Below are 57,671 nucleotides of genomic sequence, written 5' to 3' on the forward strand. Positions count from 1 at the left end.
GGCTCGTCGCGGCCAAGCTCGACCAGGTGCTGCTGCGCCGGGTCAACGTCCAGCTCGAAGGCCAGGGCCTGAAGGTCGCCGGCAGCCGCGGCGCGATCATCGATGCCACCATCATCGAGAGTGCGGCGCGGCCGAACCAGCATGTCAAAGTCGATGACGAGGGTCAGGCCGACGTGGTGGACAGCGCCGATGAAGAGGCGCGCTGGGTCAAGAAGGGCAACGAGGCCTTCTTCGGCTATCGCGGCTACAGCGCCGTGGACACCGAGGACGGTTATGTCGAACACGTCGAAGTGCACCCGTCCAACCAGTCCGAGGTGAACAAGCTGCCGGGCATCGTCGACGCGCTCATCGAGCAAGGCATCCAGCCTGAGGGCGTGCTGGCGGACAAGCGTTATGCCAGCGCGGCCAACCGTGAGTACCTCCAGGCCAAGGGCATCGGTGACCTGATCCAGTTCAAGGGCAGCCGGGGCCATCCGGTGCATCCGTTGCAGACCCAGATGAACCGGGCCATCGCCACGCTGCGCTACAAGGTTGAACAAGGCTTCGGCACGATGAAGCGGCGCTTCCGCCTGAGCTGAGCGAGGTACTTCGGGGTGGGCAAGACGCAGGCGCAGACGGCCTGGGCGGCGCTGGGCGTGAACCTGCTCAAGGCGATGAGGAAGCTGCAAAGCGGTCAGCTGCAGCCGTGTGCGGGAAGTAGTCCGTCCTGAGGGGCCAAAGGCCCCCGGGAGAGGGCTCGAAAGGCCTCAAAACGGCCCGAAAACCCGCTCTGGATTGCGCATCTTGAAATCAGCGTCATTTCCGGCCGCGGACGCTCGTCGTGACGTCAGTCGTGCAGCGGTCTCGGATCGCTGATCGCAGCCCAGTACGCGTGAGTACGCCATCCCCGGCACGCAGCGACGCCATCTCGGCGAGATGACCCACCTCGGCGAGCAGCGCTTGGTCGCGATGGCCACTGCTGCGAGCGGCGTGCTTAAGCGGCATTACCCCTAATCTGATGGCGTGAGGCCTCCTTCGCCGGGGTCTTCCAGAATCCCGTCGGCGGGCGCCTTGTTCAGCAATGGCGCTTTAGTGACATAGAGCGGCAGATGCCCCAGGCCTGGAGGTGACGCCACTGCGCGCTGTCTACGCTTCAAGCTCCTGACTCTCAGTGAACGGAGCTTCTGAGTAGTACACCGTCCCTACCGGTACCAGGCCTTGCCCGAGCGCGGCTACCCAGTCAGACATCACCACCGATTCCGGTTCCAAGAGTCCGAGCACGCCTGCCCATCCCTCCTGTGCCACGGACTCGACGCGATGCAGCCTGCTTAATCGTTGAGACCGGCGTCTGACAAGCGAAAGGCGTACGCACGACCGTCGTCACAGCCAACAATTTCAAGGGGCTTTGGTGACAAGGTGAAACACCTGGCGACGTCCGTCGCCTTATGGATGTGGGCTTTCGGGCCGAACAAGAGAATCTTTTCCAGCGCTTCGAAACCATTCGATAGCGCCAACGCTCGACGGCATCGAAACGAAGCCGGCGGAGCGCCCGGAACGCCGATGGCGCCGGGGCACGCAACTCAATGCCGACGACCGCCAGGTCGTCAACCTTGATGGATGAAGCCTGCGATGCATCGCGCGGCTCGCCATTCAGCTGCTTTCTTGGCCCGCTAGGAGAAACCGCTCATGATCCAGGTCAGCTATCCCGGTGTGTATGTGCAGGAGAAGTCCAGCGGCGTGCGCACCATCACCGGCGTCGCCACCTCCATTGCTGCGTTCATCGACGGCTTCCCTCGCGGCTTGCTCGATGAGGCCGTGCAGTGCCTGAGCTATGCCGACTTCGAGCGCGAGTTCGGCGGCATCAGCACGGACAGCCCGGCCAGCTACGGCGTCAAGCAGTTCTTTCAAAACGGTGGCGGTGAGTGCTGGGTGGTGCGGGTCAGCGACTCGGCCGCGGCGGCGACCGTGACCGTCTCCGACACCGCAGGCGGCGGTGGGACCGACCTTTTCAACGTCACCGCCGGCCGGCAGATGCGCGGGCTCAGTGCCCAGAACCCTGGCACCTGGGGCAACGGCGTGAGGCTGGACATCGACTACGACAGCTTCGATCCGTCGGCGCAATTCAACCTCACCGTGAGCGAGGTGGCGACGAGCAACGGCCGCACGCAGGTGCTGCGCAGCGAGAGCTTCCGCAACCTGACGATGCAGGCCGGCGCGCCGAACTTCGCGCTCGACGTGGTGAATGCCGGCTCGGCGATCGTGCAGTTGGATCGCAACGGCATCGCGACGGCGCTACCCACTGTTGCGCCCTTCCCCAGGCCGGCGGCCACGGGCACGCTGGGCACAACCGTCGCCGCGATTCCCGCGAGCCCGCTGCTGCTGAGCGTGGATGCGGGCGGCGGCGCGCGCGCCTTCAGCGTCGCCTACACCGGCTCGCCGGACCTGCCAACGCTGCGCCCGCTCATCGAAGCTGCGCTGCGCAGCGCCTCCGCTCTTGCCACCACCGACGCCGAGCGCGCGCTGATTGCCGGCGCGACGGTGAAGCTCGTAGGCTCGGTCGGCACCGGTTTCCGGCTCCAGTTCCTCGCGGGCCGCGGCGCCACCAGCTACCTGCCCGCGGCCACGCTGACGATGGGTGGCACCTCCGCCGCGGCACTGGGCCTGCCCGGCGCCACGAACGCGCAGCAGATCGCGCTGGCCGGCGGCACCGACGGCACGATGCCCGTCAACGCGCCTGAGCTCACCGGCACGCTGGCCGCGAAGACCGGCATCTATGCGCTGGAAGACGTTGACCTCGTGAACCTGCTGTGCATGCCACGCGTGGCCGACCTGCCGGCCACGAACATGAACGCCGTCTACTCCGAAGCCACGACGTACATCGCCAGCCGGCGCGGCTTCCTGCTGATTGACATCCCGGAGCAAACCGCGAGCCTCGACGCGATGCAGACGTGGATGTCGCAGAACGATTCACTGCGCAGCCGTGATGCTGCGGTGTACTTCCCGCGCACATTCGTGCCGGATCCTGTCAACGGCAACCGGCTGCGCAGCATCGCGTCCAGCGGTACGGTGGCCGGTCTCTACGGGCGCACCGACGCCACGCGGGGCGTTTGGAAGGCACCGGCCGGCACTGAGGCAAAGCTGGAGAACGTGCAATCGCTCGCCTACCTGCTGACGGACCTGCAGAACGGCGCGCTCAATCCGCTGGGGGTGAACTGCCTACGCACCTTCCCGGTCTACAGCCACATCTGCTGGGGCGCGCGCACGCTGGACGGCGCGGATCAGCTCGCCAGCGAGTGGAAGTACATCCCCATCCGGCGGCTCGCGCTCTACATCGAGGAGAGCCTGTTCCGCGGCACCAAATGGGTTGTGTTCGAGCCGAACGACGAGCCGCTTTGGGCGCAGATCCGGCTCAACGTCGGAGTGTTTATGCGGGGACTGTTCAACCAGGGCGCGTTCCAGGGCAGCACGCCCGCCGAGGCCTACTTCGTCAAGTGCGACAAGGAGACAACGACACAGGCCGACCGTAACGCCGGCATCGTCAACATCGAGGTGGGCTTCGCGCCGCTGAAGCCAGCCGAGTTCGTGGTGCTGACGATCCAGCAGATCGCCGGCGACCTGCAGGTCTGACACGCCTGACAACCCTGCCACCCCAACGCATTCCGGAGCAGCACCATGGCCAAAGGCTTCGTCGTCAACGTGAACCGCTACGACCCGTACAAAAACTTCAAGTTCCAGATCATGTGGGACGGCCGCATCGTCGTGGGCATCAGCAAATGCACGGCGCTCAAGCGCACGACCGAGGTGGTCAAGCACCGCGAGGGCGGAGACAACAGCACCGACCGCAAGTCTCCCGGCCGCACCACGTATGAGGCGATCACGCTGGAGCGAGGCGTCACGCACGACCCCGAGTTCGAGAAGTGGGCCAACCTCGTGCACCCACTGGACGATCCGTCCATGGATCTGAAGAGCTTCCGCAAGGACCTCGTGCTGCTGTTCAACAACGAGCGTGGGCTGACGGTGAAACGCTACAAGCTCTACCGCTGCTGGGTCAGCGAGTACCAGGCCATCCCGGACCTCGACGCCAATGCCAACGCGACCGCCATCGAGATGATGAAGCTGGAGCTGGAGGGCTGGGAGCGCGACGCCGACACGCCCGAGCCGGACGAAAGCGCTGCCGTGCCGGTGGCCGGATGAACCCCCATGGCGCCCATGCCTGCCTTGCGCCCTTTCGGGCAGCACGCGTGCGATCTCGAGCACGACTTCGCCTGCGATGACCGGCCCGCGCTGGTGACAGCATTGCTTGCCGCCGCAGCGCCTGCCGAGGACTGGTGGCAGGTGCCGCTGAGCCGCCGCATCGCCGCATTGCTGGACCTGGCGCTGCTCGCCCATGGCCTGCGTTCACTGGAGCTCACGCTGCGCTGCGGACAGCCCGACTGCGGCAAGCGCTTTGACATCGAGCTGCCCCAGATTGCCTGGGCACTGGACGACGACCTGCTGCCGCCGGTGACCGTGACGACCGAAGCCGGTCAGCCGCTCATGACGCTGCGCCGCCCAACCGGCGCCGACCTGCGCGCCTGCCGCGAGGACGCGATGACCACCCTGCTCGATGCCGCCCCCGCTACCGTTGCGCGTGCGTTGCTCGAGCGCTTGTGTCTGGCCGGCACGCCCGCTGAGGACGACGCGCCTCTCGCCGCCCAGGCGCTGTCCGAGGCCGATCCCTTGGTCGCCTTCAGCGTGCATTGCGCCTGCCCGGAATGCGGCACCGCGGATGACCACGCCATCGACCTCGAAGGTGTGGCATTGCATCAGCTGGCGTTGCGTCAGGCGGCGCTGGTGGACGAAGTGCACTGGTTTGCGTCGCGCTACGGGTGGAGCGAACGCGAAATCTTCGAGGTGCCGCCGTCGCGCCGGCGCCTGTATTTGCAGGCGATGGGCGCGAACGAGGAGCCGCTCACATGAAGGCGGGGACTGACTACTTCAGCGGAATGCTGCGATCAGCGGGCTTGTCGGGAACGACGCCCTTGCCGCAGGCGCCTGCCGCGACGAACGCGAACGACGTGTTCGACCCGATCGAGTCGGCGCAAGAAGCTGCACCAGCGGCGCCTATGTCAGCGCGGCCGACCGCTTTGGACACCGCTGCGGCGCAGGCGCAGGCGCAGACGCCGGCGCCGGCGCCGGCGCCGACCGGATTGCCTCCCGCACCGCCCCGTCGCGCCGAGCCGTCGCGTGATCCGTCTCCGGCAACGCTGGCGCGCGATCCATCACCTGCCGTACAGGCGGCGCTGCGCTGGATCGCGGCTGGTGAGCCCGCCAAGACCGCATCGACGAGCGAAGCACCCATGACGCCCGAAGCGCCGGAGATCACTTCGCAACGCGAAGCCGTGCATCCGACTTCGCATCGCGAGCCATCTGCAAAACCTGTCGCTCCCGAATCCCCGCCTGCGACGCAGCGCGTCGAGCCTCCACGGCGCGAACCGCCGCCTCGGCCTCATGCCCTCGAGTCCACGACACACGCGGTCGAGGCCTTTCCCCGCCCGGCTGTTCCGCCTCGCCACGCCGAAACACCCGCACGCACGCAGCAACTTCGCCCGACCGAAGCCTCGAAAGGCACGAGCCGCCAAACACCCGAGGTCCATATCGGCACGTTGCACGTCACGCTCGATGCCGCGACTGCCGCGCGCTTCGCCCCACCCCCGCCCGCGCCGCAGACCATGGCCGCTGCACCCGAAACGCCGCGGGCCTCGGAAGCGCCCTCGCCTACCCGAGGTAGCGGTGCGCACAGCGCCATCGGCAGCGGCCTGTCGCGCAGCCGGCTGCCGCGCTGGTAATCAAAGCCCTGCACCATGGCCGCCGCCGACACCTCCCGCGCCATCGGCTCCGTCACTTTGCTGCTGCGTGACCACCTGATCCGCCGGGGCTTCGACGTCAGCGTGGGCCGGCCTGAGGAGGCCGCGAGCAACAACGGCGGGCCGAAGCTCAACCTCTTCCTGTACGAAGTGGCCTTCGACGCGCACATGCGCAACGTCGAGTTGCGCCGGGGTGATCCGCCGCCCCTGTGGCTGATTCTCAAATACCTGCTGACCGCCTTCGACGAGAGCGAGGACAGCGACAGTGCCGCGGCGCACGAGCTGCTCGGCGGCGGGCTGTCTGTGCTGCAGGAGCTGAGCATCCTGCGGCTCGTCGCGCCGGTGATTCCTTCCGTGCAGGCGGCGCTGCAGGACAACCCCGAGGCGTTGACTCTCGGCTTTGACGAGGGCAGCGTCGACCTGCTCTCCAAGCTGATGCAGGGCGGCGACGAGCGCTACCGCCTTTCGATGGCCTTCCAGGTGAGGCCCGTCATGATCATTCCGCCGGGCCCCACCTCATCGAGCCTGCTGGTCGGCGTCGACTACACGACGGCGCCCAACACGGTCATCGGCATCGACGGCGTTTCCATCGACGTGGCGCCGACGATGGGCCCGGTGCTGGCGCGCGTGGCACCGGCGGCCTTCGAAGCCGGCACGACGATCGAGCTTTTCGGCGACAACCTGCACGGCGCCAACATCGAAGTCGCGCTCGGCGAACGGCAGCTCACGATCACGGACCGCCAGCCCGACCGCTTGCAGGTTACCGTCGAAGGTTCGCCCGGCACGCCCATCGCCGATGGCACTTCGCTCTCCGCCGGCGAGCTGGGCCTTACCGTACAGCGACGCCTCTCGCCGACGCGCGTGCGCTCCAGCAACGTGCAGCTGGCCAGGCTGCTACCCACTGTGGCGAGCGCCACGATGGTGGGCACGGACCTGCGCGTGACTGGCCGCCTGCTCGGCCACGGCCCCGCCGAGCCGAACACGGACGACGTGGTCGTCGTGCTGTTCAAGGACGACGGCTCGGTCCAGCGTCTGTTCGACGTGGTGGCCCCCGCCTCCACGCAAAGCCAGCTGACAGTGCCCGGTGTCGGCGCTGCCGGCTTGCCGGCCGGCACCTATCTCGTCATCGTCAAGGTCAACAACCAGCAGGCGCGTTTCAGCCCGCAGGTGGTGCTGCCATGAAGCCCGACCTGCCCATCGCTCTCACGCCCGCACTGGCCGTCGCCGATCCGATGGCCCGGCTGTGGCTGCGTCAGGCGATGCTGCGACTGCGGCGGGAGGTGGCCTGGCTGTGGCGTGAGCGGCAGCTGCAGGGCTACCCCAACGAGCGCGGCGAGCCGCTGCCGGTAATGCTGGACGCGGGTTTGGCGTCACTCGACCTGCAACGCTATGTGGACGACAAGGCCGCCTTCTTCGCGCAGGACCCGACCGCCCTGCACCTGAGCGAGCAGATCCACGCACAGCCGATGGTCGATGGCCCCACCGGTGCGTTCTCGTTCGCCGTCCATTCGCTTGCGCTGCAGCCGGTCGAGGCGTTTGTGCTGGCACTGGCGCTGCTGCCGGCCATCGACGCGGCGGCGGGCCCGGTCATTGCCACCGTGATGAATGAGTCGGGTCGCGGCGAGCCCAGCCTGGCGCTCGCACAGCGTCTGTGGGACGAGCCCGCCGCCGTACTCGCGTGCCTCGATGCCTCTCATGCGCTGTTCAGCCATGGCCTGATCGCGCCGGTCGATGGCTGGGCCGCGCCGCTGCGCATGCCGCCGCGGGTGGCGCGCGAACTGGCCCTCGGCACGCCGCGCGACATCTGCGCTGTGCCTCACCGCCGCGTCATCGCGCAGCTCGGCCATGCGGACTGCAGCGAGGCCGCCGGGCAGCCGCTGTGCCTTGCGCAACCCGAGGCGCTGCCAGCGCAGATGACGCAGGCCTGGCTACGCGGCGAGGCGCTGGTGCTGCCCCTGGCCGCGCTGGAGGCAGACGGGCACGGCCACGAAACGCTCCGGCTGCCGCTGCCGGCGCTGCCGCTCACGCTGGTCATCGGCACCGACGACCGCGCCGCGCTGCAGCGGCTCGCCGAACCGCCGGTGCTGACGCTCGAATCCCCACCTGCCAGCGTCGCCGAGCGCCTCGACGCCTGGCATCGCGCCCTGCCCGCCGCGGCCGGCGACCCGGCCCTGGCCGAGCTGGCGCGCCGCTGGCGCTGCGAGCCGCTACAGATCGCCAAAGTCGGCGCGGAGTTGTCTCGCCTGGGCCGCCCGCCGCGCAGCGACGAGCTGTTCGCCGCAGCGCGCCAGGCGCTGGACCTCGGCGCACTGGCCCAGCCGGTCACGCCGCGCTTCACGCTTGACGAGCTGATGCTGCCGCCTGCGCAGGCGCGGCAGGTGGACGAGCTCGTCAACGCGATGCTCAACCTCGGCCGCGTGCACCAGCACTGGGGCACCGCGCGTGCCTGGAACGAGGGCGGGCTGGCTGCCCTCTTTGCCGGCCCGCCGGGCACCGGCAAGACGATGGCGAGCGAAGCTATCGCCGACGCACTACAGCTGCCGCTCTTCCGCATCGATCTCTCGCAGGTGGTCAACAAGTACATCGGCGAGACCGAGAAGAACCTCAAGCGCCTCTTCGATGCGGCCGATGCCGCCGACGCGATCCTGTTCTTCGACGAGGCCGATTCGCTGTTCGGCAAGCGCAGCGAGGTGAAGGATGCGCACGACCGCTATGCCAACCTCGAGGTGAGCTACCTGCTGGAGCGCATGGAGCGCTTCAAGGGCCTGGCCATCCTCGCGACGAACCGGCGCAAGGACATCGACGAGGCGTTCCTGCGGCGGCTGCGCTTCGTCATCGAGTTCCCGCTGCCGGGGGCGGCCGAACGGCTGCGCATCTGGCGCAGCGTGATCCCGGCGGAGGTGGATGCGAGCGGGGTGGATTTCGAGTTCCTCGCGCAGCGCTTCCCAATCGCCGGCGGTCACATACGTGCCATCGTCTTCCATGCCTTCCTGCAGGCCGCCACCGCCGACGCACCGCGCGTGCTGACGATGCAGCAGCTCATTCCCGCGGTGCAACGCGAATACGAGAAGCTCGAACGCGCCTTCAGCCTCGACCAGTTCGGGCCACATGCCGCGCTGCTGGCGCCTAGCGCTGAGAGGCGGTCATGAAGCGCATCCACATCGAGCGGCTGGACCTCGACCTGCGCGGCATCGACCCGGCGCTCGCCGAGGCCGCCGTGCGGCTGCTGGGGCCGGCGCTCGAAGCGCGGCTTGGCGGCGTGACCGCCCCCCTGCCCGAGGGCCGCACGCCGCAGGTCCTGGCCAATCACCTGGCCGACCGTATCGCCGGCCGGCTACCTTCCACGGAGACCTTCCCCCATGCTGCGCGGCGCCCTGATTGAGTACGGTTCCGGCCTCATCGGCCCGATCCCCAACGTGGTGATCTTCCAGTACAACCCGGAGCAGCTGTCGCGCGCGCTGCAGGTGCCACCGCGGCCGAGCGGTGCCACGCAGCGGGAGACGACACAAGCGGGCGAGACCACCTTTGAGCGCATCACGCTGAAGGCCCAGTTCAGCGCAGTGAACCTGCTGGACGAGGACAAGGCGCTGGCCCGTCTCTTCGGCATCGGCCCGCAGCTCGCCGCGCTGGAGAAGATGGTGTTGCCCTCGACCAAGATCGCCGGCGCGATCGGCGCGGCGATCGATGCGATTGCTGGCGCGGTATCTCCGCCGTCGCCGCCAGCCCAGCCGATTCCGCGCGAGGCGTATCCGCGCATCCTCTTCATCTGGGGACCGACGCGCGTGCTGCCGGTGACGATCGACTCCATGACCATCGTCGAGCAGGAGTACGACTTCCTGCTCAACCCGATGCGCGCCGACGTGGACATCACGCTGTCAGTCATCGCCATTGACCAGTGCTCCGACGACATCGTCGCCAAGGGTGCACTCGAGTACTCGACGCTCGCCAAGGAAGCCATGGCGATCGCCAACCTCGCCAATACCGCCGAGCAGGTCGTCGACCTGATCCCGATCTGAACGAAGGAGACGCCGCATGTTTCTGCCCAACTCCCGCTATGCCCAGGTAGCCACGGTGACGACGACGCTCGCCACCGGCGAGACCGTCGTGGCGCTGAAGCGCCGGCAGCTCACGCCCGCCGCCGGGGCGCCGCGGTCGGTCGTCAGCGGTGATCGGCTCGACGTGATCGCTGACCAGCAGTACGCCGAGGCGACCTGGTTCTGGCACATCGCCGATGCCAACACCGACCTCGACAGCCGCGATCTCTTGGCCGAGCCCGGCGACACGCTCCACGTGCCTCAGGCCTGAACCCCATGGGCGCTGCGCAATTCCGCGTCTGGTTCGGCACCGTGCAGGCCAGCGCGGATGACCTCGACCGCATCGAGGAGATCGAGGTGACGCAGGAGCTCGACCGTTTCTGGGAGGCGCGCATCCGCATGACGATGTGCCTGGACGCGCAAGGCCGCTGGCAGCACCGGCCGGACACGCAGGCCGCGCCCTTTTCCCGCGTGCGCGTGGAGCTCGATCCAGGCAGCGGTAGCTTCGTGCCGCTGATCGACGGACCGGTCTCGCGCTTTGAGTCGCGGCTGGACTCTCAGCCGGGCCGCAGCACCGCCACGTTCGCGGTGCGGGACGACTCGGTGCTGCTCGACCGCGAGCACGGCACCGAGATCTTCCGCGACAAGACCGACAGTCAGGTCGCCGAGGAGCTACTGCGCAGCGTGCCGGCCATCGCCGACGTTCGCGCCGACCCGCCCACCAGCGCCACACACCCCATCACGACGCGTCGCGGCACGCGCCTCACGCTGCTTGCGCAGTTGGCGCATGCCAACGCACGCCGCGCCTACGTGCTGCCCGGCACGACGCCGGGCCAGAGCATCGGCTGCTTCCTGCCGGACCCTGAAGAGGCCGACCCCAGCCTGCCCACGCTCAAGTTGATCGGCGACGGCCGCAACCTCGCGGACGCAACCATCGAGGAAGACAGCGAATCGCCCGAGCGCAGCCAGGGCGCGACGCTTAGCCTGCAGAACGGCCATATCACCAGCTTCGAGAGCAGCGCGAGCGACCTGTCCATCAGCGGCGATGCGCCGGTCCTGCCGGATGACGACACTCCGTCCCGCTTGCTGCCGCCGGCCGATGCCCTGCGCGAGGACCTCACGGACGCCACCGAGCGACGCGCACGCGACGCTGCCTATGCGTTCAAGCTGACGAGCCGTGTCGTGCCCGGCTGCTATGCCGCCGTGCTGATTCCGTACCGCAAGGTGCGCGTGGAATGCGGCAGCACGCCTTACAGCGGCACTTACCTGCTGACGAAGGTGGTGCACACGATCACGCCGTCGGTCTGGACGCAGCACTTCGAGGCCCGCAGCGACGGGCGCACCACCGTGCCGGCGGCACCGGTGGTGGAGGCGCCGGGCGGCGGCCTGTCCGTTTCGTTCTCTGCCAGCGTGGGAGTCTTCTGATGGGCGCACTGACCGGCGACGTTCTCGAACGCAGCATTGAGCAGCTCACGCAGCACAGCGCGGGCCGCTTCTTCGGCAAGTTCCGTGGCACGGTGACGGACATCGACGACCCGGACGGACTGGGACGCATCATGGCGACGGTGCCTTCGGTGATGGGCGCCGACACGCCGGTCGGCTGGGCGCTGCCATCCTTTCCCTTCACTGGCGACGGGGCTGGCCACGTGATGCTGCCGGCCGTCGGCGCGATGGTGTGGATCGAGTTCGAGGCCGGCAACCTGGACTTCCCGATCTGGTCCGGTGGCTTCTTCGTCTCCGGCCAGCGTCCGACGCCCGACACCGCCGGCGCGCACGTCATCGTCACCCAGGGCGGGCACAAGCTCGTGCTGGACGACGACGGCGGCAGCATCAGCATCGAGCACGCGGGCGGCGCCAAGGTTGAGCTGACGTCGAGCGGCATCAAGCTCAGCCTCGGCGCCAGCACGATGGAAATGAGCGCCAGCGCCATCGACTTCAACAGCGGCATCGTGAAGATCGGCCCCGCCGGCGTCAGCCTCGCGGCCGGTGCGATGACGCTGGGAGTGCCGCCGACATGAGACATCCTGCGCCAGCACCATCGCGGACCGAACGCCAGGCCGCTCCCAGGCGGGCCCGCATCCCCTCGGGGGATCGCCCTACGCCCCCGTCGGGCGAGGGGTGGTCATGAGCTTCTTCCTCACCCCGGCCAGCTCGGTGATGTGCCCGCACGGCGGGCAGGCAGTGCTCTTCACGAGCAATACGCAGGCGCTGCTGCCCTCGGGGCCGGTGCTGCTGATGACGGACGTGCACCCGGTCGTCGGCTGCACCTTCGCACCCGGCGGCGTACCGCTGCCCTGCGTGACGATCCAGTGGCTGACGGGCTCCCTGCAGTCGACGATCAACGGCGTGCCAGCGCTGATGGACAACAGCGTGGGCCTGTGCCTGAACCCGAGCTCCGTGCCGCAGGGCACGGCGATCGTCGTGCAGACGCAGACTCAAGCCTCGGGACTTTGACTATGGCGAGCCCTCCTCTTCCCAACGGCCGGCACCTTGCCTTCCCGTTTCGCATCAGCAGCGACGGCCGCAGCGCGGCGCCGAAATCCGATGCGGACCAGGTGCGCGACGAGCTGCTGCAGCTGCTGCTGACGGCGCCGGGCGAGCGCTTGTTCCTACCCCAGTTCGGCGGCGGCGTGCGGCGCCTTGTATTCGAGCCGGCGTCGGACGTGCTGCGCGGCGTCGTCAAGGCGCGCATCACGAATGCGCTGTCGCGTTGGCTCGCCACCCGACTGACGGTGGAGCTCATCGACGTGACCTTTGACGATCCCGGTTCGCGGCTCGAGGTGATGGTCAAGTACCGGCCGGCCGGCTCCCCCGACTCGCGGGTCGTGAAGTTCCAGAGGAGCGGGGGATGAAGCGGGCCGAGCGCAGGGACGCTCCCAAGCCGGCTCGCATCCCCCCGATGGATCGGGTGATGTACACATCGAACGAGGGGCGGACATGACTGCCATCGTGTCGCAGGACTATGTCGACGACCGCGCGGATGCGCTGGCGGCGGCGAACCTCAATGGCCTGAAGCTCGCGTTGGTCAGCTTGCCGCCGGGGCCCGCGCCCGGACATGCCGACATCGACCTGCGCTTCTTCAACGGCCTCTTCGTCGCTTCAATCCTGGCCGAGATCACCGCCACGCCGACCCGCGCGGGCCAGATCTTTCGCATCCGCGGCGGCACGCGCGTGCCGGCGGGCACCCTGCCCGGCCAAGTCCGCTGCACCGCCGTCGTCGCCGGCTCCACGGCCGAACAGCTGTCGCTGCGCATTGAGCCCGTCGGCGACTACTCGACGTACACCATCGAGCTTGTCTGGGACGCTAGCCGCATCGACCCCTTCTTTTCCGGCATCGGCTTCCGCTTCCGCCCCGGCTGTTTCACCAACGACTGCGCACCGACGCTGCCCGGCCGGCCACTCGCACCCGGTCCGCGCATCGACTACCTCGCCAAGGACTACGACTCCTTCCGCCACACATTGATGGTGGCGATGGCTGAGCGCGTGCCCGGCTGGCGCAGCACCAGCGAGGCGGACCTCGACCAGGTGCTGATCGACCTCTTCGCCGCCGCGGGCGACGAGATCAGCGACTTCCAGGATCGCGTCAGCGCCGAGGCCTATCTCGCGACAGCGCGCCAGCGCGTCTCGCTCGCCCGCCATGCGCGGCTAATGGACTACCACGTCAACGAGGGCCACCAGGCCAGCACCTGGCTCGGCGTTATCGTCTCTCCCGGGCAGGCACCCTTCAGACTCGACAGCCAGCAGCTCGTCTGCTGGACCGGTGCCGCCACGCCGCTGGCGGACGAGTCGGTGTTCTTCGCCAGCCGCGACCACTGGTTGCCGGCTGCGCGGCGGCAGCGCCTGGATCCGCTTGTCAACGAGCTGCACCTGCATACCTGGCGCGGCGCCCAGCCGGCACTGCGCGCCGGCAGCACCAGCGCCGACGTGACGACCGCCAGCGCCACAAAGCTCGAAGCCGACACGCTGCGCGACCTCGTCCAGACCGGCGCGCTGCCCCGCTTGTTGATCGCCGAGGTGCTGAACCCGCGCACCGGCCAGCAACCCGGTCGCGATGCACGCAAGCGGCAGCTGCTGCGCCTCGTGCCTGGCGCCACCGGCATGCTGGCGGCGCGCACGATCCACGATCCGCTCACCAACACCTTCCTCGTGCGCCTGTGGTGGCAAGAAGCGGACGCGCTGCGCCAGGACTACTGCTTCACCACCGTCTGCAACGGCACGCCGGTGGACAACATCTCGGTATTCCACGGCAACCTGCTGCCCATGCATGCGGGCGAACCGATGGCGGTGTTCTTCCATGAGCCCGGCTCCGCACTGCCGGCCGAGACCGCCGAAGTGAAGCAACGCCACTTCCAGCGCGGCACGCGCCACGGCGGCTTCGACTGGGTGCTCGCAGCGCTGCCGGTGCGCCCCAACGGCTTCGAGGCGCCTCTCGCCTACCTGCCGACACCACGCGGCGGCGAGATTCCCGCGAAGTCAACGCTGCGCGTGGAAGTGACGGTGCCGCTGGGCGGCACGGACGTTTGGGACGAAGTCGAGTCGCTCGTCCACAGCGACGACAATGCGGAGCTGGGTGACCAGTTCATTGTCGAGACGGACGAGCGCCGGCACACGGTGCTTCGCTTCGGCAACGGCACGAACGGACAGCTGCTGCCCGAGGGCGCCGTCATCCACGCGCAGTACCAGACTGGTACCGGCGTTGAAGGCAACATCGGCTCAGACCAGCTCATCTTTGCGCGAGGGCTCACCGGCAGCCTGAGCGGCGCCATACAGCGCGTGTGGAACCCGTTCGACGTCAGCGACGGGCGCGCCCCTGAGACGCCCGACAAGATCCGCCGCAACGCGCCCGAGGCCTACCGCTCGCGGCAGTTGCGAGCCGTCACGCTGGCCGACTACGTCCGCCGCGCCGAAGAGGTGGATGGCGTCTCGCGCGCCGTGGCCCGCTATGCCTGGACCGGCTCCTGGCGCACCGTGCGCGTAACCATCGACCCGGCCGGCACCACCGCCTTCGACGACGCGCTTCGCCAGCGCGTGGCCGACCATCTCGAGTCCGTACGGCTGATCGGCGAAGACCTGGAGCTACGACCGCCGCGCTTTGTGCCGCTGGACGTGCGCATCGTCGTCTGCCTGGCCCCCGAGTTCTGGCGGGAGGACCTGCGCTTCATCCTCGACCAGGAGTTCGGCACCCGCTACACGTCGGATGGCCGCCGCGGCTTCTTCCATCCGGACCACTGGACGTTTGGCCAGGCGCTGCACCGCAGCCAGCTCGAGGGCCGGCTGCAGCAGGTGCCGGGCGTCGCGCACGTGGTGTCCATCACGATGAAGCGTTTCAACGCGCCGACACCGGGTCTGCCAGGCATGGAGGCGCTGGAGATGGCCTTCGACGAGGTCGTGCTACTGGCCAACGACCCGGATCACCTCGAACGCGGCCTGATCCGCTTCGAGCTCCGCGGCGGGAGAGTCTGATGGCTTGCCAACCCTTCATCGCCGACGACTTTCTATTCCCCCGACCGGCGAACAACCGCCCGGCGCTGCCGCACATTGCCTACCGGATCGGCCGGTACGGCGATTTCTACGAGCAGATGCTGCGCCACATCGATGCCGCGGAGCCGCTGCTCGCCTTCACCCACCGAGAGCCGGACGACCCGGCCATCGCGCTGCTGCAAGGCGCGGCGATCGTTGGCGACATCCTCAGCTTCTACCAGGAGCACTACGCCAACGAGGCTTACCTGCGCACTGCGCAATGGCGCGACAGCGTGGCCGACCTGGTGCGCCTGACCGGCTATCGGCTGGCACCCGGACTGGGCGGGCGGGCGACGCTGGCCATCGAGGTGCGCGGCACCGCGCCGGTGACGGTCCGCGCCGGCTGGCCCGTCAAAGCCGACCTGGCGGACGTGCCCGATCAGGCCGACTTCCGGACGGTCGAGGAGCTCGTCGCCCAGCCCGCGCTCAGCCGCTTCCACCTGTACCGCCGCCGCATTGCCCAGCCGCTGCTGGCGGCGGGCGGCACGCACCTGGAACTGTCTGCCAGCGCGCAGCCCGCCGCACAGTTGAAGAAGGGCGACCGGCTGCTGCTGATGTCCGACGAGTCGATGTACAGCAGCGGCGGCGCAAGCTGGACGCCGCAGAAGGCGCCGCAGATCGTCACCATCGCGACCGTCACGCCGCACCTGGACCGCGTGCGTATCGAACTGGAACACGGCCCGAGCGAAGGCTGGACAGCGCCACTGCGCGCCGTGCGCATCGGCCGCACGCTGCGCCACTTCGGCCACAACGCGCCCGCCACCGTGACGACGCCCATCACCGGCAGTGGCGGCGCCATCACCGGCAGCTCCAGCGCCGCGACGCGCTTCGAGCGCTACATCTACGCCTTCGAGTCTACGTACTACTTCGGCGACGCCTACACGACGCTCGACTGGACTGAAATGCCGCTGGACGTGGAGGCGCCGGACCTCGCCGCCGGCCGGCGGGTGATCGTCCAGGGCCGCATCCATTTCGACGGGCAGCCGACACCGGTGCCGTTCGCGGTCACGAAGACGATCACTGCCACGCGCGCCGGCACTGTGCGCTGGGGCAACCTGCAGGGTGCATCCACAGTGCTGACGCTCGACTCGAACCTGATCGTCAACGGCAACATCCACTACGAGATGGCCGACATCCGGGACCTGCGATTTCTGGAAATCACGAGCCCCGAGCTGAGCCTGACGCCGCCCACCGACCATGCCACCGGCGACTTCACCAGCGGCACCGCGGCACTGCTCTTCTACGGCACCGCCGCCGAGGTGCAACAGATGGGCGGGCGCCGGCTGTGGCTCGCCGCGCCGGACGGGCGCAACGTCGAACTCGTCTGCACCAACACGTCGGCGGACTTCGCCTTCGCCGCCTTCCTCGGCGCGAGCGTCGCAAGCATGTGGCCGCTCTCCTTCGACCGCCCGCCACTGCCTTTCACCCAGCAGGACTTCGACGAAGACACTGTCACCGTCACCGTCTACGGCAACCTCGTCGACGCGACGCAGGGCAAAGCCGAGGCGGATGCCACCCTAGGCAACGGCGACGCGACGCAGGCCTTCCAGACCTTCACGCTGCCCAAGTCACCGTTGACCTACGACCTGGCGCCGGATGGCACGCTGCGGCCGGCGCTCCAGGTGTGGGTCGGCGGTCGCCTGTGGACGCAGGTAGACGCCCTCTTCGGCGCTGGGCCGACAGACGAGGTCTACATCGTTCGAGAGGACGCGGACGGCCGCAGCCATGTGCAGTTCGGCGACGGCGAAACCGGCGCGCGCCTGCCGAGCGGCGTCGGTAACGTGGTCGCGCGCTACCGCAGCGGCAACGGCGCTCGCGGCCCGATGAAGCCGGGTGCGGTGCCGTCCGCGCCGGAGCGGCCGGCCGGGTTCGACAAGGTGAACCTCGCCGGCATCGTGAGCGGCGGCGCTGATCCCGAAGACGCCAGCAAGGCCCGCGAAGCCGCGCCGGGCAAGGTGCAGAGCCTCGGCCGCATCGTCAGCCTGCGCGACGTGGAAACAGAGGTGCTTTCGATCGCCGGTGTCGTCGCCGCCGCGGCCGCGTGGGACCTGGACGGCGGTGTGCCGGCGGTAATGCTGCGGGTGCTGCTGCGGGCCGGGCGCGAGGACGAATTCGCCGCGGTACGCGCCGCTGTCGTCCATGCGCTGCGCTGCCGCGGGCCTAACCGCTGGCCCGTGGTGATCGAGCAGGCGGTGCTGCGCTACGTGTGGCTCGACCTCGCCTACGCCCGTGACCCGACCTACCCGGCCGCCGACGTGGCCGCCGCCATCCGCACCGAACTCGGCCTGGCAGAGGACGAGAGCCATCGCACCGGGCTCTTCAGCCTGTCCGCGCGCCGCCTCGGCGAGCGCGAATACGCCAGCCGCATCGAAGGCCGCGTGCAGAACGTACCCGGCGTGCTCTGGTGCCGGGTGGTGGCGGACGGTCTGCTGGCTGGTGGTGTGCAGCCTGCCCCCGCCAAGCTCCAGGCACCGCTGCCGCCGCGCCCTCGCATCGCCACGCTGCGTTGCGCCGCCAGGGAGTTGCTGCAACTCAGCGGCCACCACCTGACCCTCACGGAAAGCGCCGAGCCGAGCGCAGGAGAGTGCGCATGAGCCGCCGCAGCGTCCCGCTCTTCGACCGCCTGCCGGAGATCTACCGCGTCCGCGATGCGGAGCAGTCGCCGCCGGACCAGCTCAAGGCCTACCTCGGCGCTGTCGAGGACGTGTTCGGCGCGCTGCATGACGACGTGGCGCAGCGCTACGAAGACCTGTTCATCGACACCTGCGCCGACTGGGTGGTGCCCTACATCGCCGACCTGCTCGGCACCAGCCACCTGAAGGGTGACTCGCGCACGCTGCGCGCCGACGTGGCCGACACCATCGCGTTGCGCCGCCGCAAGGGCACGCTGGGCGCGATCGAGCGGCTGGCCGTCAACCTCACCGGCTGGGCCTGCCGCGCCGTGGAGATGCGCGAGAACCTCGGCTGGACGCAGCATCTCAACCACCAACGGCCCGACGCTGGTGGTCTGCCGCCCTACAGCGATGCGCGCCTCACGACGCTCGGCCACCGCATAACGCCGCGCGGCGGCACGGTGCCCATCCGCGCCCCGGCGGCGCTTGCGCTGCTCGGCACGCCATTCGACACCTTCGCCTATACGGCGGACGTGAAGCCCCACCTCGTCAACGGCAGCGTCGACCATGCGCGGCACATCAACCTGCCAGACCTCGTCGTCTTTCTCTGGCGCCTGGCGGCCTACCGCCTGCGCCTCGTGCGGCCGCTGGCCAAGGGCGCGACGGACCTCGGCGCGGCCACCCCGGTCGGCCTCGCGCGGTTCTGCATCCGGCTGGACCTGCATCCGCTGGACCTGCCGGTGATCCTGTTCAACACCAGCCGCCCCGGCTTCCTGCAGGCCGACGGCGGCACGCCGCTGACCGAGCCCGACGCCGTGCCCGGCCCGCTGCTCGATGCGCGCCTCACGAGCGGCAGCGAAGCGGGCCACCCCGAGGACTACATCGCCGTCGGCTTCTTCGACGACGCGGCGACGCCGCCGACCGGCTTCGACCTGGCCGACACCGGGCTGAACCTGTTCCTGCCGCTGTCCGGGCAGCCGGTGTTCTCGACGACCGACTGGCGCTTCCGCGGCGACAACCTCTGTGCCTGGGAGACGGGCCTGCGCCGACCGCTGGCCGACGGCGAGATCGTGATCGACGGGCGCATCGGCCGGCTGCTGATCGGCGTGGGCAATGCAGCGCAGCGGGATGCGCTCGTCGATGCGGCGGGCACGACAGCACGCGTCTACGCGAGCTTCACCTATGGCGCGTCTGGCCCGGTTGGCGCACACCCCATCAGCCGCGCGCCGGTCGATGGACTCAGCGGCCTCACGGTCCGGCATGCGAGTGCGATGCCGGGCGGCCCCTCGCTGCAAAGCCAGCTGGGCGGCCTAGACACCGCAACTCAGCCGGTGCTCGTGCAAATCGACGACAGTCTCGTCCACGAGCTGGATCTCTCGGCCATCCCGGGCACCGTCGTCGACGGCGGCTTCGCGCTGCAGCTCGCGCAGTCGCTGACGATCCGCGCAGCGGACGGCCACCGGCCGATCATCATGCTGCGAAGGCCCCTGGCCTTCCGCCCGGTCGACGCGTCCGCGGCCACCATCGTCGGTCCGGCTGTGCGCTTCGAGGGGGTGATGATCGCGCCGGCCGCCAGCGGCTACCCGGCCGGTGCGCCGCTGGTGAGCCGCGCCGCCGTCACGAGCCTCGCCTTCGTCGGATGCACGCTGTTCCCGGGCGGCCATTCACTGCGCAACGGCACACGCGCACCGATGCAACCGGCGCTGGGCCTGCGCAACGGCTATGGCTTCATCGCTCCGGCCGACGAAGCCGCCTTCGTGCCGACGCCGCACATCGTGCTGCAGCGCTGCATCACCGGCGCACTGGCCATCGATGAGCGCTACCGGCTCGACCTACAGGACTGCATCGTCGACGCCGACAGGGGCCTGGCCATCGGCAATCCGGTCGATCCGGCCAACGGCTGGAGCTGCGCGCTGGACTTCTCCGGCCTCACCGTCTTCGGCCATGTCCGCACGGCAGCGGTGGGTGGCAGCGGCGGCATCTTCACGCAACCTTTCTCGGTCTTGGACAACCAGCATGGCTGCCTCAAGTTCTGCAGCTTCAGGGATGGCGCCAACCGGCTGCCGGCCAACCATTTCTGCGTGCGCGCGCCAGACGCGGCGCAGCGCTTCACCGCCGTGCGCTTCAACGCGCCGGGCTACGGCCAGCTCGCCTTCGGCGCCGACCTGCGCATCCGCACGGTCGGCCCCGGTGACGACGCGATGGGCGCCTTCGGCTTCCTGCTCGAAGCGCACAAGTGGATCAACCTGAACACCCGCCTGGCGGAGTTCATGCCGATCGGCATCCGGCCCCTGACCGTGCCGATTACCTAGGAGTTCCTGCCATGCAAGGCGATTTCTCTGCCCTCAAGTTTGACCCGCACGAGAACGAACGGCCTGTTGGCGCGCCCGCGCTCGGGGTGCTGCGCAATGTCAACGGTGTGCTGCACCAGCAAGGCCGAGTCAGCACCGATGCGGACTTCAGCGAAGGCGAGCTGCTCGATCTCGGCTGGCAGGTGCAGGCGGGGCGCGACATCATCGGCGCGGGCGTCTGCGCCGTGCCGGCGGACGATGCGAGCGGATTTGAAGTGACCTCTGCGTTCGTCACGGGCGGCGCGGTGCACGTGAAGCTGCTGCCGGGGCATGCCTGGGCGGACGGCATCCTGGTCCAACTCGCGGGCACAGGCTCCGGCGCCGTCGAGCGCATGGCGGACTACCTCGGCCCACCGGTCGCCTCACCGCAGCCGGGCGTCGACAGCCTGGGCGAAGGCGTGCGCGATGCGGTCATCCTGGAAGTCTCCGAGGAATCGCTGAATGCCTTCCAGTACCCGCAAGCATTGCTCGAGCCCGCGCTGGGCGGCCCGGACACCAGCGAACGCGCCTACGTCAACATGCGGCTGCGCCTGCTGCGCCTGGCTGACGGCGAAGACTGCACCAACATCCGCGGCAAGCTACTGGATGACCCGGCCGCGAAGGGTCGACTGACGGCGACGCTCACACCTACCGTCGCGCTCGGTGGCGACTGCCCCGTCGTGGGCGGCGGCGGCTACACCGGCTTCGAGCACGCGCTGTACCGCATCGAGATCGCCGACACGGCGGGCATCGGGCGCTTCAAGTGGAGCCGCTTCAACGGCGGCCTGTGCGGGCGCGGTCGCTTCGATGCGACGGTAAACCCGGCCACGATCACGATCGACGCCGGCCTGCCCGCCATCCTCTACAGCGGCCTCGCCAGCTTCTACCTGGAGGCGCTGCAGTACAACGAACTCGCCGGCCAATGGCGCGTGATCTACGGCAGCCACGCGACGCTCGGTGCGGACAACTCGCTCACGCTCGCCGCGCCTGCCGTGTTCGGCACGCTGCCGGCAACGACCGATCCGGTCTTCTTCCGCCTCTGGGATGGGCTCGAAGACATCGCCGCCTTCACCAACGCGCTGAGCCCGGTGGAACTGCGTGACGGCATCCGCCTGGTGTTCGATGCGGAAACACCCGGCAACTACCGGCCCGGCGACTACTGGACGTTCCCGCTGCGCGCCGGCGAGATCGGCAACCCCGACGTGCTGGTGGACGACGCGCCGCCCACCGGCATCGTCTACCACCGCGTGCCGCTGGCTGAGATTGAATGGACGGGCCGGCTGAACACCGACATCAGCGGCACCATCGAAGACTGCCGCAAGCGCTTTCGCCCGCTCACCAACCAGAAGCTGTGCTGCAGCTTCCTGATCGGCGATGGCGTTTCGAGCTTCGGCGACTTCAACTCGTTGGAACAGGCCGCCGCGCAGTTGCCGAAGGCCGGCGGCGAGTTGTGCCTGCTGCCCGGTATCCACCGCACGAACCTGAAGCTGGACGGCCGCGTCAACGTGACCATCCACGGCTGCGGCCGGCGCACGCTGGTGCTGCCACGCGAAGCGACGCCGGCGGACCCGCTGCTGCAGTTCACCGACTGCACGGGCATCCACGTGCACGGACTGGACATGGCGACCTACGACGGGATCGGCATCCTGCTCGTCGGACGCCGCGACGGCAGTTGCAAGGAGATCGAGCTGAACCAGCTGCGCATGGTGGCGCGCGTGCACTGCATCCGCGCGGACGACGCGGCCGAGCTGCACATCCACGACAACCGGCTGCACCTGCTGGACACCATCGCCGGGCTGACCACCGTCTCGCTCGCCGCGGACGACAGCCTGGTCGAGCGCAACACGCTGGTCCTGCTCCCGTTCGTCGAGCGGCCCAACGACCCCGGCCAGCCGGACGACGATCCGACCCGCGACCCGGCCGACCCTTGCGCACGGCCGACCATCCTGTACCGCTTCCCGAGGCTGGTGTTGGAGTACCTGCACAGGGTGTGGAGCCTAGGCCTGGCCACGCTACTGCTGCCGCAGCCACCGTACCGGGCGCTGGGCGGCATCCACCTGCGGGCCGGCTGCGAGCGCGTGCGGCTGCTGGAGAACCACGTGGTGGGCGGTGCGGGCAACGGCATCGTCCTCGGCGGCGACCTCGATCCGCCGCTCCCACCGCCCCCCATCCTGCTGAACGTGGCCCTGAGCGAGGGGCAGACGCGCGCGGCGCTGAACCGCGCCGACGGGGGCGCGGGCGAAGACGCGCCGGTCGCCGTCAATGTCGACACCACGAGCCTATTCCTCGCCCTCGTGCAGGACGAGCAAGGTGTGCCGCAGCCCGATGTGGATGTGTATCTCGAAGCGTCGGACACGCAGCTCTCCACCAACGCCGCCAGCAAGCCGCGCACGGCGGCGGGCACCATCTTCAGCGACCGCACCGACGCAGACGGTATGGCCAGCGTCAAGGCCGCACCCGGCCGTGCACTGCTGACGGTGGCCCCGAGCTGGCGCATCGTGAGCGTCAAGGAAGCGCGCGACCAGGGCGTGCTCAGCCATGCCGTGACCGTGGTGCCGCGCGCAGCCGCGCGCATTGGCAAGACGCAGGCTTTCCTGCACACGATCTCGATCGAGGGCAACGTTGTCGAGCAAATGGGGCTCTCGGGCATCGGCTTTGCGCTGCGGGCCAACGCATCGCTCACCTCCGCGGCAGGCGCCACGCTGAGCATGAACGATGCAAAGTCCAACCTGATCACGCTAGTCGACAACGCGCTTGGCGCGCTGGCGCTGACGCCGTTGCTGCGCGCCACGCACCCGGTGCGCGACCTGGAGATCCGCTGCAACCGCCTCGTGCACAACCTGCGTACGCCCTTCACTGAGGACATGCTCGCACAGGCGCAGCAGATCGGGCGCGGCGGGATTTCGCTGGCCATCGTGGACGGCGCAGCCATCAGCGACAACCACATCGAGGACAACGGCGTCAACGCGATCGACCCGGCCTGCGGCATCTTCATCGGCTGGGGCAATGACGTCGACATCGGCGGCAACGTGGTCGCGGCCAACGGTGCCATCACGGCGGACTACGAACAACGCCGCCGCGGCGGCCTGCGCGGCGGCATCTACGTACGCTTCAGCGGCGCGCTGACGAACCAGCTCTCCACGTCCACCGGCCGCAAGGCGGCGCTACGCCTGCACGACAACCGGGTCGACCAGCCCGCAGGACGCGCTTTGACGGCCTTCGCCTTCGGGCCGGTGTCGGTCGTGTCCAACCACCTGAGCAGCGCCTACACGGGCCGCTTCGGCATCATCGACAGCGCCATCGGCGGCGTGCTGCTGCTCAACCTCGGTGGCATCCACCGGCTGATCGCCCGCCTGGCCGGCGGCAAGATCGACAACGACCGCAGCTTCGTCAACCGCGCCGAGACCGCCCTGCCCGGTGGCGAGACGATCTACGACGACAACTTCGTACGGGTGGACGCGGTCAACCGCTCGATGATGGCTCAGGCGCTGCTGTGCCTGGACGACCTAGGCTACTCCAGCAACACCAGCGCCGCCTACTGCGCCGACCCGTTCTTCCTGAACACCGCGCTGGTGGCCGACACGCTGCGTGTCACCGGCGGCCGGCTGCGCGAGGCTGCGACGCGCACGCTCTCGATGCTGAGTCTGGCAATGCGGGCCAACATCACGTCCCAGAACCAGGCCGACCATTGCATCTTCGCCCTGCCGGCCAGCAGCTCCACGCATGTGCCGCGCACGGTGGACGTGCCGAACCACGTGTTCGACTCGACCTTCTGCCGCAACGCGGCGGGGGCGAACCAGCCGATTGGCGTCTTCGCCGCGCCGGCGCTCAACGCCTATGCCGCGGACCTCGGCGGCACCGTCGCCGCTGATGCCTTCGAAGCGGACGAGGTCGCCACGCTCAGTAAACGCTACGCCGGCAACGGCATGGTGCAGGTCAACACCACCCAGGTGGCGATGACGCAGCGCTACCAGCTCGAAGCGAAGCGGATGGAAGCGAAGCTGGGCGCTGGGCATCCGACGACGGTGGCGCTGAAGGCGCGCGTCGAGGCCGCAGTCGGCGCGCAGTCGCTGCTCGCCACGGGCGCTGAAGCCGTTGCCGCCGCTACGCCCACACGGCCGGACGGCGGCAGTACCCTCAGCGGGCGCCTCGTCAACTCCAAAGGCCAGGGCTTGGGCGGTTACTCGGTCGAGCTAGTCGTCAGCACACCCGGTGCCGCGGGCTCAATGATGGTCGGGCGGACGGATGCCACCGGTGGCTTCGCCATCGCCTTCGATGCCAACACCACGGCGCAGTTGCAGCAGCTCGGCAAGCTCCGGCCGCGCGTGCTGGATGCCAATGCGAAGGAAGTGCTGCTCGGGCCCGCCCCCGTGACGGTCTCGCCCGGCGCCGACGTGCAGATCACATTGACCCTGCCGCTGCGCATCGTGCCACGCTCGGTGGTGCTCGATGGAACGGTGATCTACGGTACGGGAACACCGCCGCCGCCGCCGCCGTCTCCGGCACCCACGCCATCCCCGACACCCACACCCACACCCACACCCACACCCACACCCACACCCACACCCACACCCACACCATCCCCGACGCCCACACCCACGCCGCCGTCTCCCCCGCCATCCCCGCAGATCCGGACCGCGCTGGAGAAGCTGGACATCGGCGACGAGCAGCGCAAGCAGCTCCGCGCGGGCGGCATCGTGGACGTGGAAGGCATCGTCGAGGCCGGTCAGGACAAGCTGGCCAAGATCTTCGGCAACGCTGACGTGGCCAAGCGCGTGCTGACGCTGGCAACGGCGCTGTTGAAAGACCGTGCCCCGCAGCCCCGCCCGGCGCTGAAGAAGGGCCGGCGCGCCAAGTAGCCGCCGCGTTCGCGCCATGGCCAAAGCCGCCCACGCCACCCGAAAGGCCGGCCCGCCGCGCGCCGGTACGGCGACTCCGCGCGAGGCTGCGCCCGGCCGCAAGCCCGCGTCACGGGCCACGGCAGCGCCAGGGGCGTGCGCCTGCGGCGGCGGCTGCCCACGCTGCGCCACCGCTGCGTCCAGCTGGCCGGAGAACGTATTGCGCCCGATGGAGTCGGACTTCGGCACCGACTTCTCCGACATCCGCCTGCACCGGGATTCGCGCCGTGCGGCAGCACTCGGCGCGCTGGCCTTCACCCAGGGCCGAGAGGTGCACGTTGCGCCCGGCCGCTGGGCGCCGCATTCGGCAGCCGGGCGCGAGCTGATCGCACATGAGCTGGCACATGTGCAGCAGCAACGGCAAGGCCGCGTCGCCGGCATGCCCGGGCAGATCAACGCGGAGCCAGCGCTGGAGCGCGAGGCCGATGCCCAGGCGCGCCGCGTGGTGCAGGCGCGCCCGCTAGGCAGATCTGCACCCGGTGCCATCCGCACGCCGGTCACGGGCCCGGTGCAACGGGTGCCCGACCCCGAGGGCTGCGCGGCGCCTGCCGGCATAGCCTGCCAGACGCTCGGCACCGAGCCGGCCACCATCAGTCGGTCCTTCACCTATCCACAGAACTCGGCCACGCTCACGCGCGCCTGGCGCACGGCCATCGACGCCCTCGCCGCCACCTGGCATGCGCAAGGCGCCAGCGGTGTGGTGCGGGTGGACGGCTATGCCAGCGCCGAGGGGCCGTGCGACTTCAACTGGACTCTCTCCTGCCAGCGCGCGCAGGCGGTGGTGGCCGAACTGACGAACCCCATCGACGGCAGCCCTGGCGTGCCGGCCGAGCGCATCGATGCATTCGCGCACGGCGAGAGCAATGCCGCCAGCGCGACGCTGCCAGGCAACCGCCGCGCGACCGTGAGTCTGCCGGGGCCGGACCCCGGCCTCTCGCAGGTACACGGAGCTGACCAGCGGGCCGACGCGGCGGGCAACGTCACGACGGTGCCCGATGCCGACCTGGCGCGCGAGATCGGTTATGAGCTCGACCCGAGCAGCCGGCCTGCGCCGGTGGCGCCGCCCGTGGTGCCGCCGGGCAGCCCGCCAGGCACGCCGCCTGTCATTCCGCCACCGCCGCCGCGTGTGCCCTGGGACGGCGTGCCGCAGAACGCCACGCCGGTCGAGATCGCCCGCGCCGCGGCCGCCCGCCAGGCCATGACCGCCGAGCTGTTCACCGCCTACGACGCCTATCTGACCTTCTTCCGCCCGACCGTCGTCGCCCAGCTGGCGCGGCCCCGCGTGCCCTTCACTACGCCCTCGGTTGCGGCCGGCGCCGCGGCAAACACCGGCGTGGTCGACATCGCCAACCAGGCGCAATCGGTGCTGGAGAGCCGCTACGGGGTCTCGATGGACGCCTCGGCGTCGACCGCCGCCCAGGGCTACAACCGTGCTGCCCGCCACGCGGCCCCGACGGTCGATCCCAACATCTTCGACCCCTACAGCGCCGCGGACCGCCAAGCGGCCACGGCCACGCCCGACCTCGCGCCCAGCGTGGCCTGGTGGCTGTTCGAAAACGACGTGCCGGGCGCGGCTGGTGCTGCCGGTTCGCGCGACTTTGCGACCACCGTGCTGGCCCGCCACCACTACGCCACGCAAGACCCTGGCGCCCAGCAGTTCCGCAGCGATGTCGCGCTCGCCTACGCCGCCGCCCGCACGCTTCCCGCACCCGGCAACCGACGGCAGCTCATCGACTACCGCCTGGCCCAATGGAGCGAACGCGGGCAGCTGGGCATCACGCTGCAATCGGCGTTCGACCCTGGCCCCAATGCCAACCGCGCTGAGCTGTTCCAGCGCTGGAACCTCTTCAAGACCGCAACGCACGAAAGCCTGCACCTGCGCGCACATCCCGCCTTCGATGCGGCTGACAAGGGCCGCGGCGCGCTGAAGGAAGGCTTCACCGAGATGTTCACTATCGCCACGCTGAACACGGGCCTGCTGGCCGGCGTACGCGCCGGCACGAACGAGCCGCTGCGCCGCGTCGTGGAGGGCCAAGTCACCACGCCCACGCCGGACGCTTCGCTGATCACCGACGCCGTGACGCCCACGCAGTACGCCGAGCACCGCGCCGCGGCCGAGCGCATCCGTGATGGCGGCACGCCTCCGGGGGGCACTTTGCATGCCGGCATTGGTGAGCCCGGCGTGCGCGCCGTGTACTTCCAGGGCCACGTCGAATACCTCGGGCTCGATGCTCACGGCGACCCGTTGGGCGGCCTGCCCGCAGCAGGCGTGGCGCCTACCGTCCACATCCCCGCCGGCATCACCGGACTGAACGAACTGGCGCTGCGCACCAACGTCCCTCGAGCCACCATCGAGGCGGACAACCCTGGCATCGCCCCGCCGTTGCCGGCCACGGCTGTCCTCGCCGGCTGCACCGAGCACATCGTGGTGACGAGCAACACCATCTTCCCGCGCACCCATGCGGCGGAGAGTGTGACCGAGACGCGAGAGCAGATCGCCACGCAGCATGGGGTCTCAGTGGCTGCGTTGGCGCAGGCCAACCCCGACATTCCGCTGGACCCGATCACCCGCGAGTGGCCGACGCTCGTGACCGGCCAGCGCATCCTGATTCCGAAGCCATGAGGAAGACCGCTGCCCGCTCGCCGACGAGCCCCTCGACACCCGCAACCGAATCACCACATCGCAAGCCGGCGCCGGAGCCCTCGAGATCGCGCGGAGGCTGCCCGTGCGGCGGTGGCTGCGCCCGCTGCTGCGGCGCAGCAATCACTGGGTCGAGCGCCGTGCGACAGAACGAGGCCGAGGCTGAGCGCGTCGCGCATCAGGCGATGCGCGCGTCCGCTTCTGCCACCTGGGGCGCCTTGCGTCCCCTGCCCACCACCGCCGCGCCACCAGGCGTGCGCTCCGCCGGCCAACCACTGCCGGGCGCGGCGCGCCGCCAGCTCGAATCGGCCTATGGCTGGAACCTCGCCGCCGTGCGCCTGCACAGCGCGCCGGCCGAGCGCGGCCAAGCTCATGCCCGCGGTGCACTGGCCTTCACGGGCGGCAGCCACATCGTGCATGCCGGCAGCGGCGCGCTGCCAACGCCGCATGTGCTGGCGCACGAGGTGGCGCATGCGGTACAGGCGGCGGTGCATCCGGGCGCGGCTGGTCTCGTCCACCACTTCGAGAGCCCCGAGCACGAAGACCTCGGCGACAGTGCGCTGCAGGACCTGCTCGCCTTCCTGAATACGGAAGAAGGCAAGGCCTGGGCCGCCAAGCGCGGGCTCGATGCCGCCTCCCTCGCCAGGCAGATCGAGGGGGACCCGTTGACGCAGGCAGGCGGTCGCATCACCGCAGGCACGCGCATGCGAAACGGTCACCTGCAAAAGGTCGGCCTGTCACCCGGCGAAATCATTGCCCTCTCCGGCGACCTCTACGACGGGCCCGATGCCATCGCCGCCGCTGCAAAGCAGGAGGTCGCCAAGGGCGACGAGAAAAAGGGCAACGAGATCGATCAGTTGCTGTTGGCCATCGGCCAGGAACGCCGCGGCGAGCTGGACGATTCGAACAAGACCTACGAGTCCATCACCCAGGGCAGATACCTGACGATGGCCAAGTCCAACGACGCCCACTTCGCGCCGAAGAACCGCGCGGAATGGCGCCGCCTGCACGAGCAGGCGCTCGCAGAGGCGAAGGCCGCAGGCACGAGCGAAGGCGCGCTCAATCATGCGCTGTTGACCGACGCCGCAGGCGGCCACTTCCTCACCGATGCCTATGCCGCGGGCCACCTGTTCAAGAAGAACGAGCTGCTCGCCGCGATCCAGCTGCACCTGGCCACGAACCCGCTGCGCACCTCCAGCCCCGAAGTGCAGGGCTACGCCGCCGTCGTCTCGGCCAGCGGCAATGCCGACCAGCTCCTGTTGAAGAACATCCACGACCGCCTCAACCAGGAAGGCTTCGACGTGACCAACGCCGCCGGCATGAGCTGGCGCACCTTCGGCGACGCGGGGCTCTCCAAGGCGCCGGACACGCAGCGCATCGCCTCGCTCGCGGTGTTCACCTCGCGCCAGCAGGTCTATGCCGCGCAGCGCGGCGAGTCGCCCCAGCCCAAGGCCGTCGAAGCCCTCATGCCCGACGACGCGACCCTGGCCCGCGCAACGCAGACCGCCATCGGCTACATCCCGTGGGCAGCGGCCAACGTGCAGGGTCTGATGTACCGTGGCCGCAAGCTCGCCACACTCCAGTTCCCGCCGGTGCTGGGGCAGGTCATCGAATCGAACCTGTCGGCGATCGCCAATCCGGGCCGCGAGCGGCAACTGCTCGATCTGCAAAAGAGCAGTGAGACGACGAAATCCGGCCCCTTGCTGGCGCCGCAGTTCACGCTACTGGACTGGCGATGAGCCGAGGGGATTGCCGCAGGCGACACGCCGGTGCAACGCGAAAGTGACCGCCAGCAACGATCGCCACTGATCGGCCGTGCATCGCATCCGAGAACAACACGACCGCTGGCTAAACCGTGGTCTGCGCTGCTTCACGCCGACGTCGGATGGCGGATCTCGCTGCACGCTGTCGTTCCGTGACGGGATGCGCTTCCCGGCTGGTGGTACGACCGCTGGCCGCGGCCCCTACGTTGCCTCAGTAAAGTCAAGTACTTATGAATGCGGGCCATACGCCGTATTCCCTACATCACCCAACCTCGCGCAGCACACATGACCCTTTTCTGCGATGTCGCCATCATCGGCGCCGGCACGGCTGGCATGGCGGCCTATCGGGCCGCACGGGCACACACCGATCAAGTACTGCTCATCGAATCGGCACATTTCGGCACCACGTGCGCGCGCGTCGGCTGCATGCCCAGCAAGTTGCTCATCGCAGCAGCTGACGCCGCACAGGCGGTGCGTGAGGCGCCTCGCTTCGGAGTGGTCGGCGGCGCACCGCGAATCGACGGCCCCGCCGTCATGCAGCGCGTGCGCGCCGAGCGGGATCGCTTCGTGGGCTTCGTGCTTGAGACCGTGCACGACTGGCCGGAAGCAACCCGCCTGATGGGCCGGGCCCGCTTTGTCAGCGCCGGCTTGCTGGATGTCGAGGGCCAGCGGGTGCAAGCCAGGGCGGTCGTCATCGCTACAGGATCCCGACCGCGAATTCCGCCCCGCTGGCAAGAGCGGCTGGGCGCGCGTCTCATCGTCAACGATGACGTCTTCGACTGGGTGGACCTGCCGCGCTCGGTGGCGGTCGTGGGTGCCGGGGTCATCGGCCTGGAACTAGCGCTGGCGCTGCATCGGCTGGGCGTGCGAGTGCGCCTTTTCGCCCGCGGGTCTCGCGTCGGCCCGCTGACAGACCCGGAATTGCAATCACTGGCGCAGCGCCTCTTTGCGGAAGAACTGCCGCTGGCGCTGAATGCCGCGGACCTCGAACCAACGCTGGACGGTGATCAGGTCTTGATCGGCGGCGAGCATTTCGACCTGTTGCTTTGCGCCGCAGGACGTCAACCCAATATCGATGACCTGGGACTCGATGCCCTGCCACTCCCGCGGGACGACCGGGGTCATCCGCTGGTCGACCGCCATACGACGCAGTGGGGCTCCGGCCCGCTGTTTGTGGCTGGTGACGCGACGGACGACCGGCCGCTGCTGCATGAGGCAGCGGACACCGGCCGCATCGCGGGAGACAACGCTGCTCGATTTCCTCACGTTCATCACCGCCCGCGGCGCTCACCATTGGCCATCGTGTTCAGTGACCCGCAGATCGCCATCGCCGGCGCCAGCCATGCGGAACTGACGCAGGCCGGCGCGGCCTTCGACACCGGTCGCGTCAGCTTTGCAGACCAAGGGCGCAGTCGCGTCATGCTCGCCAACCGGGGCGGCCTGCATGTCTACGCCGAACGTCACTCCGGGAGACTCCTGGGCGCGGAAATGATTGGTCCGGCCGCGGAGCATCTGGGCCATCTGCTGGCCTGGAGCGTGCAGCGCGGCGACACCGTGCAGCAGATGCTCGACAGCCCGTTCTATCACCCGGTCGTCGAGGAAGGCTTGCGCACCGCGCTCCGGCAGCTCGACACCGCGTTGGACCTGCCTTCCCCGCCCATCGAGAACTGCCTAGACTGCGACACGTCTGCAGAGACCGGTGCGTGACCGTGGCCACCGGCGCCGGGCCAACCGAGGCGCCCGTCACAATGCGGTCCGGCCCTCACGCCAAGAAGGGGTAGTCTCAGTTTGCGTGCAGCCCCCGCGGTCATAGGCAAAAAGGCTATGACAAACAACGACTTATAGCCTGCCGCTCTATAGTGCGCGCCTCCTTCCCTCCTGGGAGCGCTGGGTATCCGGACTACGGTATCGGTGTGTGGGTCGCGCGTCGTTGCCGAGAGAGATGTCGGCTGACGATGTCCGGCAGTACTGTCCGCTCTCCAAGGACCAGATCGATCAAATTCGCGCCGCCAGCGGGCGTCAAGAGCAGAACCTTCTGGCGCTCGCCGTCCAAGTGGTGAGCCTGGCAAGCACGGGCAAGCAGCCTGAGAAAACCACCGCCCTTCCGCCTGCCCTTCTGAAGTTCCTGTGCGCGGAACTCAACGTCTACCGCGTCGCGCCGAGCATCGCGGCTCTCAAGACGATCTACGACAGCGAACACATCCTGCGGCGACACCGTGAAGTGGCCCGGGCGATCGCCGGCTTCCAGCCGGTCGACGACTCGCTCCTCGCAGAACTTTCCAAGATGCTTGCGGCGCGGCCAATCGACGCAGCTTCCGTCGACGGGCTGTACACGCCGGCCGAGCAATGGCTCTACGACCAGCAGCGTGTTATTCCGGCAAACGCGCCCTGCGCGACCTGGCGCACGAGGCCTTCAAGCAGGTCGAGGACATGGCACTCAGCACCGTCCGTGGGCCGTATCGCAGCAGCGGCTCAAGATGATCCTGAAGGTCATGTTCGAAGAGAGCGTGGTCCCCAACGTCACGGTGCTGGAATGGCTGCGCCAGTCCGCTGGCAAGCACAACGTCAAGAACATCCCTCAGGTGTCCGCACGCATCGACTACCTGAAAGAACTGGGCGCGGACAGCTGGGACCTCAGTGCGCTGTCCATCAACCGCATTCGGGCCTATGCGCTGCAGATCGTGCACCGGCCGCCATCTGAGTCAGCTCGTCGCGTCGAGGACACGCTGGCCATCGAGCTCGTGTGCTTTCTCAAGTACACGTTGGCTGAGCTCAGCGACGAGCAGGTCTTCCGTTTCAACCGACGTGTTGACGATCTGGTGCGCGCTGGCAAAAAGAAGGTGCAGGCCAAGCAGGCCGCGCAGTCCACGATGTTTCGGCAATCGATGGTTGAGATGCGCCAGCTCATCGACGACACCAGCCAAAACGCCGACCCAGCGCCTGAAGGCCATCAAGGACATGATGGACGAGGTGCTGGGCACGCCGTCGGTGAGTTCTGCCGAGGTCATCCGCGAGAGCCATTGACACCTGGTGCCACTTCGAAGTCCGGATGGGTCTCGACATGGCCGTCCATCGCCACGTCCAGCACCTGCAGGCCGGTCCAGTCAGGGTGTTTCTTGGCGAGCTCGAGTGCACGCCGCACGATGGGGTTCAAGACGGACTCGTCGGTTTGGGGTCTACGGCAATCGGCGGCCGCACAGCCCGCTGGACCGCGTCCACGTCCGGCACGTGCTTGAAACGCAGCACCCGATAGCCGGCGCGTTCCAGCAGCAAGTCGCGCCGGCTGTCGTGTTTCTCGCGGCCGCGGTGGCTCGCGTCGTCGAGTTCGATAACCGCCACGACCTCGAAGGCCTTGTTCGTCAGCACGAAGTCCGCCACCTTGCGGTTGAAGGTGGCGCGGGTGGGCATGTCCTTGGCAGTGATCAATGCGGAAAAGGCGACCTGGGTCAGCACGACGTACTCAGGGAAAGCCTGCTGCAGCCGGTGAAACATCGGCTGCTCTCTGTCGGTGAGCAATTTCCTCGCCCGGATGTCCCCGAGCGCCCTGCGCCGGCGCCCGCCCTTGAGCACCGCGGCGCCGACCCACAGGATGATCGCCAGTGATGCCACCAGCCCCATGAGCAGCATCTGCTCGGTCTGCTTTGTCATCTATCTCCCCTGAGCGCGCCGATCCTTGTGCCGGCGGCGTGGAGATTCTGGCGCTCATCAGCATCGGACCACCGGCATGGCCTTCCACTCGGTGGTGTAGGCAGGTGTGCGCCGCTCCAGCTTGGTTTCCCAGTCCCCCTGTGGTGCGCGACGCGGCTTAGCCAAGCCGATGCGCAGCGTCCCCTTGCCGAACCGGTCATTGACGACATCGACTGCCTGCATGAGGCGGTTCGGTCTCTGGCCGGCGTGTCATCCTCCAGATCGAGTTCGAGCTGGCCTTCGGCTATGGCGTGATCGAGCGCTTCTCCGAAGATGTGGACCTCACCTACGACATACGTGCCATCGCTCCGGACCTGATCGAAAAGGCCGACTCCCCCTGGCCCACGTCACGCAGCCAGGAGAAGAAGTGGACCAAGGCGATCCGGCAGCGCCTGGCCGAACTCGTCAGCGGCAAGCTGGCGCCCGATCTTGCCAAGGCACTCGCCGAGCGGGGGCTACCGGCGAAGGCCCGCGCAGAAGGCGGGCAGATATTCATCGACTACGAGACCTTCGGCGAAGGCACGGGCTATGTCCGGCCCTCGGTCCTGCTCGAGTTCGGCGCGCGATCGACGGACGAGCCCAACGAGCTGCGACCAGTCGCGTGCGACGCCGCGCCGCACTTGCCGGACGTGAGCTTTCCGTCAGCCAAACCCTAGGTCATGCGCCCCGAGCGCACGTTCTGGGAGAAGGCCACTGCCATCCATGTCTTCTGCGCCCAAGGCAGCTTTCGAGGCGGTGATCGCTACGCGCGCCACTGGCACGACGTGAGGCGGCTCGACGCTGCCGGCTTCGCCGACAGCGCCGCGAGGGACCGCGCGCTGGCGTTCGCAGTGGCAGAGCACAAGAGCATCTTCTTCGCCGAATCGATGCCAGACGGTGCGCCCGTCGACTACCGCGCAGCAGTCACCGGCGCACTGGATCTGGCACCCAGCGGCGACACGCGGAAGACGCTGGCCGAGGACTACCAGCGCATGGTCGAGGACGGCCTGCTCTTGGACGACGCCGAACCCTTCGACGTCCTGCTGCAGCGTTGCCAGGCACTTGCGCTCAAGGTGAACGCGGCGGCGCTGGGGGCTGCATGACGCTCTGCCCGCGCATACATGAACGCGTGCCGACGACCGCTTGTAGGATGGTGACAACAGATTGCCGCCCAGCGCCATCGCCTGGGTTCGCAGCGGAAAAACTGGGGGTATGCGTGGGGGCACCGACCAGACTATAGGAAATAAAGTTAAATAGAAACAGTAACTTAGGACTGCTTTGAAACTCGCCACTTGGAACGTTAACTCCCTCGCCATCCGCCTGCCTCAGGTTCTGGAGTGGCTGGCCGCCCACCCCGTGGACGCGCTGGTGCTGCAGGAAACCAAGCTGACTGACGACAAGTTCCCGACGCTGGAAATCGGCGAGGCCGGCTACCAGGTGCAGTGGTTCGGCCAGAAGACCTACAACGGCGTCGCGTTGATCAGCCGCGAGCCTGCAGGCGACGTCGTCAAAAACATTACCGGCTTTGCCGATGAGCAGGCACGTGTCATCGCCGGCACGGTGGGCGGCGTACGCGTCATCGGCGCCTACTTTCCCAACGGCCAGGCGCCGGGCAGCGACAAGTTCGCCTACAAGATGAACTGGCTGACTGGCCTGCGCAGCTGGCTCACCGACGAACTGAAGACCCACCAGCAGCTTGTGCTGATGGGCGACTTCAACATCGCGCCGGAAGACCGCGACGTCTACGACCCCGTGGCCTGGGCCGGGCAGATCCACTGCACGCCTGAGGAGCGGGAGCACTTCCGGCAGCTGCTGGACCTGGGCCTGACCGATGCTTTCCGGTTGTTCGAACAGCCTCCCAAGAGCTGGAGCTGGTGGGACTACCGCAACCTGGCCTTCCGCAAGAACCAGGGGCTGCGCATCGACCACATCCTCGTGAGCGAGGCGCTCAAGGGGCGCGTCACAGCGTGCGAGATCGACAAGCTGCCACGCAAGAACGAGCGCCCCAGCGATCACGCGCCGGTCATCGTGACCATCGACGGCTGAGCCTCGCCAGCCTAGTTCCGTGCCAGGAAATGGGCGACCAGTGCACTGGCGTGCCCGTGGCCCATGGCGTGCTCGGTCTTGAGCTTGTTGACCAGCTCCATGTGCTTGAGCTCGCCTGCGCCTGCAATGACCTGCTGCCAGTAGGCGATCGGTTTGCCGTACTTCTTTTCGATGGACGGGAAGTAGGAAGCGGGGCCCTTGACCTTGACTTCAGCAGCCACGACAAGTCCTTTCAGGGGAGTGACGGACTACGACGATCGAGCGGGCTCGACATCGACAATCCCGCTAGATCGCGTCGAGCTGGGCTTGCATGCGCTCGAAGAAGCGGCCGACATGCACGCCATCGCACAACGCGTGATGAACGTCGACACATACCGGCATCAGCAGCTGGCCGCCCTCCTCCTTGAAGCGGCCGAAGGCTATCTTCGGGCGGTCATCGGCCGCGCCGCGGGCGTGCGTGAAGCCGGTGAAGGCCAGCCAGGGCAGCGCGGTCATGTGGACCAGCGCCTGCTCAGGCACATCGTCGGCTTCGTCGGCCGCGAACAGGTCGCCGCTGGCCCGGCGGACGCGTTCGACGCCCGGCTTGGCACGCGCAGCGAAAGCTTCCAGGAGGGGATCGCGACGCAATGTGACGAAGCCGAAGCTACCGTCATCCCGCAGCACGGTGGTGCTGGCATGAATCGTCGCGAACTCGCGCACGCCGCTGCCGTCAGGCAGCAGCGTCTGGCGCATCGCATCGACGGCGTTGGCCGCTTCCAGTGCCGCATGGTGGTACGCCAGCCATGGCGTGGCGCCGTGGGCGGCTGCACGCTCGCGGAGACGGGTCACCGTGACCGGCACCGTCACATTGAAGGCGGGCTGGGCCATGCCGCGGAAATGCAACAGCGCGGCACGGCGCGGCGAGGACTCGAGAGGGATGAGGCGGTCTTGCATGGCTGAGGTCTTTGCAGACTGCATGCTCGCACGGCGCAACGGCTGACCGGGCGAACGCGGCCAACGGGCTCAGTCCAGCCTGGACCGCCCTGGGCGTTGCCGCAAACGATGCCGCAGGTGACCGATGCGGCTCAGACCCGGAGCCACGACGGCGCGCCTCGCGAGCCGAAGCCACTGCGCCGATTCCAGTGCCGTGCTCACCGAGCACGGGCACTTGGAGAAAAAAGATCGAATACTCGGACACGTCAGCGAACTGGACGGCTCCGCAAAACGCCAGCCCCAATCGCTGCCTCGTGCGGGACACACAGGGCGGGCGAAACGGACCGCGTCGTATCGATGGAACACACCTTCCGCCTTGATGCGACGGACGAGCATGCCACCCGGCACCGCAGAATTTCGGCGTCAGGCCGCGGCGTCCTGCATGCCGGGCTGACGCATGCCGTAGTCATAGAGTGCGCGCTTGAGCTCCTCCGCGCGCTCGGCACCGAGATCCACGCGCAGCCGGCTGACCGGCGTCATGCGGATCTGGCCGATCTGGTTGTAGCCGAGGATCTTGGCCTCGGCGAGCGTGCGCGAGGTCAGCGGCAGACATTCCAGCGGCGCCTGGTCGGCGAGGCTCAACAGTCGTGCGTAGGTTTCTGCGGAAATGGACACGACGGGACCAATTTCGCGACTGTCGGCATCAGCAGCCGACGCGGGGAATGCCAAGGACTGAGTAGACAAGATCGATAAGGCTCATGGTCGGGCTCCGGGTTGGAGTGAACAAATCACAGAGCCGAACTTTCCTTTTTTTCGAGCGTCAAGAAACCTAGAAGGTCTGCCAGCTTGCGCGCCTCAGAGAAGGCCGGCGCTCATGCACTTCAGCACGGCCTGATGCTTGGAATTGACCTCCAGCTTGCGCATCACATTGCCGAGATGGAAATTCACCGTCTTCTCGCTCATGCCGAGGATGACGCTCACTTCCCATGCCGTCTTGCCCTGGGCCGTCCAGCTCAGCACGTCGAGCTCCCTCTTCGTCAGCTTGGGAAGTGCCGCCACGTCGAGCCTGCGTCCCAGTAACCGATCCGCGGCCGTCATGGCATGGACCGCCAGCAGCTGCAACCCGCCAATGAGCTGCGTGAGGCCGGCGCCAAGCTCGGGTAACGGCTCTTCGCGGTCCACACCGAGCAGGAACTGCTTATCTCCCGCGCCAAGCTGCAGCTTGACGGCGATGCCCGTCTTGTAGCCGTAAGGCGCTTGGGTCTCCCAAAGTTCGCCCACGCCTGCCGTGGTGTACGTGGCCTGGTCATAGACGACGGGCAGTGGCTGCGCCATCAGACGATCGAAGACCGGATCGCGCAGCGTCTCACCCAGGTCTTTGTAGGCCTCCGCATGGCCCGCTGGCGTGTTGCCAAAGCTGAGCCCTTGGACCTCACCATCCTTGGGAAGCCCACGCATTAGCGCGCCAGAAATGATCGGAAATCCCATCGCGTCGGCGGTCGCGACGAGGCGGCGTTCGAAGCTGGCGAGGTCCTCGCTCAACCCGACGTCGATCAATTGCTGGTAATTCATTTCGGCACTGCCCATACCTGCCAAGTCTGCCAGCTTGTCCCTGACAGTCGGTGATCACAGACTGAGCTTCGTTCAATACAACGACCGAAAGGTGACGCCATGTCGAGCTCGATCCGCCTGCCCGAGGGCAGTGTCTGCTGGCCCGTGGCTGCGCTCTCCAGCGCGGCTCAGGATGTTCGACACGCGGTGACGCGCGTGAATCAGGCCCGAGTAGGCGACCGATGCATCAGCGGCGTCACGCGCTGGGAACGCCGCCACGCCAACGTGGTGGCGTGGGTCGAATGGGACTGGGTGGAGATGGAGGACGGCACGATCGTCCAGACCGATCCGCTCAGCGTGCGGTCCAACGTGCTGCTGCTGGACGACCGCAGCCGGCCGTTGCTGTCGTCTCGGCGGCGCACGACGCTGGCCACGCTGGTGTACCTGCTGCCCTGGCAGGGGCCGGTGCTGGACGAGCTTCGCGTGGCTGCGCCATTGAGGCTTGCTGCCTGAGCCAACGTCTAAGCCCGCCAGGCCTGTGCGGTATCGCATGGCACTCGACGGGCGCTGACGTTCCAGACGCGCGAGCGGCATCTCACCGTGCCACGCGGCCTTCCCGCAAGTGCGACGACGATCAGCCGCATATGCGGCTGATCGCGCGGTCAAAAGCCGTGCGCCGCGCGCGCACCGACCTGCGCGAGGGCGGCTTCGGTCAGGCGCGCAGCGCCGCGGCCTCGATGGCCAGCTTGGTGATGCGGGCCCAATCCTTGGCGTCGACGGCGTCCTGCGGCGTGAGCCAGGACCCGCCGCAGACCTTGACGTTGGGCAGCTTCAGGAACTGCGGCGCGGTCTCCAGCGAGATGCCGCCCGTCGGGCAGAACGCCACGTCGGGGAAGGGACCCGCCAGCGCCTTCAGGAGGTTCACGCCGCCAACAGCGACGGCGGGAAACAGCTTCAGGAAGCCATAGCCCGCGGCATTCGCCTGCATGACCTCCGACGCCGTGGACACGCCGGGCAGCAGCGGCAGGCCGCTGTCCTTGCACGCCGCCGCCAGCGCGTCGGTGTAGCCGGGGCTCACGCCGAACTGGCAGCCGGCGTTCTTCGCGTTGACGACGTCCTGCGGGGTGCGCAGCGTGCCGGCACCGACGATGGCGCCTGGCACCTTGGCCATGGCTTCCATCGCCTGTAGCGCCACGGGGGTGCGCAGCGTCACCTCCAGCACCTTCACGCCACCGGCGACGAGCGCCTCGGCCAGCGGCACGGCGTCTTCCAGGCGCTGGATGACGATGACGGGAATGACGGGGCCGTGGCTGGCCAGGCTGAGGGTGTCGAGCATGGGATGGATTCTCAGAGCCAAGTGATGGCGCCTTCTTCGGCGCTGAGGGCGTTGCGGCGCATACCGGCGAACAGTTCACGGCCCAGGCCGTGGGCATTGACGAGCGCTTCGGCCGGGTCCAGCTTGGCCAGCTCGCGGGCGTTCCATTCCGCATCTGGCACCAGCGCCTGCAGCGTGCCGGCCACGCCGTCCACGCGCACGACGTCGCCGTCGCGCAGACGGGCCAGCGGGCCGCCGGCCAGCGCCTCGGGGCTGACGTGGATGGCCGCGGGCACCTTGCCCGAGGCGCCGCTCATGCGGCCGTCGGTGACGAGGGCGACGCGGAAGCCCTTGCCCTGCAGCACGGCCAGCGGCGGCGTGAGCTTGTGCAGCTCGGGCATGCCGTTCGCGTGCGGCCCCTGGAAGCGCACGACGACGACCACGTCGCGCTCCAGCTCGCCGGCCTTGAAGGCGGCCTGCATGGCCTCTTGCGTCGTGAAGATGCGGCAAGGCGCCTCGACGATATGGCGGTCCTCCGGCACGGCGGAGATCTTGATGACGGCGCGGCCAAGGTTGCCCGTGAGCAGCATCAGGCCGCCGGTCGCGCTGAATGGCGCACCGGCCGTGCGCACCACGCCGTCGTCGCCACTGACGGCCGGCAAGGCCTCACGCACCACCTCGCCGCCCTGCCCCACGGCGCGTGGCACGAAAGTGTAGGGGCGCATGCTGTCGCCGCCCACGCTCACCGCATCCTCGTGCATGAGGCCGGCGTCCAGCAGCTCGCGGATGACGAAGCTCGGGCCGCCCGCGGCCTGGAACTGGTTCACGTCGGCGCTGCCGTTGGGGTAGACGCGCGCCAGCAGCGGCACGACACCGGAAAGGTCGGAGAAGTCCGTCCAGTCGATCAGGATGCCGGCCGAGCGCGCCACGGCGACCCAGTGGATTAGGTGATTGGTGGAGCCGCCGGTGGCCAGCAGCGCGACCATTGCGTTGACGATGCTGCGCTCGTCCACCAGCTTGCCGATCGGCTTGGCGCCCTTGCCAGGCTTGCGGCCGCTGATGTCCAGCGCCGTGGCGACGGCTTCGTTCGTCAGCGCGGCACGCAGGTCGTCGTGCGGGTGCACGAAGGCGCTGCCGGGCACGTGCAGGCCCATGGCTTCCAGCAGCATCTGGTTGCTGTTGGCGGTGCCGTAGAAGGTGCAGGTGCCGGCGCTGTGGTAAGCGGCGGACTCGCTCTTCAGCAGCTCGTCACGGCCGACCTTGCCCTGCGCGTAGAGCTCGCGCACCTTCGCCTTCTCGCTGTTGGAGATGCCCGTGCCCATCGGGCCCGCGGGCACGAAGACGCAAGGCAGATGGCCGAAGTGCAGCGCACCGATCAACAGGCCCGGCACGATCTTGTCGCAGATGCCCAGCAGCAGCGCGGCGTCGAATACATCGTGCGTCAGCGCAATGGCGGTCGCCATGGCGATGGTGTCGCGCGAGAACAGGCTCAGCTCCATGCCGGGCAGGCCTTGCGTCACGCCGTCGCACATCGCCGGCACCCCGCCGGCCACCTGCACGGTGGCGCCCAGGCGGTGTGCCGTCGCGCGGATCTGTGCCGGATAGCCCTCGTAGGGCTGGTGGGCCGACAGCATGTCGTTGTAGGCCGTGACGACGCCCAGGTGCGGCGCCTTCTCGGCGACGACGCGGAACTTGTCGTTGTCCGGCAGCGCCGCGACGGCATGGGCGACGTTGGCGCAACCCATGCGCTCGAAGCCCCGCTGGCGGTTGTCCATCTGCGCGATGCGAGCGAGGTAGTCGCCCCGCAGCTTGGCGCTGCGCTCGCGGATGCGCTGGGTGACTTCTTGGAGGGTGGAATTCATGGAGGTCTCCGGACGGTCTCGGTCTCGTAACCAAGCCTTGCGAATTTAGGTAACCATATTACTTGCCCGCCGCGGGTCCCGGGTTACGGTCGGGGTACCGACATGACAACATGCGTGGCAATGGCGTCACTGGCAATCCCGATTCCCCACGGCCCGGCCCGCAGCGCCCACCTGCTGCAGCGCACCGCCCGCGAGTGGCGCGACGGCGGCGAGGACCTGCTGCTTTTCGCCTACGGCTCGCTGATCTGGCGGCCGGAGTTCGAGTATGCCGAGGCCCTGCACGCGCGGGTGCTCGGCTACCACCGCGTGCTGCGCATGCGCTCCAGCGTGAACCGCGGCTCGCCACAGCAGCCAGGCCTCGTGCTAGCGCTGGTGTCCGGCGGCAGTTGCCGCGGGCTGGTCTACCGCATCCCGCGCAATGCCGGAGAAGAGACGCTGGAGCGCCTGTGGGCGCGCGAGATGCCCAACGGCGTCTATGAACCCCGCTGGCTGAATTGCATGACGGAAACCGGCGAGCCGCGGCGCCTGCGTGCGCTGGCGTTCACGCTGTCGCGGCAAAGCCCGCATTGGACCGGCACCCTGCACGAGCCAGAGCTGCTTCACATCTTCCGCCACGCGCAAGGCCGCTACGGCACGACGCTCGACTACCTGCTGCGCACGGTGCAGGGTTTGCGCGAGCAAGGCATCCGCGACAAGGAGCTGGAGCGCCAGGCCCATCTCGCCGCGCAACACGGCCTGTGCGCGCCGCTATAAACGCACGCGCTCGAGGTCCTGGGGCGTGTCGACGTCGACATGCACCCCCGGGTCGTCCACCGTGATGGGGTGAGCCGCATAGCGCGCCACGATGCGCCGGGCGCCCTCGTCGCCGTGCAGCGCCATCAATTCCGAATAGAGCTCGGTACCAAAACCGACCGGATGGCCGCGCAGCCCCTGGTATTGCGGATAGCAGACCGGATAGCGCTCCAGGCATTGCGCAACGGCCAGCATCGTGTCGGTGCGCACCAGCGGCATGTCGCCGGGCAGGATGAGCCAGCCCTCGGCATCGCCGGTCGCGCTGACGCCGGCCACGATGGAATGCCCCATGCCGACCGGCAGCGGCCGCCCCTGCGCATCGACCTCCGGGAGCACGACGACATCGCGCGCGGCTACGACGCGGTTGGCCAGTGTGGCCAGAGCCGGCGTCGTGACGACGACGACCGGCAACTGCGTCTTGACGGCATGCGCCAGCGTACGCTCCAGCACCGTCACCGTCTCGGCACCCGGCGCGCCTTCGATCGGCTGGGCAAGCTTGTGGACCGCCCCGCGGAACCGTGTGCCACGGCCTGCGGCCAGCACGACGATGGCGGGACGTCGCTTCATCATGTTGTGGCCCTGTGGGTGGTTTGCTGCACTGCCACAAGCATGCCCAGTGACCTTGTGCATGGCACTGGGGCGTTCACTTAAGGGAAGGTCTGCATACTTCGGGTCCATGAGCAAGTTGAGCGAATTCCGGAAAAGCTACGAGCTGGGGGAACTGGACGAGGCACACGCCGCGGACGGACCGCAGGCCCTCTTCAATCGGTGGATGGACGAAGCCATTTCCCATGACGTGTCCGAGCCCACCGCCATGACCGTTGCAACAGTGGGTGCGCAAGGCCGCCCGTCCACCCGTGTCGTGTTGCTGAAAGGTTGCGACGCGCGGGGCTTCGTCTGGTTCACGAACTACCAGAGTCGCAAGGGCGAGGAGCTGGCGGGCAACCCCTACGCCGCGCTGCAGTTCCACTGGGTGGAGATGGAGCGCGTCGTGCGCATCGAGGGACGCGTGGAGAAGACGTCGGCCGAGGAATCGGACGACTACTTCAAGAGCCGGCCGCTCGACTCGCGCCTGGGGGCATGGGCCTCGCCGCAGAGCCGCGTCATCAGCTCGCGCGCCGTGCTGGTGGCCAACGCGGCCAAAGCCGCCGCGCAGCACGGACTGCACCCGCCGCGCCCGCCGCACTGGGGCGGCTACCGGCTGGTGCCGGACCGTTTCGAGTTCTGGCAGGGGCGCCGCTCGCGCTTGCACGACCGGCTGTGCTTCAAGCTGACGGACGGTGCCTGGGGGCGCGAGCGCCTGGCGCCATGATCAATTGACGGCCGCGCCGTCCTCGACACGGTAGTACAGGCCGTAGGGGTCGTCGGTCAGCACTGCCAGCTGCCCCTCCACGACCACCGGCTCGAGCGTGTAGCGCACGGGCTTCTTCGTGCGCACCTCCACGAGGCCTTCGGGCCCGGCCGGCACGCAGAATGAGCAGGTTGTGGGCACCGATGACAGCAGGAAATGCTGCTGCTTGTCGCCCGCCTCCAGCGGCATCATGAAGCCCTGCACCTTGATCGTCTTGCGGTCCAGCGCCTGCACTGCGGCGGGGAAGCTCGGGATGAGCTTCTTCTTCTCGGCCCGCGCCGTGACCTGGGACAGCAGCTTCCACGACACGATGTCGGCGCGCTCTTCCAGCGGCTTGAACGGGCTGCGCGGGTCGTGAAAGCCAGGGCCTTGGCCGATGGCCGGCGGCGTCTGCGCGAAGGCTGCTGCGGCGGCAAGGCTGAGAAGGAGGAGTGCAGGCTTGAACTTCATAGCGTGATTGTCGAGTGTCAGCGTGGAGCTTGCAGCAGCGTCGTGACATCCAGACGATAGGCCCGCCAGGCGGGCCAGGCCGCCGCCAGCACTGCCAGCGAGCCGGCCATCGCCGGCACCAGCCATTCGGCCTCGCTCCAGCCCAGGGTCCCGAGCCGCAGCGATTGCCGCTCGGCCAGCAGCCGCTCCAGCACGGCGACCAGCCCGTGGCCGGCCGCCAGGCCCAGCACGGTCGCCAATGCGGCCAGCACCAGCGCCTCCAGCGCAATCAGCGCGGCAACGCGCCCCGGCGGTGCGCCAAGCATGCGCAGCATGGCCAGGTCGCCCTGTCGGGCGCGCACCGCGTGCAGCAGCGCGACCCAGACAGACAGGCCCGCTGCTGCCAGCAGCACGAGCCCGAAGCCGCGCAGCACCTCGGTGCCCGCGCCCACCAGCCGCATCAGCCGGGCGGTCTCCAGCGCCGGGGCCGCGGCCTGCAGCCCTTCCTGCGCATTGACCCAGCGCGGCAGCATGACGGCCGCCAGCGGACTGCGGTAGCGCACGAGGGCCAGCGTGATCTCGCGCGGTTCGTCGGCGTCGTGCGCCGCATGGTGGTCTTCGTGCACCTCCCAGACGGAGGCCAGGTCGGTCAGCACGAGGCGGTCCAGCACGCTGCCGGAGTCCGCCAGCACGCCAACGACCTCGAACTGATGATCGCCGTGGGCGCCACCGCCGTCGGCCAGGCCGTGGCTGCCGGCGAAGTGGTCGCCCGGCTTCAAGCCCGACGCTCGCGCGACCTCGGCACCCAGCACGGCCTGCATCGGCGCGGTCCACAGTGCCCCGTGCGCAAGCCGGCCGCCGTAGAGGCCGATGTAGTCGGGCGTGGTGCCGGCGATGCGGTAGCCGCGGAAGGAGTCGCCCAGCGACAGCGGTACGGCCTGGGCCACCAGCGGCTGGCGCTGGAGCAGGTCCAGCGTCGCCAGCGGGATGTTTCCTGTCGGGGCGTCGAGGTGAAAGACGCCGGCCAGCATGATCTGCATCGGGCTGCCCTTGGCGCCAACGACGAGGTCGATGCCCGCCAGGTCGCGCTTCAGGCCCGCTTCCACCTGGGCACTCGCGCGCAGCACGAAGGTCACGGCCGCCAGCCCCAAGGTCAGCAGTAGCAGGTTCAACGCCGCCGTCAACGGGCTGGACCACAGATAGCGCCAGGCGAGCCGGATCATGCCGCCCCCTCCCCGGCACGATCCACGGCGTCGGCGCGCGCCGGTAGCACCAGCCCGACCGCATCGGCCATCGCGGTGACGACGCGTGAATCGTGGCTGGCGACGACCAGCGTGCAGCCCTCGCGCTGCGCCACGTCGCGCAGCAAGGCCAGCATAGCCGCCGTGTGGTCGTCATCGAGATTGGCGCTGGGTTCGTCGGCCAGCAACAGGCGCGGCCGGCGCATCAACGCACGGGCCAGCGCCACGCGCTGCGCCTGACCGACGCTGAGCTGATGCGGCTTGCGTGCCGCCAGCCCAGCGATGCCCAGCGCATCGAGCAGCGCCGCGGCGCGCGCGGGCTCCGCCCCCTGACCGGCGGCCAGCGCCGGCAGCGCCAGGTTCTCAGCCACCGTCAGCGCCTCGCTGAGGTGCAGCCGCTGCGGCACGACGCCCAGCGTCGCGCCGCGCCAGGCGTCCAGCGCCCGCGGGCTCAGGCCCGCAAGCACCGTGCCGGCCACCGTCAGCTCGCCCTGCTGCACGCGCAGCAGCCCCGCCAGCAAGGCCAGCAGCGTGGACTTGCCAGAGCCCGAAGCGCCCTGCAGCAACAGATGGCGACCGGCAGGAAGTGCGAAGTCGGCGTAGGCGATCTCCGCCCCGTTGGCATAGCGATGCCGCAGGCCCTGCCAGGCGAGCGTCACTTGACCAGCCGCTTGAAGCTGGTCAGGAACTTGTCCACCTTGCCGGCGACGACGAAGGCGCAGTAGCCCTGGTCGGGGTGGCGCGCGTAGTAGTGCTGGTGGTAGGCCTCGGCCGGGTGGTAGTTCGTCTCCGGCTGCAGTTCGGTGACGACACGGCCGGCGTGCGCGTCGTTAGCGTCGGCAATGACCTCGGCCGCCAGCTGACGTTGCGCCTCGGTGTGCCAGTAGATGCCGGAGCGGTACTGCGTGCCAACGTCGGCGCCCTGGCGGTTGAGCGTCGTCGGGTCATGGATCGTGAAGAACACTTCCAGCAGCTCGCGCAGCGACACCTCGGCCGGGTCGAAGTCGAGGCGCACCACCTCGGCATGGCCGGTGCTGCCGCTGCAGACCTGCTCGTAGTTGGGCTGGGCGGCGTGGCCGTTGCTGTAGCCGTTTTCCACACGGTGTACGCCACGCACGCGCTCGTAGACGGCTTCAAGGCACCAGAAGCAACCGCCGGCCAGGGTGATGCGTTCGAGATTCATCGCAAGACTTTCATGGAGCGTCGAGGGAGATCTCGACATGGGGGCGCCAGCCGCTGTCGCAAGCGCCATTGCAGAGCTTGGGTGGACCTAGGAAGACCCGCGCATTGGGGGCGCCGCGGGCGAGCAGCGCATCGCGCACGGCGACGGCCCGCGCCACGGCAAGTTGTCGCAGCGCCTCGTCATCGACGTCGTCCCGTGCCATCAGCAGGCCGCGCATCTGGGCCGGCGGCAGTTCCTTCGGCAGGCCGAGCACATTGCGCGGCTTGTTCGGCAGCGACGTGGCGTCGTACAGACGTTTCAACGCCGCCTCCGGCGTGGCCGCGCGCTGGGCTTGCAGCGCCGCGGCCAGATGCAGCTCGCGCAGCGCGGGCACCTCGGTTTCCGAGTCGGCCCAGCCGGTCAGCGTCAGCTGCACGGCCGGCTTGTCGGCCAGTTGCCGCGCAATGCGTTCGAGCTGCTCGCCAGCGGCCAGTTCGGCGCTCCCAGGGGCGAAGGCGATCTGGGCTTCCTCGGGCGAATCACTGCCCGAGAACAGCGAGAACGGCGATGTCAGCGCCTTGCCCACCAGGTTAAGGACGAGCCTCCACACTAGGCCGCCCACGCTGAACTCGGGGTCGTTCAGCGAGCCGCTGACCGGCAGGTTGACCTCGATGACGCCATTGCGGTCCTTCAGCAGCGAGACCGCGAAGCGCACGGGCAGCGTCGTCGCGTCGGGGCTGTCGACGCGCTCGCCGAACGTAAGCTGGTTCAGCGTGATCTGGTTGCTGGCCACCAGCTGGCCGCCGGGATCGAGCTGATAGTGCAGCCGGGCCGACAGCTTGCCGCGCTCGATGCCGTAGCCGACGTACTTGCCAGCATAGCCGGACAGCGGCGCCAGCTCGATGTCGCTGGCTTGCGCGTCCACGTCCATCGCCAGCGGGCTGCCTGGCTTGAGCTGGCCGTCCACGGCCAGCTGGCCCGTGCCGGCAATCTTGCCGCGCAAGGTCAGCGGCGCCATCGCCGTACCGGTCGTCGAGAAGGCGCCCAGCGAGCCCTGCAGCTCGCTCAGCCGCGCGCTGTAGTGCGGCTTGATGAAGCGGTCGTTGAAGTCGACCAGGCCGCGGTTGACGCGCAGGCGTTCGACGGCCAGCTCGGCCGACGGCGCCGAGGCAGTGGGCTGCACCGGTGCGGCGGCGGACGCCGCGGCCGCCGGGCGCAGGTCGCGAAGGTTGAAGCGCCCCTGCTCGTTGACGATGAGGCGGGCGTAGCCGTCGTCCAGCGTCGCGTCGCGGACAGCCACACGTGTCGGCGTGCCGGGCGCGAGCGACAGCCTCAGCCCGTCGAGCTGCAGCGCTTGGAAGCTGAGCAGGTCTTCGCCGGCGACGCGCTGACCGTCGACGAGGCGGGTCTGCAGCAATGCCAGCGGGCCGATGCGCGCATCCCCCTCCAGCCGGGCCTGCCAGGTGCCGTCCGGCTGCCGGGCGCCGTTCAGCTCGGCCACCAGCCCCAGCTCGGCCCGCTGCAGCTGCACACCCCAGGCGGCGTCCAGGTAGGCGCTCAGCCACTGCACCGGCAGGCCCTGCGCCTTCAGGCTGCCGCTGGCGGACAGTGGCGCGAGGCCTAGGCGGCCGTTCCATTGCAGCTGGCCGCCACCGCCGGGCGCCTCGCCGCCCTCCTGAGCGGCCAGCCGCGTCGACAGCTGCACGGGCACGGCGTCGGTGGCTGGCCAGGTAAACGCGCCGAGCTGAAGCCGCAGCGGCTCGGCCGTCAGTGCCACCTCCGGCGTGCCCGCCGGGACCGCGACGTCGCGCCAACGCAGGCTGCCGCGGTCGATCTGCAGACCGGCCAGCTGCAACGTCCAGCCGGGGCCGTTGCTGCCGGCAACCTCCGGCGGCCGCAGCGCGTCGATGTTGAGCCGCCCGTCCGCCGTCCGCGCGAGTTGGCCGCGCGGCGCATCGAGCGTCAACGTGCCCAGTTTCAGCTGGCGGGCGGCGGGGTCGATGTCGGCCCGGTCCAGCCGCGCTTCGGCCACCGTCAGCAGCGGCTGACCGGCCAGCAGCGCCTGGACGTTGCGGGCGTCGACTTCGGTCACCTTGAGCTGAGCGCGATCGGCGGCCCCTGCAACCAGCGGCTGCTTCACCTGCAGCGCCAGCTGGCCGGACAGCGTGGCGACCAGCTTCGCGCCGCCAGGTAGCGGCAGCCACGGCGCCAGGCGGGCCATGGGCAGACCCTGGGCGCGCGCTTGCACGTCCAGCTCGTCGGTAGACAAGAGGGCCTGTGCGGTCAATGTGCCGTCGCCCAGTCGCAGGCCAAGGTTCAGCGTCGTGGGCCTGGCGAGCGGCCAGTCGGCGGCACCGGTCTTCAGCTGGATGGCATCCAACGTCAGCTCGCCGGCATGCAGCTCGCCGTCGCTCAACGCCAGCCCGCCAAGGCTGAATTGCCAGGGCGGCCCGGCGACGCTGCTGCCTGTCGTGGCCGGCCAGGGCCGCAGCCAGCCTTGCGGCGCTTCGAGCCGGACCGTTCCAAGCGCCACGCGGCGGCGCAGCGGTTGCACGTCGCTCAACGGCAGCGTGAGGTGCTTGAGCGCCAGCCACGGCTGGCCGCTCGGCTGCGTCAGCGACAGGTCGTGCACCTGCAGCGCGCCCGTGAGCTTCACGTCGGGCGTCTGACGGGTGCGTTCGGCGAAATCCAGCGTCAGGTCCACGTCCAGCCGGCCCGCGGCCAGCCGCAGCGGCAGGCTAGCGGGCAGATAGGCGCCCAGCGGCGCGAGGTCCAGCCCGGCCAGCTTGAGGCTGAAACGTCCACTGGCATCGTCGGCAAACGGCAGCGCCTCGACGCGGCTGTCGAAGGCGACGCCGTCGAGCTGGCCGCTCAGGTGCGGCTGCACGGTGACCTTGACGTCAGAGTCCAGCGTCGACAGGAACGGCAGCGCCAGGTGCAGGCCGGCCAGCTCGTGCTGCCGCTGCACCGGCCGGTCGTCGAACAGCACGCGGCCGTCCTGCAGCTCGATGTTGTATATGGCGATGTCCGGCTCGTCGGCCGGCGGGTCTCCGGGCTTGGCGGCGAAGTGCGCCAGCAGGTCGTCGATGTCGTAATGGCCATCAGCGAGGCGCGCGACCCGCAGCTCGGGGCGCGTCAGCACCAGCGATTCGAAGACGACATGGCCGCGCAGCAGCGACCGCAGCGACAGCGCAGCGTCCAGCCGGGCCAACGTCAGCAAAGGCGGCCGGTCGGCTGCCGGGCCTGCCACGCGCACGCCGTCGATGACCAGCGCGAGCCGCCAGGGCTCCACATGGGCCTGCTCGATGAGCACCGGCCGGCCCAGCGTTTCGCCGGCCAGCGTCGCGCCGCGCCCCACGACCCAGCCGGGCAACGCGAAGGTCAGGATCAGCAACAGCAGCGTGCCGAGCGCCGACAGCGCGGCGAGAGCCAACGCGGCGGTGCGGAGCAGGGATCGGGGGTGGTGGTTCACGGGGGCCGCATTATTGATGTGGGCGATGATGCGGCGGTGAACCTTGCCGTCGATTACGCCCTCTTCAAGACCCTGCTGTTGGTTGCGCTGCTGCCGCCAGTGCCCATGCTGCTGCTGGCCGGCTGGGGCGGTTGGCGGTTGAAGCGCCAGCGCCGCGGCGGCGGCTGGTTGTTGGGCGCGGCGCTGGTGCTGGCCTGGCTCTCGACCACGACGGCGGCCGGCGAGCTGCTGAGCCGGGCCTCGCGGCTGCCCAAGGCGTTGAGCGCCGCCCAGATCGACGCCATGCGTGGCCGCGTCCACGGCGCCGTGCTGGTGCTGGGCGGCGGCGTGCATGGCCATGTGCCCGAGTACGACGGCCCCGCGCCGATGCGGCTCACCGCCGAGCGACTGGCCTATGGCGTCTGGCTGGCACGGCGCACCAGCTGGCCGCTGGCCTATTCCGGCGGTATCGGCTGGACGGCGACGCGACTGCGACGGCCGGAGGCGGAGGTGGTCGCGCGTGTCGCGGCCGAGGACTACCAGTTGCCCCTGCGCTGGCAGGAATCCCGCTCGCGGGACACGCGCGAGAATGCGAGCCACACGCTGCCCATGCTGGCGGCAGCCGGCGTGAAGGAGGTCGTGCTGGTGACGGACGACGCGCACATGCGGCGGGCGCTTCGCGCGTTCGAGACCGAGGCCGCGCCGCTGGGCTTGCGCATCGTCGCAGCGCCCATCGGCCTGGAGGACGACGGCGTCAGCGGCTTGACGGATTGGTGCCCGTCCGTCGAGGGCTTTGCGCGCGTGCGAAACCTCGTCTACGAAACGCTGGCCTGGTGGGCCGGACGGTAGGCCTGAAATAAGAAACCCCGCCGGGCTTGGAGGCCGGGCGGGGCGGGTGGCGAGGCCACCTTGGGGCTCAGCGGCGATGTGCCACCGGGCTCCTGGCGCGCAACGATTGCGCCAGAGGGTTTGCCTGAAAAGGCCTCCAAACAGTAGGCGAGCCTGTTCAGTTCTTCAAGAAAAGTTGTTCGAACAGCGCGTCGGTCTTCGCTCTGACATCCGCCGGCAGGTTGATGCCCCGCCCCCATTCGCGGCTCGTCTCGCCGGGCCACTTGTTCGTCGCATCTAGTCCCATCTTGCCGCCCAGGCCGCTGACAGGTGATGCGAAGTCCAGGTAATCAATGGGCGTGTTGTCCACCAACGTGGTGTCGCGCACCGGGTCCATGCGGGTCGTGATGGCCCAGATGACCTCCTGCCAGTTGCGCGTGTCGATGTCGTCGTCAACGACGACGATGAACTTCGTGTACATGAACTGGCGCAGGAAGCTCCAGATGCCGAACATCAGCCGCTTGGCATGGCCCGGGTAGGCCTTCTTGATGGACACGACCGCCATGCGGTAGCTGCAGCCCTCGGGCGGAAGATAGAAGTCCACGATCTCCGGAAACTGCTTTTGCAGGATGGGCACGAAGACCTCGTTGAGCGCCACGCCGAGGATGGCCGGCTCGTCGGGCGGCTTGCCCGTGTAGGTGGAGTGGTAGATCGGGTTGCGCCGCTGCATCTGGCGGCTGACCTCGAACACCGGGAACCAGTCCTGTTCGTTGTAGTAGCCGGTGTGGTCGCCAAACGGGCCCTCTAGCGCATGCAGGTAGCCGCCCTTCTCCTTGAGCGGCACGCCGCGCTCGCTGACGCCCGCGTAGCCGATCGCGGCGACGGGAATATGGCCCTCCAGCACGATCTCGGCCGACGCCGGCGCCTGCAGCGGCGCGCCGTCGCGGCCGACGCCGGTCTGGACCAACTCCGTCCGCGAGCCGCGCAACAGGCCGGCGAATTGGTACTCGGACAGGCTGTCCGGCACCGGCGTGACCGCGCCGAGGATGGTCGCCGGATCGGCGCCCAGTGCGACGGCGATGGGGAACGGCTCGCCGGGATGGGCCAAGGCGTGGTCCCGGAAGTCCAGCGCCCCGCCGCGGTGGGCCAACCAGCGCATGATGACCTGGCGCGGGCCAATCAGCTGCTGGCGATAGATGCCCAGGTTCTGCCGGCTACGCGTCGGGCCGCGTGTGATGACGAGGCCCCAGGTGATCAGCGGCCCGGCGTCGTCGGGCCAGCAGGTCTGGATCGGCAGGCGGCCCAGGTCGATGTCGCCGCCTTCGATGACTTCTTCCTGGCAGGGCGCACGGCGCTGCAGGCTCGGCTTCATGTCCCACAGCGCCTTGGCCATCTGCAGCAGCTTGCCGGCATCCTTCAGGCCCTTGGGCGGCTCCGGCTCCTTGAGGCTCGCCAGCACGCGGCCGACGTCGCGCAATTCGGCCAGCGATTCCGCCCCCATGCCCAGCGCGACGCGGCGGGTTGTCCCAAAAAGATTGGTCAAGGCGGCGGTGGCATGGCCCGCCGGGTTCTCGAACAAAAGGGCGGGGCCGCCCGCGCGCAGCACACGGTCGCTCAGCGACGTCATCTCCAGCACCGGAGAGACTTTTTCCACCACGCGCCGTAGTTCGCCGAGGGCTTCCAGGCCGGCCATGAAGTCCCGGAGGTCGCTGTATTTCATAACTAAAAGTAGTTTTAAGAGACCCAGATAGCCTTGACCGGTTATCTGTCGATCGTAGAATCCGCCGCCTCGGGTTTGTACTGAACCACCCGGCCGGGCCAACGGCCCGCGCAAAGGCCGGAAATTATGACCGTCGCCTCTCCCAGGTCGCCGCTTGTGCGGCGCCTGCGGCGGGTCGCGACATCAAGGAGTCGCATGACGACAAGTCAAGACCTCGCCACGCTGGCTCGCCACGTACGCCTGTCCGCCTCGGTGTTCATCCAGGACATCGGCAACGGGCTGCTCGTGGTCAGTCACAACACGCTGGCCCTCGTCGGGCTGGCCGTGGTGGCGGTCGGGCTGGTGTTCACGAGCCAGCCCGGGCTGCAGGAGCGGCTGGAGGCCGCTACCCTCGGCTGGCTGAACGCGCGCCACGAGGCACGGGCCGAAGCCGAAGGCGGCGGCACGCTGGGCCCGGCCGAGCCGGACGCCATCGCCCGCGCCACCGCCGCCGATCCCAAGGAGCTGTCGCGCCAGCAAGCCGCCGTCGCCCACTGGCTGGCCCGCCGTTACAGCGTGGCGCCTGAGCCGCTGAGCCGCCTCGTGCAGGAGGCCTGGAACGTCGGCAACCGCGCCAAGGTCGAGCCGACGCTGATCCTGGCCATCATGGCCATCGAGTCACGCTTCAACCCGTTCGCGCAGAGCGCCGTGGGTGCGCAGGGGTTGATGCAGGTCATGACGCGCGTGCATGACGACAAGTACGAAGCCTTTGGCGGCACGCTGGCCGCGTTCGACCCTGTCACAAACCTGCGCGTGGGCGTGCAGGTGCTCAAGGAATGCATCCAGCGGGCCGGCAGCGTAGAGGAAGGCCTGCGGTACTACGTTGGCGCGGCCAACCTGGCTGAAGACACCGGCTACGCGACCCGTGTGCTGACCGAGCATGAGTTGCTGAAGGCCGTGGCCGCTGGCCGCTCGGTACCGGCAGCGCCCAGTGTCCGACCGATGCGCGAAGCAGCATCAGCACCGACTGGCGGCGACGCCGCGCAAATCGCGCTGTTGCGCTGACGATCGGCCCGGCTCGCCGACCGGGCTGCGCGGCATCGGCTGCCAGCGGCTTCCGCAGCCATTACACTGGCCGCTCACGCGACTGGCGATCAGGGTCACAAGCGGACCCGAGGTGGGCCACCACCGGGGAGCGTGAGGCGGTCAAGCTTCGGGCTTGCCGCTGTCAGCCGTTCGCCTGGGCAGCCCGGTTAATCACGCCCGCTCGTGAAGCGCCTGGGATTCACCGCCTACCTTCGGAATCACCGCCATGTTTGACCGCAATACTTCCACCCTCGCTCTGGTCGACCCGGAACTCTGGACGGCCGTCCAGAACGAGACCCGCCGCCAGGAAGAGCACATCGAGCTGATCGCCAGCGAGAACTACACCTCGCCCGCAGTGATGCAGGCCCAGGGCAGCCAGCTGACCAACAAGTACGCCGAGGGCTACCCCGGCAAGCGCTATTACGGTGGCTGCGAGTACGTTGATGTCGCCGAGCAACTGGCCATCGACCGCGTCAAGCAGCTGTTTGGCGCCGAATTCGCCAACGTGCAGCCGAACAGCGGCTCGCAGGCCAACCAGGGCGTGTTCTTCGCGCTGCTGCAGCCCGGCGACACCATCATGGGCATGAGCCTCGCCGAGGGCGGCCACCTGACGCACGGCATGCCGCTGAACATGAGCGGCAAGTGGTTCAACGTCATCAGCTATGGCCTGGATGCGAACGAAGCCATCGACTATGACGCCATGGAAGCACTGGCCCGCGAAAAGAAGCCCAAGCTCATCATCGCCGGCGCCTCCGCCTACTCGCTGCGCATCGACTTTGAGCGCTTCGGCAAGATCGCCAAGGAGATCGGCGCCTACTTCATGGTCGACATGGCCCACTACGCCGGCCTGATCGCCGCGGGCGTCTACCCCAATCCCCTGCCCCACGCTGACGTCGTCACGTCCACCACGCACAAGAGCCTGCGCGGCCCGCGCGGCGGCATCATCCTGACGAACAAGGAAGACATCGCCAAGAAGATCAACTCGGCGATCTTCCCCGGCATCCAGGGCGGCCCGCTGATGCACGTCATCGCGGGCAAGGCGGTGGCCTTCAAGGAAGCGCTGACGCCCGAGTTCAAGGCCTACCAGGAACAGGTCGTCAAGAACGCCAAGGTGCTGGCCGAGACGCTGATCGAGCGTGGCCTGCGCATCGTCTCGGGCGGCACGGAGAGCCATGTCATGCTGGTTGACCTGCGCCCCAAGAACCTGACGGGCAAGGAAGCCGAGGCCATCCTGGGCGCCGCCCACATGACCTGCAATAAGAACGGCATCCCCAACGACCCGCAAAAGCCGATGGTCACCAGCGGCATCCGCCTGGGCACGCCAGCCATGACGACGCGCGGCTTCAAGGAAGAACAGGTGCGCGCCACCGCCAACCTGATCGCCGACGTGCTCGACAAGCCGCACGACGAGGCCAACCTGGCCGCCGTGCGCGAGAAGGTCGCCGCGCTGACGGCCGCCTTCCCGGTGTACCGCGGTTAATCCGCCGCATGCGCTGCCCGTTCTGCTCTCACGCGGAAACCCAGGTCGCCGAGACTCGGGAATCCGATGAGGGCGACGTCGTCCGGCGCCGGCGCCGCTGCCTGTCCTGCGACAAGCGCTTCACGACCTACGAGCGGGCCGACATCGCCCTGCCCTCGGTCGTCAAGAAGGATGGGCGGCGCGCCGATTTCGATCCCGCCAAGCTGAGAGCCTCGATGCAGCTGGCGCTGCGCAAGCGGCCGGTGAGCGTCGAGCAGATTGATGCAGCCATCAACCGCATCGAGGAAAAGCTGCTCGCCAGCGGTGCCCGCGAAATCGCCTCCACCCGGCTCGGTGAGCTGGTCATGCGTGAACTCAAGCGCATCGACAAGGTGGCCTATGTGCGCTTCGCGTCGGTCTATCGCAGCTTCGAAGACGTCGACGAGTTCCGCCAGCTCATCCGCGAGATCTGATCCGGGGCAGCCCTGCTCCCTTGCCGGAGAGTCCGCGGGGAAGACGCGCCCCCTCCCCTTTCGGCCCGCCCTTTCGGGTAAAGAACGCCGGCCTGGTGGTTCCTTGAGTTCGTTCGTCCGTTGACGAACCGCGAGGAAGCCACCATGTAGCGCACCCGTCAGGTCACTGCCATCACGTGACCCGCACGCAGTCGCTCAACCGGCGTCAAGCTGCCCGGCATGTCGAAGTGTGCTGGACGTCCCTTGATCGTGGTGGATGGCGACCAGCGGTCGAAAGCACCCGATGAACGGCGAACTTGTAACCGAGTGTCCCCAGGTGTTGCGCACAATTCACGACCTATGCAGTCAAGTCAGCGGCGTCACGTCTCGGGTTTCACATTGATCGAGCTGATGGTGGCTGTCGTGGTGGCCGGCATCCTTGCCGCGGTTGCCTATCCGGCCTACACCTCCTTCGTCTCCAGGGCCCGGCGTTCGGAGGCCATTGCCGTGTTGACAGCCGTCGTACAGGCGCAGGAGCGCTATCGGTCCAACCGCAACGGCTACGCACAGTCTTTCGGCGACGACGGGCTCAAGATGCAGGACGCCATCGACAAGTTGACCAAGTACTACGACATCAGCATGGCCGGTGGTGGCGAACCCGCATTCGTGAGCGGCTACTCGGTCACTGCCACAGCCAAGAATGAGGGACCGCAGTACAACGACAAGGGATGCCAGGTGTTGCAGGTGGAGCTCAACACGGCATTACTCAGCTACAAGTCGGCGAACGCGAACGGCGACGACACGACAGGCACTGCGAACTGCTGGAGCAAATGAGCATGTCCTCGCCCTCTCGTACTTCACGACGCAGCGCTGGCCTGACGCTGGTCGAAATGATGGTCGGCGTGGCGGTGCTGGGCGTCGTGGTCGCGGCTGCCATCCCATCGCTGACTGGATTGATGGAGCGCCGTCGGATCACTGCAGCGGCGAGCGAGATCGCAAGCATCTTCAACCAGGCTCGCGCGGAGTCCCTGGCGGCATCAGAACGCATCACTGTCCATATGGAGGATGTGCCTGCCACGGTCGGCCAGTTCAGCTGCATTCGACTCAGCACCCATGGCGGCATTGATCGATGCAAATGCAACCTGCCGGAGGCCTCCGTTTGCGCAACGGGCTATAGCAAACAGTTGCGCAGCTACATCCTGCCGCACAGCAGCTCGGTTCGCTTTTCCTCACAGGCGGACAAGTGGAACACCCTGTCCCAGACGGTCATCTACGCCAGCGGACTGTTGCAGGACAACGTGAGCAACGTCCGGGTGAATATCGTCGGTGACAGGACAGGCGCCAAGCTTCGCGTCGAAACGAACCCCGTCGGCCGTGTGCATATTTGTTCGCCTGATGCCAGCATGAGCGGGTATCCGAAATGCGAATGAAGTCTCCCATGCGGCCACGAGGTCTGAGCCTCGTCGAACTGATGGTCGGCATCACGGTAGGCCTCATCGTGGCGGCCGGCGCGTCCATGGTGGCCGTGAATCAGATCACTGAGCACCGGCGCCTGATGCTGGAAACCCAGATCCAACAGGATCTGCGCACCGCGGCAGATCTGCTGCAACAGGATTTGCGCCGGGCCGGCTTCCGGGCGCAGGCGTCGCAGGGTGTCTGGATACCGCCATCGGCCAGCGGTTCGTTGAACGACCGGGCGGCAGTCGCTGCCTCGGCCAACCCTTACGCGGCGATGGAGCGGACAGAGGATGAGAACACACGCGTGCTCACCTACATGTACGGTATTCCTACGAACGCGACCGGCATTCCGAAGGACAACGAGCACTTCGGGTTCAAGTGGGACAAAGGCCGTCAGGTGCTGTCACTTCAGTTGGGCAAGGACAACTGGCAGCCAATCACTGACCCTGACACGGTGCTCATCACCGATTTCAAGATTGACATCGTCTCCCCTCCGGCGGAGTCGCTCGGAGACTTTTGCGACAAACCCTGCAATCCGCCAGAAGTTGGCAAGCCGCCTGAATGTCCCATGCACCAGGTGCGGCGCGTCAGCTTCACGATCGTCGGGCAGGCGGTCCATGACCGGAATGTCGTGCGCTCGCTGTCCGGCGTTGAGCGTGTGAGGTCAGATGCGATCACTGGAGCTTGCCCGACATGACGCGGTCTCTTGTGCGCCAGCAGGCCGGTGCCGCGACGTTGATCGTCGTGATGATGCTCTTTCTCGTCATGGCCCTGCTGGCCGCGTATGCCAACCGTGGCCAGCTGTTCGAGCAACGCGTCTCGGGCACGTACGGCCGCGCAGCATTGGCACAACAGGCTGCGGAAGCGGGTGTCGAATGGACGCTTGCCCAGCTCAATGGCACGGCCATCGACAACTCGTGCAAGCCGGTGGCCGCAGGCGGGCAGCGTTTCGTGGACCGATACCTATCCATCGATGGCGCCGACCGCAGCTTCACGTGGCTCAACGGCGAGGCCAAGGGCGTCGTCGACTGCGCGCGGGATGCCGAAAACGGGAGCTGGTCCTGCCGCTGCCCGGCTGCCGACTCCAAGCACGCTGTCCGTGACTCCATGCAGGCGGAAGAGCTGACACCCAGCTTTGCAATCCTTCTCCCGAAATCGAAAGGCGCCGGCACGCTGGAGTTGACGATTCAGGGCTGCACGGACAGCAGCCCAGATCGCTGTTTGCCGGATAACCTTTTCGATCTGACCAAAGCGCAGTTAGCGACGATCAAGACCAGTGCGCTGGTCG

General features: G+C 68.4%; 51 protein-coding genes, 1 pseudogene and 1 riboswitch (1 of these 53 running past the window's edge). Of the genes and pseudogenes, 35 read left to right on the forward strand and 17 right to left on the reverse strand.

All coding sequences use genetic code 11. The annotated features are described in order from the left end of the window. The 22 genes from LXT13_RS15390 to LXT13_RS15495 form a co-directional block, all read left to right on the forward strand. Positions 1-578: transposase (locus tag LXT13_RS15390; RefSeq protein ID WP_233372849.1), on the forward strand; the 578-nt coding region annotated here is incomplete at its 5' end. A gap of 1,087 nt (positions 579-1,665) precedes the next feature. Further along, entirely contained in the window at positions 1,666-3,606 is a 1,941-nt protein-coding gene (locus LXT13_RS15395; RefSeq protein WP_233372850.1) for a phage tail sheath C-terminal domain-containing protein, read from the forward strand. Between the two features lie 45 nt (positions 3,607-3,651). After that, on the forward strand, positions 3,652-4,173 hold the full coding sequence (locus tag LXT13_RS15400) for a phage tail protein (protein ID WP_233372851.1): 522 nt from the start codon (positions 3,652-3,654) through the stop codon (positions 4,171-4,173). A gap of 168 nt (positions 4,174-4,341) precedes the next feature. Then, the gene (locus LXT13_RS15405) at positions 4,342-4,938 is read left to right on the forward strand and encodes a hypothetical protein (RefSeq protein WP_233372852.1); all 597 of its coding nucleotides are present in this window, start codon (positions 4,342-4,344) and stop codon (positions 4,936-4,938) included. Beyond that, positions 4,935-5,807: a hypothetical protein gene (locus LXT13_RS15410; RefSeq protein ID WP_233372853.1), complete on the forward strand. Its 873-nt coding sequence runs from the start codon at positions 4,935-4,937 to the stop codon at positions 5,805-5,807. Before LXT13_RS15405 ends, LXT13_RS15410 begins: the two co-directional genes overlap by 4 nt. 15 nt (positions 5,808-5,822) lie before the next feature. Next, positions 5,823-7,007 carry a Pvc16 family protein gene (locus LXT13_RS15415; RefSeq protein ID WP_233372854.1) on the forward strand — a complete coding sequence of 395 codons (1,185 nt, stop codon included), beginning with the start codon at positions 5,823-5,825 and terminating at the stop codon, positions 7,005-7,007. Next, positions 7,004-8,974, forward strand: a complete 1,971-nt coding sequence (locus LXT13_RS15420) for an ATP-binding protein (protein ID WP_233372855.1) — start codon at positions 7,004-7,006, stop codon at positions 8,972-8,974. Before LXT13_RS15415 ends, LXT13_RS15420 begins: the two co-directional genes overlap by 4 nt. Continuing rightward, positions 8,971-9,207, forward strand: coding sequence for a hypothetical protein (locus LXT13_RS15425; RefSeq protein WP_233372856.1), 237 nt, complete (start codon positions 8,971-8,973; stop codon positions 9,205-9,207). Before LXT13_RS15420 ends, LXT13_RS15425 begins: the two co-directional genes overlap by 4 nt. After that, entirely contained in the window at positions 9,185-9,841 is a 657-nt protein-coding gene (locus LXT13_RS15430; protein ID WP_233372857.1) for a hypothetical protein, read from the forward strand. Before LXT13_RS15425 ends, LXT13_RS15430 begins: the two co-directional genes overlap by 23 nt. Positions 9,842-9,857: 16 nt before the next feature. After that, entirely contained in the window at positions 9,858-10,130 is a 273-nt protein-coding gene (locus LXT13_RS15435; protein ID WP_233372858.1) for a LysM peptidoglycan-binding domain-containing protein, read from the forward strand. A 5-nt stretch (positions 10,131-10,135) separates the two neighbouring features. Next, positions 10,136-11,284, forward strand: coding sequence for a hypothetical protein (locus tag LXT13_RS15440; RefSeq protein ID WP_233372859.1), 1,149 nt, complete (start codon positions 10,136-10,138; stop codon positions 11,282-11,284). Further along, a complete protein-coding gene (locus LXT13_RS15445; protein WP_233372860.1) occupies positions 11,284-11,877 on the forward strand; it encodes a phage baseplate assembly protein V in 594 nt (197 codons plus the stop codon). Before LXT13_RS15440 ends, LXT13_RS15445 begins: the two co-directional genes overlap by 1 nt. A gap of 106 nt (positions 11,878-11,983) precedes the next feature. Next, the gene (locus LXT13_RS15450) at positions 11,984-12,313 is read left to right on the forward strand and encodes a hypothetical protein (RefSeq protein WP_233372861.1); all 330 of its coding nucleotides are present in this window, start codon (positions 11,984-11,986) and stop codon (positions 12,311-12,313) included. Between the two features lie 2 nt (positions 12,314-12,315). Further along, positions 12,316-12,711, forward strand: coding sequence for a GPW/gp25 family protein (locus LXT13_RS15455; protein WP_233372862.1), 396 nt, complete (start codon positions 12,316-12,318; stop codon positions 12,709-12,711). A gap of 85 nt (positions 12,712-12,796) precedes the next feature. Next, on the forward strand, positions 12,797-15,322 hold the full coding sequence (locus LXT13_RS15460) for a baseplate J/gp47 family protein (protein ID WP_233372863.1): 2,526 nt from the start codon (positions 12,797-12,799) through the stop codon (positions 15,320-15,322). Next, a complete protein-coding gene (locus LXT13_RS15465; protein WP_233372864.1) occupies positions 15,322-17,973 on the forward strand; it encodes a baseplate J/gp47 family protein in 2,652 nt (883 codons plus the stop codon). Before LXT13_RS15460 ends, LXT13_RS15465 begins: the two co-directional genes overlap by 1 nt. Then, positions 17,970-20,303: a phage tail protein gene (locus tag LXT13_RS15470; protein ID WP_233372865.1), complete on the forward strand. Its 2,334-nt coding sequence runs from the start codon at positions 17,970-17,972 to the stop codon at positions 20,301-20,303. Before LXT13_RS15465 ends, LXT13_RS15470 begins: the two co-directional genes overlap by 4 nt. An 11-nt stretch (positions 20,304-20,314) precedes the next feature. After that, complete coding sequence (locus LXT13_RS15475) at positions 20,315-25,180, forward strand: hypothetical protein (RefSeq protein ID WP_233372866.1); 4,866 nt, start codon at positions 20,315-20,317, stop codon at positions 25,178-25,180. A gap of 16 nt (positions 25,181-25,196) precedes the next feature. Next, positions 25,197-27,842 carry an eCIS core domain-containing protein gene (locus tag LXT13_RS15480; protein ID WP_233372867.1) on the forward strand — a complete coding sequence of 882 codons (2,646 nt, stop codon included), beginning with the start codon at positions 25,197-25,199 and terminating at the stop codon, positions 27,840-27,842. Positions 27,843-28,000: 158 nt separating this feature from the next. Further along, positions 28,001-29,599 (forward strand): eCIS core domain-containing protein, encoded by a 1,599-nt coding sequence (locus LXT13_RS15485; RefSeq protein WP_233372868.1) that lies wholly within the window; start codon positions 28,001-28,003, stop codon positions 29,597-29,599. A 309-nt stretch (positions 29,600-29,908) separates the two neighbouring features. Continuing rightward, entirely contained in the window at positions 29,909-31,330 is a 1,422-nt protein-coding gene (locus LXT13_RS15490; protein ID WP_233372869.1) for a dihydrolipoyl dehydrogenase, read from the forward strand. 208 nt (positions 31,331-31,538) lie between these two features. Further along, positions 31,539-32,324 (forward strand): DUF4158 domain-containing protein, encoded by a 786-nt coding sequence (locus tag LXT13_RS15495; protein WP_349254839.1) that lies wholly within the window; start codon positions 31,539-31,541, stop codon positions 32,322-32,324. Position 32,325: 1 nt separating this feature from the next. Here LXT13_RS15495 and LXT13_RS15500 read toward each other — a convergent pair whose 3' ends face one another. From LXT13_RS15500 to LXT13_RS15515, 4 genes are read right to left on the reverse strand one after another with little or no spacing between them, the layout of a single operon-like run. After that, positions 32,326-32,631 carry a hypothetical protein gene (locus tag LXT13_RS15500; protein WP_233372871.1) on the reverse strand — a complete coding sequence of 102 codons (306 nt, stop codon included), beginning with the start codon at positions 32,629-32,631 and terminating at the stop codon, positions 32,326-32,328. Further along, entirely contained in the window at positions 32,628-32,777 is a 150-nt protein-coding gene (locus tag LXT13_RS15505) for a hypothetical protein (protein WP_233372872.1), read from the reverse strand. The genes LXT13_RS15500 and LXT13_RS15505 overlap by 4 nt, the downstream gene beginning before the upstream one ends. After that, on the reverse strand, positions 32,774-33,271 hold the full coding sequence (locus LXT13_RS15510) for a DUF2726 domain-containing protein (protein ID WP_233372873.1): 498 nt from the start codon (positions 33,269-33,271) through the stop codon (positions 32,774-32,776). Before LXT13_RS15510 ends, LXT13_RS15505 begins: the two co-directional genes overlap by 4 nt. 57 nt (positions 33,272-33,328) lie before the next feature. Then, on the reverse strand, positions 33,329-33,493 hold the full coding sequence (locus tag LXT13_RS15515; protein WP_233372874.1) for a DUF4113 domain-containing protein: 165 nt from the start codon (positions 33,491-33,493) through the stop codon (positions 33,329-33,331). Between the two features lie 50 nt (positions 33,494-33,543). On the opposite strand from LXT13_RS15515, the pseudogene LXT13_RS15520 reads away from it, so the two are divergent. Together LXT13_RS15520 and xth are read left to right on the forward strand one after the other, a co-directional pair. Next, positions 33,544-34,392, forward strand: a pseudogene (locus LXT13_RS15520) (nucleotidyl transferase AbiEii/AbiGii toxin family protein). Positions 34,393-34,567: 175 nt separating this feature from the next. Beyond that, on the forward strand, positions 34,568-35,335 hold the full coding sequence (gene xth, locus LXT13_RS15525; RefSeq protein ID WP_233372875.1) for an exodeoxyribonuclease III: 768 nt from the start codon (positions 34,568-34,570) through the stop codon (positions 35,333-35,335). An 11-nt stretch (positions 35,336-35,346) separates the two neighbouring features. On the opposite strand, the gene LXT13_RS15530 is transcribed toward xth, so the two are convergent. From LXT13_RS15530 to LXT13_RS15545, 4 genes are all read right to left on the reverse strand, one after another. Beyond that, positions 35,347-35,556, reverse strand: coding sequence for a DUF4287 domain-containing protein (locus tag LXT13_RS15530; RefSeq protein ID WP_233372876.1), 210 nt, complete (start codon positions 35,554-35,556; stop codon positions 35,347-35,349). A 64-nt stretch (positions 35,557-35,620) separates the two neighbouring features. After that, positions 35,621-36,268, reverse strand: a complete 648-nt coding sequence (locus LXT13_RS15535; RefSeq protein ID WP_233372877.1) for a CatA-like O-acetyltransferase — start codon at positions 36,266-36,268, stop codon at positions 35,621-35,623. Between the two features lie 402 nt (positions 36,269-36,670). Then, on the reverse strand, positions 36,671-36,922 hold the full coding sequence (locus LXT13_RS15540) for a hypothetical protein (protein ID WP_233372878.1): 252 nt from the start codon (positions 36,920-36,922) through the stop codon (positions 36,671-36,673). Positions 36,923-37,102: 180 nt separating this feature from the next. Further along, positions 37,103-37,819 carry a helix-turn-helix transcriptional regulator gene (locus LXT13_RS15545; protein ID WP_233372879.1) on the reverse strand — a complete coding sequence of 239 codons (717 nt, stop codon included), beginning with the start codon at positions 37,817-37,819 and terminating at the stop codon, positions 37,103-37,105. A gap of 99 nt (positions 37,820-37,918) precedes the next feature. Here LXT13_RS15545 and LXT13_RS15550 point away from each other — a divergent pair, with 99 nt between their 5' ends. Further along, on the forward strand, positions 37,919-38,311 hold the full coding sequence (locus LXT13_RS15550; protein ID WP_233372880.1) for a DUF4902 domain-containing protein: 393 nt from the start codon (positions 37,919-37,921) through the stop codon (positions 38,309-38,311). Between the two features lie 199 nt (positions 38,312-38,510). Here LXT13_RS15550 and eda read toward each other — a convergent pair whose 3' ends face one another. Together eda and edd are read right to left on the reverse strand one after the other, a co-directional pair. Beyond that, the gene (eda, locus tag LXT13_RS15555) at positions 38,511-39,134 is read right to left on the reverse strand and encodes a bifunctional 4-hydroxy-2-oxoglutarate aldolase/2-dehydro-3-deoxy-phosphogluconate aldolase (protein ID WP_233372881.1); all 624 of its coding nucleotides are present in this window, start codon (positions 39,132-39,134) and stop codon (positions 38,511-38,513) included. 11 nt (positions 39,135-39,145) lie between these two features. Beyond that, positions 39,146-40,975: a phosphogluconate dehydratase gene (edd, locus tag LXT13_RS15560; protein ID WP_233372882.1), complete on the reverse strand. Its 1,830-nt coding sequence runs from the start codon at positions 40,973-40,975 to the stop codon at positions 39,146-39,148. A 102-nt stretch (positions 40,976-41,077) separates the two neighbouring features. Here edd and LXT13_RS15565 point away from each other — a divergent pair, with 102 nt between their 5' ends. Further along, complete coding sequence (locus LXT13_RS15565) at positions 41,078-41,728, forward strand: gamma-glutamylcyclotransferase (RefSeq protein ID WP_419964679.1); 651 nt, start codon at positions 41,078-41,080, stop codon at positions 41,726-41,728. Here the strand turns inward: LXT13_RS15565 and LXT13_RS15570 are convergent. Next, on the reverse strand, positions 41,723-42,334 hold the full coding sequence (locus LXT13_RS15570; RefSeq protein ID WP_233372884.1) for a nucleotidyltransferase family protein: 612 nt from the start codon (positions 42,332-42,334) through the stop codon (positions 41,723-41,725). The two genes, LXT13_RS15565 and LXT13_RS15570, sit on opposite strands and share 6 nt — an antisense overlap. Before the next feature lie 109 nt (positions 42,335-42,443). Here LXT13_RS15570 and pdxH point away from each other — a divergent pair, with 109 nt between their 5' ends. Next, a complete protein-coding gene (pdxH, locus tag LXT13_RS15575) occupies positions 42,444-43,079 on the forward strand; it encodes a pyridoxamine 5'-phosphate oxidase (RefSeq protein ID WP_233372885.1) in 636 nt (211 codons plus the stop codon). Here pdxH and LXT13_RS15580 read toward each other — a convergent pair whose 3' ends face one another. Genes LXT13_RS15580 through LXT13_RS15600 form a run of 5 tightly spaced genes read right to left on the reverse strand, consistent with a single transcriptional unit; the run spans position 43,080 to position 49,422 of the window. Continuing rightward, the gene (locus LXT13_RS15580; protein WP_233372886.1) at positions 43,080-43,568 is read right to left on the reverse strand and encodes a DUF3299 domain-containing protein; all 489 of its coding nucleotides are present in this window, start codon (positions 43,566-43,568) and stop codon (positions 43,080-43,082) included. Positions 43,569-43,585: 17 nt separating this feature from the next. Beyond that, entirely contained in the window at positions 43,586-44,770 is a 1,185-nt protein-coding gene (locus LXT13_RS15585; protein ID WP_233372887.1) for an ABC transporter permease, read from the reverse strand. Further along, positions 44,767-45,447, reverse strand: coding sequence for an ABC transporter ATP-binding protein (locus tag LXT13_RS15590; RefSeq protein WP_233372888.1), 681 nt, complete (start codon positions 45,445-45,447; stop codon positions 44,767-44,769). The genes LXT13_RS15585 and LXT13_RS15590 overlap by 4 nt, the downstream gene beginning before the upstream one ends. After that, positions 45,444-45,971: a peptide-methionine (S)-S-oxide reductase MsrA gene (gene msrA / locus LXT13_RS15595; protein ID WP_233372889.1), complete on the reverse strand. Its 528-nt coding sequence runs from the start codon at positions 45,969-45,971 to the stop codon at positions 45,444-45,446. The genes LXT13_RS15590 and msrA overlap by 4 nt, the downstream gene beginning before the upstream one ends. A gap of 10 nt (positions 45,972-45,981) precedes the next feature. Continuing rightward, a complete protein-coding gene (locus tag LXT13_RS15600) occupies positions 45,982-49,422 on the reverse strand; it encodes a DUF748 domain-containing protein (protein WP_233372890.1) in 3,441 nt (1,146 codons plus the stop codon). Positions 49,423-49,458: 36 nt separating this feature from the next. Here LXT13_RS15600 and LXT13_RS15605 point away from each other — a divergent pair, with 36 nt between their 5' ends. Then, a complete protein-coding gene (locus tag LXT13_RS15605; RefSeq protein ID WP_233372891.1) occupies positions 49,459-50,250 on the forward strand; it encodes a YdcF family protein in 792 nt (263 codons plus the stop codon). Between the two features lie 157 nt (positions 50,251-50,407). Here the strand turns inward: LXT13_RS15605 and ubiD are convergent, their stop codons facing one another. After that, positions 50,408-51,949: a 4-hydroxy-3-polyprenylbenzoate decarboxylase gene (gene ubiD, locus LXT13_RS15610; RefSeq protein WP_233372892.1), complete on the reverse strand. Its 1,542-nt coding sequence runs from the start codon at positions 51,947-51,949 to the stop codon at positions 50,408-50,410. Between the two features lie 195 nt (positions 51,950-52,144). Between ubiD and LXT13_RS15615 the strand changes: the two genes are divergently transcribed. The 7 genes from LXT13_RS15615 to LXT13_RS15650 all read left to right on the forward strand — a co-directional run. Beyond that, positions 52,145-52,993 (forward strand): lytic transglycosylase domain-containing protein, encoded by an 849-nt coding sequence (locus LXT13_RS15615; RefSeq protein WP_233372893.1) that lies wholly within the window; start codon positions 52,145-52,147, stop codon positions 52,991-52,993. Positions 52,994-53,061: 68 nt separating this feature from the next. Then, positions 53,062-53,181: riboswitch (ZMP/ZTP riboswitch) on the forward strand. 59 nt (positions 53,182-53,240) lie between these two features. Beyond that, the gene (gene glyA / locus LXT13_RS15620; protein ID WP_233372894.1) at positions 53,241-54,494 is read left to right on the forward strand and encodes a serine hydroxymethyltransferase; all 1,254 of its coding nucleotides are present in this window, start codon (positions 53,241-53,243) and stop codon (positions 54,492-54,494) included. 8 nt (positions 54,495-54,502) lie between these two features. Next, complete coding sequence (nrdR, locus tag LXT13_RS15625; protein WP_233372895.1) at positions 54,503-54,946, forward strand: transcriptional regulator NrdR; 444 nt, start codon at positions 54,503-54,505, stop codon at positions 54,944-54,946. A 339-nt stretch (positions 54,947-55,285) separates the two neighbouring features. Beyond that, positions 55,286-55,759 carry a type IV pilin protein gene (locus LXT13_RS15635; protein ID WP_304622818.1) on the forward strand — a complete coding sequence of 158 codons (474 nt, stop codon included), beginning with the start codon at positions 55,286-55,288 and terminating at the stop codon, positions 55,757-55,759. A 2-nt stretch (positions 55,760-55,761) separates the two neighbouring features. After that, positions 55,762-56,355: a pilus assembly FimT family protein gene (locus LXT13_RS15640; protein ID WP_233372896.1), complete on the forward strand. Its 594-nt coding sequence runs from the start codon at positions 55,762-55,764 to the stop codon at positions 56,353-56,355. Next, positions 56,352-57,080 (forward strand): PilW family protein, encoded by a 729-nt coding sequence (locus LXT13_RS15645; RefSeq protein WP_233372897.1) that lies wholly within the window; start codon positions 56,352-56,354, stop codon positions 57,078-57,080. Before LXT13_RS15640 ends, LXT13_RS15645 begins: the two co-directional genes overlap by 4 nt. Beyond that, on the forward strand, positions 57,077-57,671 hold the start of the coding sequence (locus LXT13_RS15650) for a PilX N-terminal domain-containing pilus assembly protein (RefSeq protein ID WP_233372898.1). Its footprint extends 689 nt past the window's final position; the window shows 595 of its 1,284 coding nt (coding positions 1-595); its start codon is at positions 57,077-57,079; its stop codon lies off the right edge, out of view. The genes LXT13_RS15645 and LXT13_RS15650 overlap by 4 nt, the downstream gene beginning before the upstream one ends.

Source organism: Pelomonas cellulosilytica (assembly GCF_021353265.1).
GTDB lineage: Bacteria > Pseudomonadota > Gammaproteobacteria > Burkholderiales > Burkholderiaceae_C > Pelomonas > Pelomonas cellulosilytica.

Coding starts and splice junctions, on each gene's coding strand:
- LXT13_RS15645 (WP_233372897.1), top strand. CDS start 56,352: ATGAAGTCTCCCATGCGGCCACGAGGTCTGAGCCTCGTCGAACTGATG.
- LXT13_RS15515 (WP_233372874.1), bottom strand. CDS start 33,493: ATGCAGGCAGTCGATGTCGTCAATGACCGGTTCGGCAAGGGGACGCTG.
- LXT13_RS15440 (WP_233372859.1), top strand. CDS start 10,136: ATGGGCGCTGCGCAATTCCGCGTCTGGTTCGGCACCGTGCAGGCCAGC.
- LXT13_RS15475 (WP_233372866.1), top strand. CDS start 20,315: ATGCAAGGCGATTTCTCTGCCCTCAAGTTTGACCCGCACGAGAACGAA.
- LXT13_RS15490 (WP_233372869.1), top strand. CDS start 29,909: ATGACCCTTTTCTGCGATGTCGCCATCATCGGCGCCGGCACGGCTGGC.
- LXT13_RS15640 (WP_233372896.1), top strand. CDS start 55,762: ATGTCCTCGCCCTCTCGTACTTCACGACGCAGCGCTGGCCTGACGCTG.
- LXT13_RS15635 (WP_304622818.1), top strand. CDS start 55,286: ATGCAGTCAAGTCAGCGGCGTCACGTCTCGGGTTTCACATTGATCGAG.
- LXT13_RS15545 (WP_233372879.1), bottom strand. CDS start 37,819: ATGAATTACCAGCAATTGATCGACGTCGGGTTGAGCGAGGACCTCGCC.
- glyA (WP_233372894.1), top strand. CDS start 53,241: ATGTTTGACCGCAATACTTCCACCCTCGCTCTGGTCGACCCGGAACTC.
- LXT13_RS15400 (WP_233372851.1), top strand. CDS start 3,652: ATGGCCAAAGGCTTCGTCGTCAACGTGAACCGCTACGACCCGTACAAA.
- LXT13_RS15615 (WP_233372893.1), top strand. CDS start 52,145: ATGACGACAAGTCAAGACCTCGCCACGCTGGCTCGCCACGTACGCCTG.
- LXT13_RS15395 (WP_233372850.1), top strand. CDS start 1,666: ATGATCCAGGTCAGCTATCCCGGTGTGTATGTGCAGGAGAAGTCCAGC.
- LXT13_RS15425 (WP_233372856.1), top strand. CDS start 8,971: ATGAAGCGCATCCACATCGAGCGGCTGGACCTCGACCTGCGCGGCATC.
- LXT13_RS15435 (WP_233372858.1), top strand. CDS start 9,858: ATGTTTCTGCCCAACTCCCGCTATGCCCAGGTAGCCACGGTGACGACG.
- LXT13_RS15415 (WP_233372854.1), top strand. CDS start 5,823: ATGGCCGCCGCCGACACCTCCCGCGCCATCGGCTCCGTCACTTTGCTG.
- LXT13_RS15580 (WP_233372886.1), bottom strand. CDS start 43,568: ATGAAGTTCAAGCCTGCACTCCTCCTTCTCAGCCTTGCCGCCGCAGCA.
- LXT13_RS15420 (WP_233372855.1), top strand. CDS start 7,004: ATGAAGCCCGACCTGCCCATCGCTCTCACGCCCGCACTGGCCGTCGCC.
- LXT13_RS15460 (WP_233372863.1), top strand. CDS start 12,797: ATGACTGCCATCGTGTCGCAGGACTATGTCGACGACCGCGCGGATGCG.
- LXT13_RS15585 (WP_233372887.1), bottom strand. CDS start 44,770: ATGATCCGGCTCGCCTGGCGCTATCTGTGGTCCAGCCCGTTGACGGCG.
- pdxH (WP_233372885.1), top strand. CDS start 42,444: ATGAGCAAGTTGAGCGAATTCCGGAAAAGCTACGAGCTGGGGGAACTG.
- LXT13_RS15465 (WP_233372864.1), top strand. CDS start 15,322: ATGGCTTGCCAACCCTTCATCGCCGACGACTTTCTATTCCCCCGACCG.
- edd (WP_233372882.1), bottom strand. CDS start 40,975: ATGAATTCCACCCTCCAAGAAGTCACCCAGCGCATCCGCGAGCGCAGC.
- LXT13_RS15565 (WP_419964679.1), top strand. CDS start 41,078: ATGACAACATGCGTGGCAATGGCGTCACTGGCAATCCCGATTCCCCAC.
- LXT13_RS15470 (WP_233372865.1), top strand. CDS start 17,970: ATGAGCCGCCGCAGCGTCCCGCTCTTCGACCGCCTGCCGGAGATCTAC.
- LXT13_RS15570 (WP_233372884.1), bottom strand. CDS start 42,334: ATGAAGCGACGTCCCGCCATCGTCGTGCTGGCCGCAGGCCGTGGCACA.
- ubiD (WP_233372892.1), bottom strand. CDS start 51,949: ATGAAATACAGCGACCTCCGGGACTTCATGGCCGGCCTGGAAGCCCTC.
- LXT13_RS15430 (WP_233372857.1), top strand. CDS start 9,185: ATGCTGCGCGGCGCCCTGATTGAGTACGGTTCCGGCCTCATCGGCCCG.
- LXT13_RS15455 (WP_233372862.1), top strand. CDS start 12,316: ATGGCGAGCCCTCCTCTTCCCAACGGCCGGCACCTTGCCTTCCCGTTT.
- nrdR (WP_233372895.1), top strand. CDS start 54,503: ATGCGCTGCCCGTTCTGCTCTCACGCGGAAACCCAGGTCGCCGAGACT.
- LXT13_RS15445 (WP_233372860.1), top strand. CDS start 11,284: ATGGGCGCACTGACCGGCGACGTTCTCGAACGCAGCATTGAGCAGCTC.
- LXT13_RS15510 (WP_233372873.1), bottom strand. CDS start 33,271: ATGACAAAGCAGACCGAGCAGATGCTGCTCATGGGGCTGGTGGCATCA.
- LXT13_RS15500 (WP_233372871.1), bottom strand. CDS start 32,631: ATGACCTCGGCAGAACTCACCGACGGCGTGCCCAGCACCTCGTCCATC.
- LXT13_RS15480 (WP_233372867.1), top strand. CDS start 25,197: ATGGCCAAAGCCGCCCACGCCACCCGAAAGGCCGGCCCGCCGCGCGCC.
- eda (WP_233372881.1), bottom strand. CDS start 39,134: ATGCTCGACACCCTCAGCCTGGCCAGCCACGGCCCCGTCATTCCCGTC.
- LXT13_RS15410 (WP_233372853.1), top strand. CDS start 4,935: ATGAAGGCGGGGACTGACTACTTCAGCGGAATGCTGCGATCAGCGGGC.
- LXT13_RS15550 (WP_233372880.1), top strand. CDS start 37,919: ATGTCGAGCTCGATCCGCCTGCCCGAGGGCAGTGTCTGCTGGCCCGTG.
- LXT13_RS15450 (WP_233372861.1), top strand. CDS start 11,984: ATGAGCTTCTTCCTCACCCCGGCCAGCTCGGTGATGTGCCCGCACGGC.
- LXT13_RS15535 (WP_233372877.1), bottom strand. CDS start 36,268: ATGCAAGACCGCCTCATCCCTCTCGAGTCCTCGCCGCGCCGTGCCGCG.
- msrA (WP_233372889.1), bottom strand. CDS start 45,971: ATGAATCTCGAACGCATCACCCTGGCCGGCGGTTGCTTCTGGTGCCTT.